This window comes from Paraburkholderia sp. RL17-347-BIC-D (assembly GCF_046027915.1).
Lineage (GTDB): Bacteria > Pseudomonadota > Gammaproteobacteria > Burkholderiales > Burkholderiaceae > Paraburkholderia.
This window is the reverse complement of the sequence record NZ_JARESS010000041.1, coordinates 1-57,671: the sequence shown is the minus strand read 5'-3', so window position 1 is coordinate 57,671 and position 57,671 is coordinate 1. Positions and strand designations below refer to the sequence as shown.

Sequence of the window (57,671 nt, the reverse complement as noted above, 5' to 3'; positions counted from 1 at the left end):
GACTTTCGCATCGAGTCCGCCGGCCGCATGGGACGCTTCAGCGGCATGGCGTGGCTGCCGCGCCTGATGCCCGCCGGCGTGCGGCCTGGCGATCTGAAATAAGGCCTGCGTCGAGCGATGAGAAAACGGAACATGAAGACATTGAAAAAGACGCTATGGGTCGCCGCGGCCATTGCGGGCATCGCGCTTTCCGCATGCGGCGGTGGCGGAGGCTCGAGCGGCAACCAGAGCGGCAACTCCGTCGGCTGGAACGCCACGCCAGACTGGATCCCGCCGCCGGGTGGTTCCGGCGATTCCGGTAGCTCGACCAATTCATCCACTCCTGCTACCGGCGAGAACACCGTGCCGGTCCGCGTCGATAAGTCGACGGGCAACGTCAACCGGCTTCTCGCGTCAATCAAGGTTTGCGTGCCGGGCACACAAGGCGCGCCCCAGTGCGTGACCGTCGACAACATGCTGGTGGACACCGGCTCGACCGGCGTGCGCATTTCAGCCCGCGCGATACCCACGCTGGCCCCTCTGCTGCTTACCCAGGCCGGGGCGGTAGACGACAAGGTCGGCTCGGCGCCGATTGCCGAGTGCGCGCCGTTCGCATCGGGCTATACGTGGGGTTCGGTCAAGCGCGCCGATATCACGATCGGCAGCAAGACAGCGAGCAATATTCCGATCCAGGTGGTTTCCGATGGCGCTTTCTCCACGCCGCCCGACTGCATTGCGCACAACGGCGGCGACCTGGGCAGATCCCTTGACGTGATGGGAGTGAGCGGCATTCTCGGCATCGACAACTTCACGGGCGATTCCCTGGATGCCCTGACCAAGGCGGTGCCCGGTCTTTACTACTATTGCCCTTCGCAAAATAGCTGCGTCAGCACGCGCATGCTCGCTAGCAAAGAGGTTATGAATCCGGTCGCCGCATTCGCCACGGACAACAACGGCATGGTCATCCGTCTGCCGGCCGTGCCGGCCGCTGGCCAGGCAAGCGTGACGGGCCAGTTGGTGTTTGGCGTCGGCACCCAGCAGAACAATACCTTGCCGGCAAATGCCACTGTCATTGCGTTGGACAAGTACGGTGCGTTCACGACTCAGTACAAGGGGCAGGTGTTCAACCAAAGCGTGATCGATAGCGGCACCCTCAGCTACGCGTTCCCGGATAACACGATTCCATATTCCGTTCTCGACCTGTACACGCCGGCGAGCTCGTTGAATCTGAGCGCGACGATCGAGCCGAACAACGGATCAAACGCGCCGCTGCAGATGCCCTTTTCGATCGACAACGCCAACACGCTGATGGCAAGCGGAAATGCAGCGTTCATCAACATCGGCCAGTACTTTTCGAATGGTGAAGACAACATGTTCCTGTGGGGACTGCCGTTCTTCTATGGCCGCGATGTCTACAACGTGATTGGCAATGCCAAGGTCGGCAAACTAACAGGACCATTCGTCGCGTTCTGACGACTGGCCGCATGGCCGGGCCAGGAGACGCTGCACACCAGCAGCGTCTCCTCAAGCCATTTCCGATTTTTCATTGAGACTTTTCCGGCACTCCCAATAAAGCCCCGCTGGCACCATGTTCCGACCTGTTTTCTGGAGCATGGTGATGAATTTTGTGAAAGTCGCGCTGGGCATTGCGAGCATGTTGCCACTCGCTTCTTATGCGGCATTGGGCGGTGCGCCGGGTATGGGCGCGGCCTCGCAGTCGTTGCTGCGATCGGCGGTTTCTCTCGACACGCCCGCAGCTACCACGCCTTATACGATGCGCGCGACGTATGGCGCTGGCGGCGTCACGATTCATGAATACGTCCTGCCCAGCAATGTGGTGTTTGCCGTCACCTGGCAAGGTCCGGTGCGCCCGGACATGAGCGCGCTGCTCGGCAGCTACTTTCCCAATTTCACGAATGCCGCGGCTGAGCGTGCGCGCGGTGTCGGCCCGATGATCGAACACAACGGCGATTTCCATATCGAGTCGGCCGGCCGAGCCGGCCGCTTTTTCGGCAAGGCGTATCTGCCACGCCTGGTTCCCGTCACCGTTCGCGTGGAGCAACTGCAATGAAGCGGCGCGCGGATTTATCCAACTCACTAAACATGACGACTTTGAACAAGACGCTTTGCTGCGCGCTTCTGGGTGCCAGCGTGGTGCTGTCTGCTTGTGGCGGCGGTGGTAGTGGCGATGATGGCAGCGCCAATGCGGCGAAGAATAGCGATAAGCCGGCAGCGGGGTCGATAGGGATACCGCCGGCTTCTCCGTCGGGCGCGAGTGGTGCGACTACGCCTACGCCTACGCCTACGTCTACTCCAACTCCGACGCCAACGGCGGCTCCGACGCCTGCGCCGAGTCCTGCGCCTGCACCTGCACCTGCACCTGCACCTGCTTTGAATCCTGCGGCGACGCCAATTCCAACGCCGACTCCAACACCGACGCCAACACCAACACCAACTCCAGCACCGACTCCGACTCCAGCACCGACTCCACCCCCCACCTCCAACACCGTCCCCATCACCATCGAACGATGGATGGGCAACTACGCGAACATGCCGTACGTAACCGCCACGATCTGCTTCCCTGGCGTACAGGGTAGCAATCAATGCGCGACGGTCGATCACATGCAACTCGACACCGGCTCGGTCGGCGTGCGCGTGCTCGGCAGCGCGTTGGGTTCCGCACTTGCTGCCCGCCTGCCGACGCAAACAGGCGCCACCGACGACCCAACCGGCAACGCGTCGATCGCCGAATGCGCCGTGTTCGGCTCGGGCTACACGTGGGGATCCATCAAGCGCGCCGACGTCACGATCGGCGGCAAGACAGCAGGCAACATGCCGCTGCAAGTGATTGCCGACGGCCAGTACTCGACGCCGTCGGACTGCCAGTCGCGCGGCGTCTCTAACCTCGGTTCGGCAACGGCACTCGGCGCCAACGGCGTGATCGGCATCGGCCCTGCACAGCGCGATTTCCCCGCGGCGGCGCAGACCGTACTGCCATCGGCTTACTACTACTGCACGTCGGCGACGTCATGCGCGAATACACGTGTTCCGCTCGACACGCAGGTCATGAATCCGGTCGCGGATTTCACGTCCGACAACAACGGCACGATCATCCGTCTGCCTGCGCTACCCGCGGGCGGCCAGGCAAGCGTCACGGGTGAACTGGTGTTCGGCATCGGCACGCAGAAGAACAACGCCATGCCCTCGCAGCCGAACATTCTCGCGCTCGACCAGTACGGCTATTTCTCGACCACGTACAAGGGCAACACGTTCAGCAGCGCCATCGACAGCGGGTCGAACGCGAACATCTTCGCGGACTACACGGTTCCCTTTTCCGGCGACTGGTACGTGCCGGCCACCACGCTCAGCCTGTCCGCGATTTTGACAGGCGTCGACAAGGCCGCCCCGTCCGTCAACGTGCCATTCTCACTGGCTAACGGCTGGAATCTGATGGCAAATCAGTACGCGGCCTACGACAGCCTCGGTTCGCCATCGGCCGGCATGTTCATCTGGGGCTTGCCGTTCTTCTTCGGCCGCAGCGTGTACACCGCGATCAACAACGTGATGATCGGCAAGCAACCGGGGCCATTCATCGCTTTCTGATCGAACGCACGCTCAGCAAAAAAGCCGGCGTCTCACGACGTCGGCCTTTTTGCGTTCCGAACAAAAGCGCTGCTATTTACTCCACCTCTTTCAACACCTCCGCCACCGTCCCAAAGATCTCCTCGATCTGCGCTTCATCGACGATCAGCGGCGGCGAGAACGCCAGAATGTCGCCCGTATAGCGCGTCAACACGCCCTTCTCAAAACAGCGCACGAAGACATCATAAGCGCGAGCCCCAGGCGCACCTGAACGCGACGCCAACTCCACCCCACCCACGAGCCCAAGATTGCGCACATCGATCACATGACGCTCGCCTTGCAGCTTATGGATCGCCTTCTCAAACACTGGCGCCATCCGCGCGGCCTGTTCGAACAATTGATCACGCTCATACAGATCGATCGTCGCGCACGCCGCGGCCGCGGCGATCGGGTGCCCTGAGTACGTGTAGCCGTGAAACAGCTCGATGCCGGCCGGCGCGCCGTTCACGATCGAATCGTGAATCTTCGCGCTCGCCGCCACCGCGCCCATCGGCGCGGCCGCATTGTTGGTGCCCTTGGCCATGGTCAGCATGTCGGGCGTGACGCCGAAGTACTGCGCGGCGAACGGCGCACCCAGCCGCCCCCACCCGGTGATCACTTCATCGAAGATCAGCAGGATGCCGTGCTTGTCGCAGATTTCCCGCAGCCGCTGCAAATAGCCTCGCGGCGGAATCAGCACGCCCGTGGAACCGGCTACCGGCTCGACGATTACCGCGGCAATCGTCGAAGCATCGTGCAGCGTGACGAGCCGCTCGAGTTCATCGGCGAGATGCGCGCCCCAACCTGGCTGTCCTTTCGAAAACGCCGCTTCCTTGATGTTCAAGGTATGCGGGAGGTGATCGACCGATGGCAGCAGGCCGCCCGAAAACGCCTTGCGGTTCGGTGCGATGCCACCCACCGAAATGCCGCCGAAGCCCACGCCGTGATAACCGCGCTCGCGTCCGATGAACCGCGTGCGCTGCCCTTCGCCACGCGAGCGGTGATACGCCAGCGCGATCTTCAGCGCGGTATCGACGGCTTCCGAGCCCGAGTTCACGAAGAAGATGTGCTTGAGATCGCCCGGCGTATGCCGCGCGATTTTTGTCGCGGCCTCGAAGGCCTTCGGATGCCCCATCTGAAAGGTCGGCGCGAAGTCCATTTCAGCCGCCTGCGCCTGCACGGCGGCCACGATCTCGTCACGGCAATGGCCCGCGTTGACGCACCACAGCCCGGCCGTGCCATCGAGGATGCGCCGCCCATCGTGCGACGTGTAGTACATCCCCTTCGCGCTCGCCAGCAACCGTGGCGCGCTCTTGAACTGGCGGTTCGCCGTGAAAGGCATCCAGAACGCGGACATATCGGGTGGCTTGACGCCGGCGCGCTCATTCATGTCGTGTCTCCTCGCGTGAGTAGACTTTCAGTGTAGGCACAGCGCGGCCCATGCACAAAGGGGCGGCGGCCATGCACCGCTGACGCCCGCTGGCGGACACGCGCGCTTCGTTGCGGCGCGGCACGCACCCGAACGAGGCGAAGCGGCCGGTCCTGCACCAATTCTGCGCCGCATTACGCATAAGCCGGCCGAGTCACAGCCGCGCTGCAGCATGCACTGCACGCCGTTCACGTCGAATTTACTGCATGGCATGTGCCTTGCAGTACACAAGCGGCAAGTCATGCGGGATAAGCCCTGCTGACTGAAATCGACGCCCATAAACAGTCACCATCAATGGCAAGGGGATATACATGAAACGTCGCAGTCTGTTGAAGTTCGGCTCCATGTCGGGCGCGCTGGCGCTTGCAGGTCAGGTTCCTTTTGCGCAGGCGCAGTCCGGCAGCGGTCCGATCAAGGTGGGTATTCTGCATTCGCTGTCGGGCACGATGGCGATCTCGGAGACCTCGCTCAAGGACACCGCGTTGATGACCATTGCGGACATCAACAAGAACGGCGGCGTGATGGGCCGTCAACTGGAGCCGGTGGTGGTCGACCCGGCGTCGAACTGGCCGCTCTTCGCTGAAAAAGCGCGTCAGCTGATCACGCAGGACAAGTGCGCCGTGGTGTTCGGCTGCTGGACCTCGGTGTCGCGGAAATCGGTGCTGCCGGTGTTCGAGGAACTGAACGGCCTGCTGTTCTACCCGGTGCAATACGAAGGCGAGGAAATGTCGCGCAACGTGTTCTACACGGGCGCGGCGCCGAACCAGCAGGCGATTCCGGCGACCGAATACCTGATGAGCGCGGAAGGCGGCGGCGCCAAGCGCTTCTTCCTGTTGGGCACCGACTATGTGTACCCCCGCACGACCAATAAGATCCTGCGCGCGTTCCTCAAGTCGAAGGGCGTGCAGGAAGCCGATATCCAGGAGGTCTACACGCCGTTCGGCCATAGCGACTATCAGACCATCGTCGCGAACATCAAGACGTTCTCGCAAGGCGGCAAGACCGCGGTGATCTCGACGGTGAACGGCGACTCGAACGTGCCGTTCTACAAGGAGCTGGGCAACCAGGGGCTGAAGGCGTCGGACGTGCCGGTCGTCGCGTTCTCGGTCGGCGAGGAAGAACTGCGCGGTATCGATACGAAGCCGCTGGTCGGCAACCTGGCCGCATGGAACTACTTCATGTCGCTGCGCAACCCGGCCAACGAGAAGTTCAAGAAGCAATGGGCCGCATGGGTCGCGCAGAACAACCTGCCAGGCGGCACCAAGCGCGTGACCAACGACCCGATGGAAGCGACCTTCGTCGGCATCCATTTGTGGAAGCAGGCGGTCGAGAAAGCGAAGAGCACGGACGTCGACAAGGTGCGCGTGGCGATGGTCGGTCAAAGTTTCGCAGCGCCGTCGGGCTTCACGCTGGAAATGGACGGCAATCACCACCTGCACAAACCGGTGATGATCGGCGAAGTGCGTGCCGACGGCCAGTTCAACGTGGTGTGGCGGACCAAGACCGCGATCCGCGCGCAGCCGTGGAGCCCGTTCATTGCCGGCAATTCGAGCAAGCCGGATGTAGTCAGCTCGATCCCGGCGTTCCTGAAGCGCTCGCGCGTCGCCTGACAGGAAGGCGTGCCGCGGCGGCAAAGCTAGCCGCCGTGACATGCCGATGCCATCCCGCGACGGGCGTGCCCACCGCGCCCGCGTTCGTGCCGTGATCCGGCGTCCCGGCGGCACGGCCTTCGCGCGCAGCAACCCGACGGCGCGGCAACGGCGCTTGCCCACATGCCGCGCCGCTCCGCCGGATTTTCTTCAAAGGCCACCATGGCGTTTTCGATCCTCACCTTCACACGACAACGCGCACGAACACTGGCACGACGACTCGCGCGGCGCGGCGTCGCCGGCGTCGCGCTCGTGCTGCTCGCCGGCGCGCCGCTGGCCGCCTTCGCGCTGACGCAAGCCGATGTCGCGCCGCTCGCCGGCGACGATTTCGATGCGAAATCCGCAGCCATCGACAAACTGATCGCCAATCACGACAAGGAATCGATGGCGGTGCTCAAAGCGCTATCCGAAGACAGCGCGCTCGCCACCGACGCGGGCGCCGTGCTGCTGCAGGACGGCGACACCGCGCGCGACGCCGTCACCGGCAAGACCATCGCCGCGGGCGACGCCCAACCGATCACGCTAAACAACCTGCTGCGCTCGAAAGTCGCCGGCGCGTTGTCCGGCCTGCAACTCGATGCACCGGACGTGGCGACGCGTGCCGCCGCAGTCACGGCTCTGTTGCAGAACCCCGATCCGTCGATCAAACCGCTCGTCGACGCGGCTCGCGCGAAGGAAACCGATCCCGTGTTGAAGAAGCGCCTCGACACGCTGTGGGCGATGACGGCCCTGCACGACGCCGATCCGGCCAAGCGCCTCGAAGCCGTGCAACTGGTCGCCGCGCGGCACGACCTCGACATGAACGAACTGCTGCGGCCGCTCGTCGCGAAGAAGCCCGACGGCACCTTCGTGGAAGCCGACGACCGCGTGCGCGCCGCCGCGCAAAGCGGCATCGACGAACTCGATGCGATCCAGCGCCGCAGCCAGATCGCCGGCACGCTGTTCGCGGGCCTGTCGCTCGGCAGCGTGCTGCTGCTCGCCGCGCTGGGTCTCGCCATCACGTACGGGCTGATCGGCGTGATCAACATGGCGCACGGCGAATTTCTGATGATCGGCGCGTACGCGACCTATGTCGTGCAGAACCTGTTTCAGCGCTTCGCGCCCGGCGCATTCGACTGGTATCCGCTGCTCGCCATTCCAGCCTCGTTCGTCGCCGCGGGACTGGTGGGCATCGTGCTCGAACGGCTAGTGCTCAAGCATCTGTACGGCCGTCCGCTCGAAACACTGCTGACCACCTTCGGCATCAGCCTGATCCTGATTCAGGCAACGCGCATGCTGTTCGGCGCGCAGAACGTGCAGGTGGTCAACCCGGCGTGGATGAGCGGCGGCGTCACCGTCTTGCCCAATCTGATCCTGCCGTACAACCGGCTCGCGATTCTCGCGTTCTCGCTGATCGTGGTCGGGATCGCATGGGCCGTGCTCACGAAGACACGCCTCGGTCTCTTTGTGCGCGCCGTCACGCAGAACCGGCGCATGGCGGCCTGCGTCGGCGTGAAGACCGCGCGGGTCGATTCGTATGCGTTCGCGTTCGGCGCGGGCATCGCGGGTCTGGGCGGCTGTGCGCTCTCGCAGATCGGCAATGTCGGACCGGACCTCGGTCAGAGCTACATCATCGATTCGTTCATGGCCGTGGTGCTGGGCGGTGTCGGTCAACTGGCCGGCACGGTGATCGGCGGCTTCGGGCTCGGGCTCATCAGCAAAGCGATCGAACCGTTCTGGGGCGCGGTGCTCGCGAAGATCGCCGTGCTCGTGCTGATCGTGTTGTTCATCCAGAAGCGTCCGCAGGGCATGTTCGCCCTCAAGGGCCGCAGCGCGGAGGCATGATGACATCGGCAACTTCATCGGCTCACGTCGGCGCAACGAGCGGCGGCGCACTGGCCGGCCGCGACCCGCAAGCAGGTTTCGCACTCGGCCTGCCGCCGCGCCCCGCGCTGTTGTCGCGGCGCGCATGGCTCGCGCTGATCGCGTTGATCATCGTCTTCGGCCTGGGCGTGCCGTTCGCCACGCTGGTGGTGCCGGAGACGAGCGCGCTGCATCTGTCCGCCTATGCGACGACGATCACCGGCAAATTCATGTGCTACGCGATCGCGGCGCTCGCGCTCGATCTCGTGTGGGGCTACTGCGGCATTCTGAGCCTCGGCCACGCACTGTTCTTCGCGCTCGGCGGCTACGCGATCGGCATGTATCTGATGCGCTCGATCGGTCACGAAGGCAAATACGGCAGCGACCTGCCCGACTTCATGGTGTTTCTCGACTGGCATCAACTGCCGTGGTACTGGCAAGGCACGCAGCATCTCGGTTACGCACTGCTGCTGGTGGTGCTGGTGCCGGCCGTGGTGGCGTGGGTGTTCGGCTTCTTCACGTTTCGCTCGCGGGTGAAGGGCGTCTATCTGTCGATCATCACGCAAGCCATGACCTTCGCCGCGATGCTGCTGTTCTATCGCAACGAAACGGGGTTCGGCGGCAATAACGGCTTTACCGACTTCAAGCGCATCGGCGGCTTTCCGATCACGCATCCGGGCACGCGCACCGCCCTCTTGCTGATCACCTTCGCGGTGCTGATCCTCGCCTTCCTCGGCGCGCGGGCGATCGTCACTTCGAAGCTCGGCCGCGTCGTGACCGCGGTGCGCGACGGCGAAACGCGTTTGATGTTCCTCGGTTACAGCCCGCTCGCCTACAAGCTGTTCGTGTGGGCCGTGTCCGCCGTGTTGTGCGGCATCGCCGGCGCGCTGTACGTGCCGCAGGTCGGCATCATCAATCCGGGCGAGATGTCGCCGGGCAACTCGATCGAAATGGCGATCTGGGTCGCCGTGGGTGGACGCGGCACCTTGATCGGCCCGATCATCGGCGCCTTCGCGGTGAATGGCGCGAAGAGCTTCTTCACGGCGAACTTCCCTGAATACTGGCTGTTCTTTCTCGGTCTGATTTTCGTGCTGGTCCCGCTGTTCCTGCCGAACGGCATCATGGGACTGATCGAACTCGTGACGCGCAAGAGGAACCGCTCATGAACGAAAACCCGATGGTTCCTGATCTGGCTTTACCGGAAGAACCCGCTGAAACTTCGTTGAGCGGTGTCGCGAGCATGGGGCATGCGGTCGTGCCCGGCGAGATCGACGTGTCGCACGGCACGATCCTGTACCTCGAAGACGTGACCGTGAGCTTCGACGGCTTTCGCGCGCTGAATGCGCTGACCCTGCAGATCGATGCCGGCGAATTGCGTTGCATCATCGGTCCGAACGGCGCCGGCAAAACGACGATGATGGACGTCATCACCGGCAAGACTGAGCCGGATTCCGGCAAGGTGTATCTCGGCCAGTCGATCGACCTGACACGCATGAATGAGCCGTCGATTGCGCGTGCGGGCATCGGCCGCAAGTTTCAGAAGCCCACGGTGTTCGAGCAGCATCCCGTGTGGGAAAACCTCGAACTGGCGATGAAGGCCGACAAGGGCTGGTGGGCCTCGTTACGCGCGCGTCTGGATCGCGAGGCGCAAGCACGCATTGAAGAGACGCTGGCGCTGATCGGTCTGGAGAGCGAAGCGCGGCGCCTTGCCGGCGAGCTGTCACACGGTCAGAAGCAACGGCTCGAAATCGGCATGTTGCTGATGCAGCAGCCGGCGTTGCTGCTGCTCGACGAACCGGCCGCCGGCATGACCGACGACGAAACCATGCAGCTCGCCGAGCTGCTCAATCATCTGCGCGGCACCTGTTCGATGATGGTCGTCGAGCACGATATGGAGTTCGTCGCAGCGCTATCAGGCGAAGCCGGCAAGGTCACGGTGATGGCCGAAGGACGCGTACTCGCTCACGGCACGCTCGACGAAGTGAAGCGCGACGAGACAGTCATCGAGTCTTATCTGGGCCGGTGAAACGGGGCGGTGAAACGGGGCGGTGCAACGGGCCGATGAAACGGGTCGGTGTAACAAAAGGGTCGAACGGACATGCTAGAAGTAGAAAACCTGAACCAGTACTACGGCGGCAGCCACATTCTGCGCGATGTGAAGCTCACCGTGCCCGACGGCAAACTCACCGTTCTGCTCGGCCGCAACGGCGTGGGCAAGACCACGCTGCTGCGCTGCCTGATGGGCGTCGTGCAAACGAAGAGCGGGTCCATCGCCTGGCGCGGTGCGCCGATCACCAAACTGCCCACCTACTCGCGCGTGGAAAAAGGCCTCGCTTATGTGCCGCAGGGGCGCGATATCTTTCCGCGCTTGACCGTCGAAGAAAATCTACTGGTGGGCGCCGCCAGCAAGAAAGCGCCCAAGAAGATCCCGGATCGTATCTACGAACTGTTTCCGGTGTTGAAGGATATGCGCAGCCGCCGCGGCGGGGATCTCTCCGGCGGTCAGCAGCAGCAGCTTGCCATTGGGCGGGCGCTGATGAGCGATCCGCAATTGCTGATTCTCGATGAGCCCACTGAGGGTATCCAGCCGTCGATCATTCAGGATATCGGCCGCACGCTGCGTCAACTGGTCGAGGAAATGGGCATGACGGTGCTGCTCGTCGAGCAGTACTACGACTTCGCCAAGGACATCGCCGATCGGTATTGGGTGATGAGCCGCGGCGAGATCATCGCGGGCGGAGAAGGCACCAATATGGATGCGGATGGCGTGCGGACGTTGATCGCCGTGTGAGCGGCACCTGCAAGCCGGCGTGCTATTCTCGCCGCATCCTGTGGCAACGCCGTTGAGCGTTGCTTGACGTGCGCAGGCACGATTTGCTTTTCTCCGTCTCGTCGCATTCCATTCGCATGTCGCTTCACGAAAATCACGTTACGCTCGCTGCCGCTCAGGCCGGTGCGCATTCGCTATGGCGCGCGCGTCTTGAACTTGGGTTCGTCAAAGATGGCGAACGGACTACGCTCAAGCATCGGTTGCATGATGGGCCGTTGCGGGTTCAAAGGCCGCTTTATCCTGAAGGACAGGGTGTCTGTCATGCGGTGATCGTGCATCCGCCTGGGGGGATCGCGGGTGGGGATCGGCTTGCTATTGATGTCGATGTCGGTAACGGGGCGCATGCGGTTATCACCACGCCGGGGGCGACCAAGTGGTACAAATCCAATGGACGTGAAGCACAACAGCATATCGCCGTGCGCGTCGGTGAGCGGGCTAGGCTCGATTGGCTGCCGCAGAATAATATCGTTTTCGATCAGGCGAATGCGAAGCTCGATTTTTCGTTGACGCTTGGTGAAGGCGCGACTGTGATTGGGTGGGATGCGACGCAGCTTGGGCGGCAGGCTGCTGGTGAACGGTGGTCCGATGGTCGTTTGTGTGCGGTGTCTCGGATTGTGGGGGCTAAAGGGGAGTTGCTCTGGTTTGAACGGGCCAGTCTCTCGGCAAATGATTCGCTGCGCGATGCTGCTCAAGGGTTGGCAGGGTTTCCTGCTTATGGGACTCTTTGGGCCGTTGGGGATGCTTGTGATGATGCGCTTGCTGAAGCGTTGACTGCTCAACTGCCGTTTGATGATTCTGTTCGGGTTGCCGCTTCTTGTGTGACTTCTCGAGTGCTCGTCGTGCGCGGGGTTGCGAGGTCGATGGAGATGTTGCAGCGGGCGCTTATCAAATGCTGGATTCAGTTGCGGCCGGTTGTGCATGGGGTTGAGGGGGTGCCTTTGCGGATTTGGGCTACTTGAGGTTGGCCTTTCCTTGAAGTCACGGTGGTCTATTGGCGTTGCCCCTGGGCGGGGCGGCACCTACTTTCTTTGCATGCCGCAAAGAAAGTAGGCAAAGAAAACGGCTTCACACCGCTAGAGCGTGTTAGGCACTTTGCAGGAGACCTGGTATCCTGGCGGGATGAAAAGAGCAGATCGCAAAGGGTATCCGACCGATGTGTCCGACGAAGAATGGAGCTTCGCAGCGCCCTATCTGACGCTGATGGACGTCACCGCGCCGCAGCGCAAATACGAACTGCGTGACATGTTTGATGCATTGCGCTGGATGGCTCGGGCCGGCGCGCCGTGGAGGATGCTGCCCAATGATTTCCCGCCTTGGGAACTGGTTTATCAGCAGACTCAACGCTGGTTACAGGCAGGCTGTTTTGAGAACATGGTCTGTGATCTGCGCTCGATAATACGCGTGGCACAGGGACGGCAGGGACAGCCCAGCGCCGTCATCCTGGATGGTCGCACGATACAGTCGACTTGCGAGAGCGGCCCGCGTGCGGGCTATGACGGTCATAAGCGTAAGCGTGGCAGCAAGGTGCACATTGCGGTAGACACTTTGGGACAGTTGCTGGCGGTACATGTGACGCCGGCCAACGAACAGGAGCGCGCCCAGGTAGCGGAGCTTGCGCGTCAGATCCAGCAGGTAACGGGACACACGGTCAAAGTGGCATTTGCCGATCAGGGATACACGGGCAAAGAGCCAGCGCAGGCCGCGCTCGATGAAGGTATTGAACTGCAGGTAATCAAACTGGAGGAAGCGAAAAAGGGCTTCGTGCTGCTGCCTCGGCGGTGGGTGGTCGAGCGCAGCTTTGGCTGGCTCAACCGTTTCCGCCGTCTCGCACGTGATTATGAACGGCTGCCCGAAACCCTTGCAGGACTTCATTTCGTGGTCTTCGCAATGCTCATGCTCGTTCACGCAGTGCCAGTACTTCAAAGTGCCTAACACGCTCTAGCTCATAAGCGGGTCCCCCGCGCAGTCGCGGTAGTGGTGCATCTGGAATCCGTGCTCTCGCACATTCCGCGTTCGTGACACAGCCGTCATTCTTCCGGCGGCGCTGCGCGCGCCGTCGCGGTCTTCGTACATGCATGCCTTGAAACGTCTGGACATTTAGATCGTATGGCCTAGCCTGGGTCCGTGCGGCCATTTACGTGCGAGGTCGCACATAACGCATTCCGCGATCCCCTTACAATCGTCCAGCGCAGATGAACGCTAAGGATCACCGAATGCGTTTCGTATACCTCGTCTTACCGGCCATCGTATGCTGCGCGTGCTCGCAGCATGATAGTCGCGCGGCCTTTTCTCCAGAGGATCGCGGTATCGAAAGCGCTGTGCACGAATGGAGAGACAAGTTCGACCCGCTGTGGCGATATAACCGCACAACGTGCGGAGCCGGGAGTGTCGCGCTCGCTGATGTTAAAAGTCTGTTCCAGCAGCTCTTGCATGCGTCGACGGCGACTGCGTGCGATCGCTTGACGGCGCTGCCTGAAACCTACAACACGCAAGTCGACGGCAACCACGCGAACGTGGTGGTGCAAAGCGTCGACGGCCGGCCGGGTAGTCGGATCCAGTTCGTTCTTGCTTCGTCGGCCGGCGGCTGGGCGGTGCAGAAAGTGTGGGCGGCAAGCGCGCTGTCCGCGACGACTATCTTCGACGCATCACAGGCAGGTTCTGGCGATGGGCGCATCGAGCCGGCTTATTCGGCATGGATTCCGCACGGCGCAGCGCCTTGGGACATCACTCACGTCATTAGCTACGGCCAATCGCTCAGCCAGGGGTTTTTTAATAAACCCGTGCTGTCCACCCGTCAGCGTTATTCCTCGTTACGATTTAACGGCGGCGTGCGGGCTCAAGACGGCGTGCAAAGCGAAGGCGTCGAAGTGGCGTACAAGCAGTTCGTACCGTTAGTCGAGACTCAATGGGGGGACAAGGCCGAGACGCCGACCAGCGGGACGCTGAATATGGCCATGCAATTGATCGAGCAGGAGAACCTGCAAAGTCATGCGGATCTCCCCTACCGGTTTATTGGATCGGCACCGGGTGAAGGATCGATGGACATTGCGACGCTGTCGGCACCAGGGCGCTATTACTCACAGCTGCTGCGAGATATCGCCCAGGGAAAGCGGCTCGCAGACGCCCAAGGCAAGACTTACGGTGTCGGCGCAATCACGTGGACGCAAGGGGAAGCCGACGATTCCAGCCAGACATCGATTCCGACTTACATTGCGATGCTAAGGAGCTTGCGGGCCGACGTCGATCGCGATGCCAAGGCATTGACGGGACAGAAACAGGACGTCGAGATGATCACCTATCAGGTGGCCACGCATCGCCATTTCGATCAGCGGTATCCGCACATCGCGCTCGCGCTGCTAGAAGCCAGCCACGAAGATCCACACATTCATCTGGCTGTGCCGATGTATCTCTTTCGTTACGTGGACGGTGGACATACCGACAATCGCAGCACCGAATGGATGGGCGCCTACTATGGGCTGGTCCTGAAGAGGATTCTGATCGACAAACAAACCTGGACGCCTCTCGAGCCGTTGAACTGGCGACGCGAAGGCACGACGGCCGTGCTGCGCTTCAATGTCCCCGCCCCTCCTCTCAGATGGGACACGACGCAGGTTGCCGGCAATTCGGACTATGGTTTCTCGTTGCGCCTGCCGTCCGGCGACTTGCTGCCGATCCAGTCGGTATCAATCACCGGACCCGACGAGGTGAGCATTACGGCTAAATCGCCTATCCCTGTCGGTACGCACATCGAGTACGCATTCAACGGCGTTGGCGTCGCGGGAAGCCGTTATGGTCCGCGTGGCAATCTGCGGGATTCACAGGGCGACGCGATCCGCTTCAATGACGGACGCGAATCGATGCGCCTCGACAACTGGTGCGTGATTTTCGATGTGCAGCTTTAGCACTGCATGAAGGCCCGGCCGCATCGCATGGCAACATGAACCCGAACGAGGGAATGGTGAAAGAAGAACGCATCAGAGGCGGCCTGGCAATTTCCATCATTGCGATCGTGTGCGCCGAAGTGCTGCACCGGATCAGCGACGCCGGTTTCCTGCAAGATGGTCACGTGTCTCGCGTCCTGAAGATTCTTCAGTACGCCGCAAGCACGTTGGGATACCCGACGGTCTTCTTCCTTCTCGGCATGAGTGCGCTAACGTATTTGCAACGCTCTCGCGCTGCGCTGCTGAAATCAATCGCCCTGGCCGTGCTCTATCCCTATCTACTGTGGTCGATATTGCAGATGGCTGTGCAATGGCTCGTCGCAGACTATAAAGGCTACGCCGCCGAGCAGTTCGAATTGACTCGTCTGGCATCGGCACCCGTTGGGCAATTCTGGTTTCTTTACGCGCTGTTCATCTGTCAGATCGTCGCGTGCATCACCGTATGGCCACGGCCCACAAAGGTCCGATGCGCGTTGACGGTGGCAAATCGCGGCCTGCTTGTCGCGATGATCCTCGTCAGCGCCACCGTCGCGATACGGAGCCACTGGGGCGTCGTCACAATGACGTGTTGGGGCCTTGTCTTCTTTCTGTCCGGCGTGCTGCTCGCCTCCCGCTCGGAGCGGCAAAGCGGCAACGCCTCTGGCCTTCGCGTCGCGTTGGTAGCGGGAATCGCGTTTGCAGCCGCCGCGATCATGGGGCAACGTTCAGGCCACTATCTGAACTTATATTCTCTGCTGACAAGTTTTCTGGGTATCGCGGCGGCCCTTTCGGTTGGACGGTGCCTGCCGATATGGCGAACGTCGCGCTGGATCGCGTCGATCGGCTCCTCGTGGAAGCCGGTCTACCTCCTGCATGTGTTCGCAACCGCGTTGGTCTGGAACGCGTTGCTGGCCCGCGGCATCAGTCAGCCACTTGTCCACTTCGTGCTCGGGAGTGCGGCCGGTTTGGCGTTACCGATAGCGATCTATCTGATAACGAAGCGCCTTGGAATCGCGAGTTGGGCAGGCTTCGATGAGCCTGCGGCAGTGCGGAGCGAAGGCACGCCGTTTTCAGGCGCCGCTCCGCGGAGTCCTGACAAGGCCGCAAAGTCACGTGCGTGACTTTGGCCATCGGGACAGTCGTGTCGGCGTCAAGCATGGGCGCTGCTTCACTGGCACGGTGTGGCCTTTCACCGGCGTAAGACAGGGCGCGCACCAATCCGGCGCATGTCGACGCCTCAACTGAGTGCATCACTCGTCCTTCCGTCCCGCCAGCCCATGCTGCACCGCCATGGCACATACTTTGCGTCGCCATTCCCCACGATGCTGCCGCGTCCTGGACGGCAGCCGACCGGCTCGTCGCCACCACCGCTCACAGAACATGACTCGATCGACTCTTCGCCCCGCGCGTCGCGCCTGGCTCGCCGCACTACTGCTCTCGCCCGTCCTCGCCGTCAATGCGCCCGCCGCTCACGCGGATACGCTCGATAACATTGCCAAGGCCGGTGTGCTCAAAGTCGCCGTGCCGGAAGACTATCCGCCGTTCGGTTCGGTCGGCGCGGACATGAAGCCGCAAGGCTACGACATCGACACCGCCGCCCTGCTCGCGAAGTCGATGAACGTGAAGCTCGAACTCGTGCCGGTCAATAGCGCCAATCGCATCCCCTATCTGCAAACCGGCAAGGTCGATCTGGTGATCTCGTCGCTCGGCAAGACGCCGGATCGCGAGAAGGTGATCGATTTTTCGACCGCCTATGCGCCGTATTACCAGGGCGTGTTCGGTCCCGCCGATATCAAGGTCAGCGGCCCCGCGGATCTGACCGGCAAGACGGTCGGCGCAACCCGCGGCGCGCTGGAGGAAATCGGTCTCACGCAAATGGCGCCGAACGCGACCATCAAGCGCTTCGAGGACAACAACGCGACTATCGCCGCGTTCCTGTCGGGCCAGGTGCAGTTGATCGCCGCGGGCAACATCGTCGCGGCCGCGATCCTCGCGAAGAATCCGCCGCGCCGCCCGGAACCGAAGTTCGTCATCAAGAATTCGCCGTGCTTCGTTGGCATGAACAAGAACGAGCCACGCCTGCAGCAAAAAGTGAACGCCGCCATCGTGCAAGCGAAGCAGGACGGCACGCTCAACACGATGTCGAAGAAGTGGTTCAGCGCGCCGCTGCCGGCTGATCTGTAAGCGCGCCGTTAGCCGAACTTGATACCGTGACTGGCTCATCCGGCATTGCACTCGTCATGGACACATCCCGTGCAGCGCACGCGATCGCGGCCATGACGCGCAGCGTCTATCATTGTCGCGGCCGGTCCCGCCCGGGATCGTCACAACGACCGTTGCAACCCTACGCACTCATTCGATGAAGCTGACACCTCGCGAGAAGGACAAGCTGCTGATCTTCACCGCCGCACTGCTTGCCGAACGGCGCCGTGCGCGCGGCCTCAAACTGAACTATCCGGAAGCGATCGCCTTCATCACCGCCGCGCTGATGGAAGCGGCTCGCGACGGCAAGACCGTCGCCGAGGTGATGCACTACGGCACCACCCTGCTCACCCGCGACGACGTCATGGAAGGCGTGCCGGAGATGATTCCCGACATTCAGGTCGAAGCCACGTTCCCCGACGGCACCAAGCTCGTCACCGTTCACCATCCGATTCCCTAATCACCGAAATCACATAAGGCAGCCCCAGATGATTCCCGGCGAACTCCTCATCGACGACGGCGAACACGAACTCAACGCGGGCCGCGCCACCGTCACGGTGGTCGTGTCGAATACCGGCGACCGTCCGGTGCAAATCGGCTCGCACTATCACTTCTATGAAGTGAACGAGGCGCTCGCGTTCGATCGCGAAGCCGCGCGCGGCTTCCGGCTGAACATCGCGGCGGGCACCGCCGTGCGCTTCGAACCCGGCCAGGAGCGCACCGTCGAACTGGTTGCATTGGCGGGCGATCGCGTCGTCTACGGCTTCAACGGCAAGGTGATGGGCAAGCTGTGAGGCCCCTCCCTCTCTCGTCACGAGCCCAGATCGCCCTGTTCATTTCCGGACCCACACTATGATCTTACGCATTGGCCGCCGCGCGTACGCGGAAATGTTCGGCCCCACCACCGGCGACCGCGTGCGCCTCGCCGACACCGAATTGCTGATCGAAGTCGAGCGTGACTTCACCACCTACGGCGAAGAAGTGAAATTCGGCGGCGGCAAAGTGATTCGCGACGGCATGGGCCAGTCGCAACGCGTGCATGCCGACGTGGTCGATACCGTCGTGACGAATGCCGTGATTCTGGATCACTGGGGCATCGTCAAGGCCGACATCGGCATCAAGGACGGCCGCATCGCCGCGATCGGCAAAGCGGGCAATCCCGACATCCAGCCGAACGTGACGATCGCGATCGGCGCCTCCACCGAAGTGATCGCGGGCGAAGGCCTGATCGTGACGGCGGGCGGCATCGACACGCATATTCACTTCATCAGCCCGCAGCAGATCGAAGAAGCGCTCGCGAGCGGTGTGACCACCATGCTCGGCGGCGGCACCGGTCCGGCCACGGGCACGAACGCCACGACCTGTACGCCGGGTCCGTGGCATCTCGAACGCATGCTGCAAGCGGCTGACGGTTATCCGATGAATCTCGGCTTTCTCGGCAAGGGCAACGTGAGCCAGCCGCAGCCGGCGCTGGAGCAGATCGCCGCGGGCGCCATCGGTTTGAAGTTGCATGAGGACTGGGGCACCACGCCGGCGGCGATCGACAACTGTCTTTCCGTCGCCGACGACACCGACACGCAGGTCGCGATTCACACGGACACGCTGAACGAAGCGGGTTTCGTCGAAGCGACCGTGGCCGCGTTCAAGGGCCGCACGATCCACACGTATCACACGGAAGGCGCGGGAGGCGGCCACGCGCCGGACATCATCAAGGTATGCGGCGAAGCGAACGTGCTGCCCTCCTCGACCAATCCGACGCGCCCGTACACCGTCAACACGCTCGAAGAGCACCTCGACATGCTGATGGTGTGCCATCACCTCGATCCGTCGATTGCAGAAGACATCGCGTTCGCCGAATCGCGCATTCGCCGCGAAACGATTGCCGCCGAAGACATTCTGCACGATCTCGGCGCGCTGTCGATGCTGTCGTCGGATTCGCAGGCCATGGGCCGGGTCGGCGAAGTGATCATTCGCACGTGGCAGACGGCGCACAAAATGAAGGTGCAACGCGGCGCGCTGCCAGAGGACAATGCGCACCACGACAACTTCCGTGCGAAGCGCTACGTCGCCAAGTACACGATCAACCCGGCGATCACGCACGGCATCGCGCATGAAGTCGGCTCGATCGAGCCGGGCAAGTGGGCTGACCTGGTGTTCTGGGAACCGGCGTTCTTCGGCATCAAGCCGTCGCTGATCCTCAAGGGCGGCATGATCGCGATGGCGCAGATGGGCGATCCCAACGCGTCGATTCCGACGCCGCAGCCGGTGCATTATCGTGAGATGTTCGCGACGCGCGGCGGCGCATTGGGACGCACGTCGCTGACCTTTGTCTCGCAGATCGCCGCCGACGCCGGCGTCGGCGAACGCTACGGCCTGAACAAGCGTATCGTTGCGGTCAGGAACTGCCGCAACATCTCGAAGGCAGACATGATCCACAATGCGTGGCGCCCGGCGATCAGCGTCGATCCGGAAACCTATCAGGTGATCGCCGACGGTCAGTTGCTGACCTGCGAACCGGCCACCGTGCTGCCGATGGCGCAACGCTACTTTCTGTTCTAAATCATGCGCACCATCGACAAACTCATCGCGCCGCATCTGAAGCTCGCACCCGTGCTGGTCAAGCGCGCACCGACCCTGACGCTGGCGTTCGACGACCGGCGCAAGAGCCGGCTCGCGGCCACGCTCGATAGCGGCGAAGAAGTCGCGCTGCTGCTGCCGCGCGGCACTGTGCTGCGCGAGGGCGACGTCCTGGTCGCCGACGACGGCGGGCTCGTGCGCGTCGTCGCCGCGCCGGAAACGGTGCTCTACGTGCGCGCGAAAGATGCGTTGACGCTCACGCGCGCCGCCTATCACCTCGGCAATCGCCACACGCCGGTGGAAGTCGGTGCGGACTATCTGAAGCTCGAATACGATCCGGTGCTGGCCGACATGCTCAAGCGCATCGGCGCGACGGTCGATCAGGTCTCGATGCCGTTCCAGCCGGAATCCGGCGCGTATGGCGGCGGCCATACGCATGGTCACGACGAAACCTTCGCCGAAGACTATGCGCTCGCGCAGCAGGTGTTCGGCGAGCATCATGGGCATGAGCATTCGCATGACCATGAGCATGGGCATAGCCACGCGGCGCAAGGGCATGCGCATTCGCACGGGCATGACCACGGCCATGAGCACGCGCACGATCATGACCACGATCACGGCGATCACGTCCACGACGAATCGTGCGGTCACGGGCATCACCACCATCATGCGCATCGCTGAACTGACGGCGCTGCTGCATCTTGCGTCGCCGGCGCTGCCGATTGGCGCTTTCAGCTACTCGCAGGGTCTCGAAGCGGCCATCGAAGCGCAACTGATCACCGATGCCGACTCCGCCCGCGAGTGGATCGCCAGCGGCTTGACCGACGTGCTCGCGCACGGCGAACTGCCTTTCCTTGCGCATCAGATGGAACGCTGGCGCACGCATGACGCCTCGGCCCTCGCGCACGCCAACAGCGAATTCCTGGCGAGCCGTGAATCCGCGGAATTGCGCCGCGAAACGGAACAAATGGGCTGGTCGTTGCGGCAGCTGTGCGTATCGCTCGAATGGGGCGATGCCGAGCGGCGCGCGACGCTCGCCTCGATGACGCCGCTCGCTCAACCCACCGCGTTCGCCTTCGCCGCCTACGCCCACGACGCAGCCGTCGACGCCGCCCTCGCCGCCTACGCCTTCAGCTGGGTGGAAAACCAGGCGGCCGCCGCGTTGAAGGCCGTGCCGTTGGGCCAGCTCGCCGGTCAACGCATCATCGTGGCGTTGCGCGAGCCGATCGATGCCGCCGTCACGCGCGCCATGGCCACGTCGCCCGAAAACATCAACACCTTCGCGCCGCAACTCGGCATTCTCTCGGCGCGTCACGAGTCGCAGTATTCGCGGCTCTTTCGCTCATAACACGACCCATCATGAACGCACCTCATCATCCCGCCCACTCGTCCGTCCGCACGAAGAAACTGCCGCCGCTGCGCGTGGGCGTCGGCGGCCCGGTCGGCTCGGGCAAGACCACGCTGCTCGAAATGCTCTGCAAGGCGATGCGCGAACAGTACGACCTCGTCGCCATCACCAACGACATCTATACGAAAGAAGACCAGCGTCTGCTGACGGTGGCGGGCGCGTTGCCGGCTGAACGGATCATGGGCGTCGAAACGGGCGGCTGTCCGCACACGGCGATTCGCGAGGACGCGTCGATCAATCTCGAAGCCGTCGACCGCATGCTGACGCGTTTTCCCGATGCGGACATCGTGTTCATCGAATCGGGCGGCGACAACCTCGCGGCGACATTCAGTCCGGAACTGTCGGACCTGACGATCTACGTGATCGACGTGGCGGGTGGCGAGAAGATTCCGCGCAAGGGCGGCCCCGGCATCACGAAGTCCGATCTGCTAGTGATCAACAAGACGGACCTTGCGCCGATGGTCGGCGCGAATCTCGAAGTGATGGCGTCGGACGCGAAGAAGATGCGCGGTGAGCGGCCCTTCGTGATGTGCAATCTGAAGGCGCTCGATGGCTTGGATGTGGTGGTGAAGTTTATCGAGGAGAAGGGGTTGTTGAAGGTGTAAGGCGCGGGCGCGCGTGCCGCGTTTGCGCCCACGCTCTCACTCCCCCTCCGGCAACAACGCCATCAACACATCCACGGTCCGCGCCGTCGCGCCGCGATGGCGCGCCGCGAACGCCGACGCTGCGCCGCCCATAGCCAGCCTGCGCGCCTTGTCGCCAAACAGTTCACGCAACGCGCGCCCCAGATCGGCCGGATCTTTCACCTGCACGGCGGCGCCCGCCGCCACGGCATCCGCGGTGGCTTGCGTAAAGTTGAATACGTGCGGGCCGATCAGCACCGGTACACCGACCGCGCACGCCTCAATCAGGTTCTGCCCGCCCAACGGCAACAGACTGCCGCCGATGAACGCCAGATCCGAAGCGGCATAGTAAGCGCCCAATTCGCCCATCGAATCGCCCAGCAGCACGTTCACGCGCGCAGGCAGCGCAGGCACGCCGCTGCTTGCCGCCGATGCCACGTTCGCATCCGGCGCCCACGCCGAGCGGCGCTCGAGCCGTAGCCCGGCCTTCTCGACCAGCCCCGCCACTTCGTTGAAACGTTGCGGATGACGCGGCACGAGAATCAGCAGCGCATTGTCGATACCGAGCGCCGCGAACGCCTGCAGCACCAGTTCCTCTTCGCCTTCGCGCGTGCTCGCCGCGACCCACACCGGACGCGCGCCGATCGCCGCGCGCCATGCATGCCCGCGCGCCGCCAGCTCCGGCGGCGTGCTCATGTCGAATTTCAGATTGCCGAGCACGGCGGCGTTGCGCGCGCCGAGCGCGGTCAGCCGCTCGGCATCCGATGGACTCTGCGCCAGCACGCGCGCAAAGCCGCCGAACACGTCCTTGGTCGCACTGCCGAACTTGGCCGCGCGCTTGTACGAGCGCGCCGACATCCGCGCATTGGTGAGCACCAGCGGCACATCCGCGCGACGGCATTCGTCGATCAGCGTCGGCCACACTTCGGTTTCCATCACCAGACCGAGCGACGGCCGCCACGTCCGCAAAAACCGCCGCACGGCATGCGGCATGTCGTACGGCAGATAGCTGCGCAACACGCGGTCGCCGAAAATCTGCTCGCCGGTGGCGCGCCCGCTTGGCGTCATGTGCGTCAGCAGAATGCGTGCGTCGGGACGCGCCTTCATCAGCGCGTCGATCAGCGGTTGCGCGGCGCGTGTCTCGCCCACGGACACCGCGTGCACCCAGATCAGCGGGGCGTCGTCTTCAGGCAGCCGGCCGCGCGAGTAACCGAACCGCTCGCCGATATGTTCGCGATAGCCGCGTTCCTTGCGCGAGCGGATCAACAGGCGCAATACCGCCAACGGCGCGATGATCCACCAGAGCGCGTGATAGATCGCCCTCAGCATCGGCGCTCCGTCCGACTGAAGGAGCGAGGCAACGCGCAGAGCGGAACCGGCAGATAGAGGAGCGCGGCGCTCAAACCAGCGCCCTGCCCTTCAGGCGCTCGAGAATGCCGAGCGGCGCGCATTCCGGTTGCGCCATCGACTTGACCGGCAGGAAGAAGGTCTGCTCCAGCATGAACTGGCCGGACATCACCGCGTGCGAAGTCTGATCCGAGAAACACACCCACACGCTGCCGGGCGGAAACGGCATGGTCTCCTGCGGGCTCGACTTCTGATAGTCGAGATCGGCCTTCATGCCGTCGTGCAGATGCAGCATCAGATGGTCGTACTCGCTGCGCGGCGACTTGGTCACGTGCAGCAGGTTCAACAGCCACGCCGCGCCCGGCATCTGCGGCTTGATGCGCGGCAGGAAGCGTTTGGCCATCTCCTCGAACGGTTCGCCGACACGCCACACTCGCGGCGCGCCATGCGGATTGACGTTGGTGAACACGCGCAGAATGCGCTCGCCGTAGTTCGGCCGCGAAGGAAAGGCGTCCACATGCAAACGGCTATCGTCTTTGCGCCACGACGTCTCGCGCGTTTCCACCTGATGCAGCCGCAGGCTGGTCGGCGCCACGCGCAGCCTGCCGTTGTATTCGGGAAAAAGCCCGTCGACCAGCGTGCGCGCATTGGTCTGATAACGCGCGATCAACGCGCGCACGGCGGATTGCGTGACGGCGTCGCCGGCCACGCCGTGCAACGCGCCGCCATTGGGTTCGAGGCTGATGTTCTTGCGGCTCGGATCGGCGAGCGCGGGGTCGAGCAGCGCCTGTTCGCCACCTTCGATCGCGAAGCGCAGATTGGGGAAATACAGCACTTTGCCGCGTTCGACGCCGGCAAGCAGCGTCTCGCGCGGCACGGACAGATTGCGTCCGTGCCAGTCGGCGTTCGCTACTTCGATGATCTGGGTTTCGTTCATGGTCGCCCTTGAAAACGGTTGGAGCGCAAGGCGAAGCGCCCCGGACGTGTCATAGCAGGCCGAAGCCCGCGAGTGCCGACTTCACCTGTTGCAGCGTGGGCGGCTGTCCGGCCGTGCCGAGATTGACGACGTTCGGCGACCAGTAGCCGCCAGTACGCCACGCAGTGGAGAAATTGTACAACTCGACCGTGGGCCGCTTCAGCGCCGCGGCGATGTGAACCAGACCTGTGTCAACACCGACCGTGGCGGCCGCGCCTTCGATCAGGCCGACCACCGCCGGCAACGAGAGCTTTGGCGGCACGATGGCCGCCGCACCGAATTCCTTGGCGAGGCGCTCGCTGGTGGCGCGCTCCTCCTCGCTGCCCCACGGCAGCACGATCGACGCGCCGCGCCGCACCAGCGACTGCCCCAGTTCGATCCAAGCGGTGTCGGGCCACTGCTTGTCGGCGCGCGACGTGGCGTGCACGAACACGACGTACGGCACCGGCAGGTTCAGATTCGCCTCGGACAAAGCCAGCGCGGCGCGCCCGGTGTCGATGCCGAAGTCGATGTCGTCGGTGGGTTGCGGCGGCGGGTCGTCCAGCGCCGCGGCCACCAGTTGGCGCGTGCGCTCGACCACATGGATGCGCGGCTCGATCGGCACGCGCTTGTCGTAGAAGAAGCGCACCGGCCATTCGAAGCCCGCGCCGTCGGTGCGGTTCGCAAGGCCGGCCAGCGGCCCGCGCGCCATGCTCGCGACCCACGCGGTCTTGATGAGCCCCTGGCAGTCGATCACGAGGTCGTAGTGTTCGGCGGCAAGCGCGCGGCGGAAAGCGCCGATCTCGCGCCAGTTGTCGACCGACAGAATGCGCTTGCGCCAGCGCCGCAGGGACACGGGAATCGCCCGCCGCACGCCGTTCACGAGTTGCACGAGGCCCACGAAGCTTTCTTCGACGAGCCAGTCGATCTGGGCCTCGGGATGGCGGCGTCGGATGTCGGCGATCACCGGCATGTTGTGAACGACGTCGCCCAGTGACGACACCCTCACGATCAGTATCTTTTGCACGCTCAAGAGTGGGAAAACCGGCTATCCGGCCCGAAGATGCGTTGAGAGAGCCCCCGAACCCCGGTGGGCGATGAGAAAACCTGGGGCGGCCCGGCGTTTTCTCGCGGGGACGGCAATTCTAGCGCGTTACATGTAAATGGCATGAAAAAACGCGGCGCGGTAAGAGCAACCCGCGCCGCGTTCGACGGCCACCGCGGTTCGAACCGAACCGCGGCGCCGCTTATGCGTTTAGAACGGCAGCTTCGCGTCCGGCTTCTCCGCCATGATCACACGGCGGAAATCTTCCTGGATGCGCTTGAGCGCCGCGTCGTTATCGGCTTCGAAACGCATCACCACGACCGGCGTGGTGTTCGACGAACGCGCGAGGCCGAAGCCGTCCGGATACTCGACGCGCAGGCCGTCGATCTTCACGACGTCGTCCGCGCCGGTGAACTTGGCGTTTTGCTGCAGGCGCGCGATCAGTTCGAAGTTTTCGCCTTCTTCGAGCTTCAGTTGCAGTTCCGGCGTGGAGTTCGAGTTCGGCAGCGAGTTCAGCAGCTTGCTCGGGTCTTCCACACGCGTGAGGATTTCGAGCAGACGCGCGCCCGTGTACAGGCCGTCGTCGAAACCGTACCAGCGGTCCTTGAAGAACACGTGGCCGCTCATTTCGCCCGCCAGCGGCGCGCCGGTTTCACGCAGCTTCGCCTTGACGAGCGAGTGCCCGGTCTTCCACATGAGCGGCTCGCCGCCCTTGTCCTTCACCCACTTGGCCAGGTTGCGCGTGCACTTCACGTCGTAAATGATCTGCGCGCCCTTGTTGCGCGACAGCACTTCTTCCGCGAACAGCATGAGTTGGCGGTCCGGATAGATGATCTGGCCGTCTTTGGTGACCACACCGAGGCGGTCGCCGTCGCCGTCGAACGCGAAGCCGATTTCAGCGTCCGTTTCCTTCAGCGCGCGAATCACGTCCTGAAGATTTTCCGGGTGAGCCGGGTCCGGGTGATGGTTCGGGAAGTTGCCGTCGATCTCGGTGAACAGTTCGACCAGTTCGCAGCCGAGCTTCTTGAACAGCAGGGGTGCGAGGCCGCCGGCCACGCCGTTGCCGGTATCCACCACGATCTTGATGGGGCGCGCGAGCTTGATGTCGCCGGCGATACGCTCGAGATAGGCGTCGGCGATGTCGTACTCGGTGTACGTACCGCTGCCTTCGGAGAAGTTCTCGTCGACGATGCGTTGATGCAGCGCGAGAATCTGTTCGCCGTAAATCGCCGCGCCGCGCAGGACCATCTTGAAGCCGTTGTAGTCCGGCGGATTATGACTACCCGTCACGACGATGCACGAATCGACGCGGCGCTCGCCGCCGTCGAGCTGCAACGGTACGCTGGCCGCGAAGTAGCCGACCGGCGTGGGCACCATGCCCACGTTGACCACGTCGACGCCGGCCGCACGCAGGCCGTCCGACAAGGCCTGGACCAGTTCGGGGCCCGACAGGCGACCGTCACGCGCGACCACCACGGCGTCGCCGCCTTGCGCCCGCACTTCGCTGCCAAACGCGCGGCCGATCGAACGCGCTGCATCGGCGTCGAGCGTCTTGCCGATTACACCGCGAATGTCATACGCCTTGAAAATAGATTTGGAGATCATGTTGGCTCACTTGCGTGCAATGGAAAATTTTGACCGGCGCACCGCTGATGAATCGGTAAAACACAGCGATGCGCCCTTGCCGGAAGCGATCCGGTTCCAACTTATAATTGCGCTTTTCGGACCAGCCTTATAGCACCATTCTAATGCTTAGACGCCCTCCAAATGTAAAGTTGCCGCGACAGTCGGCTGGGTGGGCAAACGCGCGCACGCCGCTCGGGTCATGCGCGCCGCTCGCGCTCACGGCGCCGCCGGCATGCCCGGCGCAAGCGGACCGGCGAGCGGCCAGAGGATGCTGACGCTCAAACGCTTCGCCAATTCGGACGTCACGCGCGCCTTCACGAATATCGTCTGGCTCGGGCTGGAGCGGCTCACGCAGATCGGCGTGGCGATCGTGATCAGCGGCATGCTGGCGCGCTACTTCGGGCCGGACACGTTCGGCAAATGGCAATACGCGAACACGCTGCTGCTGGTGCTCTCGCCCATTACCTGGGTGTGCGGCGCCGAGATTCTGGTGCCCACCATCGTCAACCGGCCGCCGGCGCAGCTCGGCACGGTGCTCGGCAGCGCCTTCGCGCTGCGCATTTCCGTGTCGGTCGCGGCCTTGCTGTTGACCTGGCTCGGCATCGCCCTGCACTTCTTCGAGCCGCTGGTCGGCGCCATGCTCGCCGGCCTCGCCGTGACCATGCTGTTTCGCGAACCGTTCGTCGGCGTGATCAACGCGTGGCTGCAAAGCATGACCTACAGCAAGCCGCAGTTGCTCACCAGCATGAGCACCGCGGTGCTCAAGGCCGCTCTGGTCTATCTGCTGGTGCGCGCGGCGGCCACGCCCGCGCGCTTCGGCTGGCTGTGGGCGCTCGAATCGGCGGCGATCGGCGCGGTCCTTCTGATCTATTACATGCGCCGGCATGGCGGCAAGCTTGGCTGGCATCTCGACCGTTCTCTGTTCAAGCACTTCGCGAGCGCCGGCACGGTGTTCTGGCTTGGCCTGATCTGTATGTATCTGTTCCTGAAACTGGACCGGCTGATGCTCGAACGGGCCATTTCCTTCGCTGATCTCGGACGCTATTCCGCCGCCCAGCAGTTGAACGAAAACTGGATCACGCTCGCCTTGATGCTCGCACAGACCATTGCGCCCGCCTTCGTCTATCGTGTGCAGGAAGCCGCCCAGTTGCGCCGCAACATGTGGCGGCTCACCGCCATGACCGCGGCGCTGATGGTGAGTGGCGCGATCGTGCTGGATCTGCTCGCCGGACTGATCATCCGCCGTGTGTTCGGGCCGCAGTTCGAAGGCGCGATTGAGATTTTCCGCTGGGCCGTGTGGCTGTCGGTACCCGCCGGCATCGAGGCAATCGGTAATCTGATTGTGCTGAAATATCAGGCCAAGTTCGTGTTGCTCGCGAAGTGGCTGCTGGCGCTGGCGGTCGCGTTCGTAGTCAATCTGCTGGCCATTCCGCGGCTTGGCGCGTACGGCGCGCTGATGGGCCTCGCGGCCGGCTATCTGGCGGCCGCGTCGGTTAATCTATATTACATTCGTTTCAAATTGCGCCCATGACGAACGCATCCGCCACCGCGCAAATGACACTCGACGACGTCGCGGTCCTGATTCCCGCCTACAACTGCCAGGCCGACGTCGACCTCACCCTCGCGTCGTTCAGTGAAAGCGCGCCGGTGCACGTGTTGATCGTCGATGACGGCAGCTCGCCACCGATCGTCGCGCCGGCCATCGCCAATATGAAGATCGAAGTGCTGCGCATGGCGCGCAACGGCGGGATCGAACGCGCATTGCAAACCGGCATCGACGCCCTTGCGCAGCGCGGCTTTCGCTATGCGGCACGCATCGACGCGGGCGACCGCAGCGTGCCGCAGCGGCTCGCCAAACAACGCGTGTTCATGGAATTGCATCCGCGCGTGGCCGGCCTCGGCATGTGGACGCAGGTCGTCACCCGCGAAGGCAAGCCGCTCTTCATGCTGACGCCACCCGCTGAACCGGACGCGATCCGTCGCTTGCGCTTCCTCCGTTCATGCCTCGCGCATCCTTCGATGATGCTGCGCATCGACGCCGTGCGCGCGGTCGGCAACTACCGCGCCGAGTACCCCTCCGCCGAGGACCTCGATCTGTTCGTGCGGCTGATGGAGCGCTACGACTGCGCGAACCTGCCTGAGCTAGGGCTGTACTACGAACTGAACGAAGGCGGCATCAGCGCGACCAAACGGCGCCGCCAGGTGAGTTCGACGCTGCGGCTGCAACTGCGCTACTTCAACGCCGCCAATCTGTACGATTGGCTAGGCCTCGCCAAAAATCTGCTGCATCTGGTGACGCCTTACCGCGCGCTGCAGCGGATCAAACGCAGCCTGCTCACGCCGCGCGCCAGCCATTAAATCATTCACTACCCCATTCACCGCCGAGCTCGTTCCCGCATGAAGCCTGCCTTGAAGTCGACGCCCGCGTTGCGCATTACACTCGTCTGTAACACCGCCTGGGCAATCTATACCTATCGGCAAGGGCTGATCCGTATGCTGGTTGGACGCGGCGTCGACGTGACGGTGCTCGCGCCGCGCGACCGCACGTTCGAACTGCTCACGGCCATGGGCTGCCGCTGCATCGAATTGCCGGTCGCCTCCAAAAGTACCAGTCCACGCGACGACCTGCGCACGCTGTACGCGCTCTACCGGCAATACAGGACCATCCGCCCGCACGTGGTGTTCCATTACACGATCAAGCCGAATATCTACGGTTCGATCGCCGCGAAGCTGGCGGGCGTGCAGTCGGTTGCGGTCACAACCGGATTAGGCTACGTGTTCATCCAGCACAGCCGCGCCGCGCAAGTGGCCAAAAAACTGTATCGTTTTGCGTTCCGTTTCCCGCGCGAAATATGGTTTTTGAATCGCGACGATCAAGCCGCGTTTGTCGAACGGAATTTGTTGGTGCATCCTGAGCGCGCGAGGTTGCTGCACGGCGAAGGCGTCGACCTCGCGCAGTTCGCCTTTACGCCGTTGCCCGAGCGGACCGATTACCGCTTCGTGCTGATCGGGCGGCTGCTGTGGGACAAGGGCGTGGGCGAATATGTCGAAGCCGCGCGGCGTTTGCATGAACGTTACCCGCACGCACGGTTCCAATTGCTCGGTCCGGTGGGCGTCGACAATCCCAGCGCGATCACGCGCGAAGAAGTGGCGGCGTGGGAACAGGAAGGCATCATCGAGTATCTTGGTGAGGCGCACGACGTGCGGCCTCTCATCGCCGAGGCGGATTGCGTGGTCCTGCCGTCGTATCGCGAAGGCGTGCCGCGCACGCTGATGGAAGCCTCGGCCATGGGCCGGCCGATCGTCGCGACCGACGTGCCGGGCTGCCGCGAGGTGGTGGCGGACGGCGTCAACGGATTGCTGTGCGAAGTGCGCAATGCAGAAAGCCTTGCGGCCACGCTGGCGCGCATGCTCGACATGAGCGGCGCGGAGCGGCGGGCCATGGCTGAACGCGGCCGGAAGAAAGTCGCGGAAGAATTCGACGAGCGCGTGGTCGTCGAAACGTATAAGGACCTGGTGCAGAAAATGACGGGCGTTTTACTTTAACGGAGCAACAGCATGACCACGAAGGGCACGATTCTGGTAACGGGCGGCGCGGGCTTTATTGGCTCGCACACCTGTGTCGAGCTGCTGAACGGCGGTTACGACGTCGTGGTAATCGACAATCTCGTGAACAGCAACCGCGAATCGCTGCGGCGCGTGGAAAAGATCGCCGGCAAGGCGGTGATCTTCTACGAAGCCGATGCGCGCGACGAAGCGGCGCTCAACCGTATTTTCGACGCCCACCCGATCACGGGCGCGATTCACTTTGCCGCGCTGAAGGCGGTGGGCGAGTCGGTGGCCAAGCCGATCGAGTACTACAGCAACAACGTCGGCAGCCTGCTGACCTTGCTCGGCGTGATGCGCGACCGTCACGTCAAGCAGTTCGTGTTCAGTTCGTCGGCCACTGTCTACGGCGTGCCGAAGAGCTCGCCGATCGACGAGTCGTTCCCGCTGTCGGCCACCAATCCCTACGGCCAGTCGAAGCTGATTGCCGAGCAGGTGCTGCGCGATCTGGAACTCGCCGATCCGTCGTGGCGCATTGCCACGCTGCGCTACTTCAATCCGGTCGGCGCGCACGAGAGCGGCCTGATCGGCGAAGATCCCGCCGGCATTCCGAACAACCTGATGCCGTATGTCGCGCAGGTCGCGGTCGGCAAGCTCGAGAAACTGCGCGTGTTCGGCGGCGACTACGACACGCCCGACGGCACCGGCGTGCGCGACTATATCCACGTCGTCGATCTGGCGCGCGGACATCTGGCCGCGCTCGACGCACTGGTCAAACGCGACGCCAGCTTCGTCGTGAACCTCGGCACCGGCCAGGGCTATAGCGTGATCGATGTGGTCAAGGCATTCGAGAAAGCCGCCGGCCGGCCGGTGCCGTATGAAATCGTGGCGCGCCGCCCCGGCGACGTCGCCTCGTGTTTCGCCGATCCGGCCGCGGCCGAGAAGATCATCGGCTGGCGCGCTCAGTTCGGCATCGAGCGGATGTGCGAGGACCACTGGCGCTGGCAATCGGCGAATCCGAACGGCTTTCACTGATCACTATTGCAGCAGTGTCGCACGCATGCCGTGAAATGCGGCATGCGTGCATTTCTCCGCTCTTTCTCCCGCCTTCGCTGCTTCCTTAACCGTTTCCAAATCCGCCCGCGATCGTCCGGTTGAGCCGGTAGCCGGTTTCCTGATGATTGGCAAAAAACCCCGATCCACGCGGCAATTACACCGTGAGCTCACGACAGGGATACAGGCGCTTATATCAATCTGGCGGGAACGTCTGACAAACTGTGTAAGCTACGGCAGATGGACAGGGTTGGCACACACCTTCGCACAACGTTCGCGGCACGCCTCGTTCGCCGCATTTGATGCCATCGATGCCAAAGCGGCATGAGCCATCCACAAAGCGGCGATGACTGAACCGCCACTGAGAATCGCTGCGGCAACGGCGAGCATCAGAAGACCAATGCCATCATCCCTGTTGATAAGGAAATAACCAGCAGCTTGCGCACCAATTTCAGCACGACTCCGTTTGGGTGACATTTACCAATGCAATCTTTCTGAGGCGCTCACGCCGTTGAACTATCGCAAGCTCAGTATCCGATGTCGATCGACTGAACGCAAATGCATGAGAGCGCGGGGCGAAGTTAGGAGGTGACCCCCAGGCGAGCGAAAGCGGGCATCACGAGTGCCGTGAGACCGTGCATCCAGCGGCCGTGATCGCTCAATCCGGCTCGGCCAGCGTTCTGTTCAACGGTGCGGGAACGCTGAAGCTCGCCACGATTCTGTGCCGCAACGTACGCACAGACCGCGCACGGCGGAAGCGGCGCAACGTTCTTCCGTGCCGGCCCGGTGTCAGTCGGTTAATGAGCGCGCGAGACCGGCGCTATATGCGGGCGCGTCTGCGGCTCAAGCCATCCTGGAAGGCCGGTCCGACTTGCGTGGAAGACTGGATGCGCCCGGGGCGCAACGTAGCCACATCCACTTTCGCGTATGCAGGGTCGTTGCCCCTTAGGCCACAATGCGGGCGCAGAACGCCCGTGCGCACAATACGCAGCGACCTGCTCAACGCTCGACCAACTGCTTCTTGAGTTGGCCGGCGAATCCCGATTCGCCGGCCCCGTCAACACTTCCACCACTTCTTGCTCGTTGTTAGTCAAATTCTGTTCTCCTCGGTGCGAGCATCCGCTCCACCATTCATACCCGACACATGGGGTTGCGGCTCGGGATCTAGCACCAGAATCAAACTCGCGATGTCTATGGCGGACGAACCCGCTTTCGATATTACTGAACTGCTAGTGATCACGGCCACTACACGGGCAGATAGTTTTGCCGTGCCAAGCGATGCACCACGATTAGTCCGCGACGCTCGCGACGCCGTCAATCGAGTTGCGGTATTTGAGGGCCGCGACAACGCATCCGTCGCATGGGATAAACTACCGGTCAGAGCCGAAGGCGGTCGCGGACTATCTGGGCGCGACCGTCGATGAAATACAGGCGCTACCGGACTACGCATGGATCACGCACAACGCGTCAACGGGCGCAATTTACAGAGGAAAACCATGAAGATTAAGGATCTGCTAAAAGCATTGCAGGAGCGCGGGATGGATGAGGAGCTATTGATCGAATCGGAACCCGGAAAGTATCCGGAAAAGCGCTTGGAAACTGTATGGATTGATGAAAGGGGCATTGTGTTGAGCGCGAGACTAATGCCGGACTGATCGAGTCCTGCAGAACGCGTTCTATAGACACCGCCTTAGCGGTGTTTTTTTTTACGCCGAGCATGCGCAATAGCTTGAGGGTGCAAGTCCCCTGTCCAACCTGATGGTGGTGAAAGCCTAGCGATACGCAAGGGCGTCTTCGTGAGGCGGGGCCTGGAAGAAGCGTGGAACAAAGCCACGACCTGACGAACAGAAACCAGATATGAGGCCTACCCAGCCGGACGAGCGAGCAACTGATCGCGAAGTCCATAGCCACCAAGGGCTGAGGTGGTAAGTCTGGCAGGTGTGCGGCGAAAACGATTAGGCTTACCTCGGGAGGCCTACGCGGTGTCCAGGGCTCAGGACAGAACGGCACGTAAGGGACGTTGATCGCCGTGCAGGAGTCCGTAGCGAGCATAGTAGGGAGATGACGCCTGAAAGCCCAAGCGCAGAGGAGCAGCGAGTAAGCCGCAGAATTCGTTATAGGATGCGTTCATGATTTCGCGAGGCCCGTGTGAGTATCTGATTGGCGCGCTACGGGGCTCGACAATTGCAGATACGGACGCCGCCCTTCAAAGGATTATCGCTGAGGCGGCTCGTCGACACCTGCGCGAGCAGACAACGACTATCAATGAGGAAGACGTACGCGCCGCATTGAGTACAGCAGTGAACGCTTACTCGCGGCGGCTTACTGCCACAAGCGACGGCGTCTGCGCGTAAGCCGCGGGCATCGGCTGAACCCGCACGACGCAACGAAAGCCGCCGCCGCATATGCGCCTGCCGAGACGCTGCGTCGGGTGTTCCTGGGAGGGTGCACGACTCGCGGCGCGCGGGCGGCTGGCTGCTATCGCGCGTTTGCGCACAGTCGGTGCCCGGATAGCGACGCACGGGTTCCGTTCGTCAGCTGAAGTCTTTGATGCAATCGTTGACCATGCTTCTCAAGCTGGCATTTCTGCTCGCAATCGCCGGATTTCATGTAGGGGTCCAATGACCTTGAACACCTCTAGAGGGGATAATTCTCCAGACTGAGGTGAGAGAAATGGGCAAACGGAATCTGACTGAGGAATTCAAGGCTGAAGCGGTGCAACTGATACTTGCGCAGGGCTATTCAGTCACCAAGGTCTGCGAGGCGCTCGACGTTGGCGACTCGGCCTTGCGACATTGGGTAGCGCTGTGGCGTGCACAGCAGGCTGAGCCACCACGCAGCGACGTGCAGATCCAGAACGACCAGCGACGCATCCGGCAACTGGAAGCGCGCGTGATTGAACTCAAAAGGGAGCGCGAAATACTAAAAAACATTCCAAGGGGCGCGCTCCGCCCGAAGCGCAGAAACTCTTGGGTAGCACTACACTGACTGATCCCGGAGGGAGCGGCCGTCAGACGTTTGGTGACTCATCCCGTTAAGAAAGGTGGCCTAGGGACTGACGCGGACCCAGCATTGGTGACGCCGCCTAGGCGATCCCGTTCAGGAAGGTGATCGATTCCGCTGTCCCGCCCTCTGGCCATTCTGATTGCCGAGGGCCGACATGACGACAACGAAGTCCCGGCGCGCGGGCAACGCGACGCAATTGACGGTGGTGCATCCCAATGCCGCGGCGATCGATAACGGCGCGCAGTTTCATGTGGTGGCGGTCGGCCCGGAGCGCGACCCGGAACCGGTGCGTTCATTCCGCAGTTTCACCAAGGAGCCTCACGATCTGGCGAACTGGCTGAAGCAGCTCAGGGTTACCACCGTCGCAATGGAATCGACCGGCATCTACTGGATTCCCGTGTTCGAAATTCTGGAGGCGAATGGTTTGGCTGTCGTGCTGGTCAATGCGCGCGGCGCGAAGAAGGTTCCGGGCCGCAAGGCGGATGTGAACGACGCGCAGTGGCTGCAGAAGCTTCATACGTGCGGCCTGCTGCGCACGAGCTTCCGGCCACGCCAGGACGTGGCCACACTTCGCTCCTATCTGCGACAAGGAGAACGGCTGCTCGAATATGCCGCGGCGCATATCCGGCACATGCAGAAGGCGCTATGCAGATGAATCTGCAACTGCATCACATCGTGTAGGACGTGACAGGTGCCACGGGCATGAAGATTATCCGTGCCATCGTGGCTGGCGAGCGCAATGCCGAGACGCTAGTCCAGCATCGCGACGTGCGTTGCAAGGCATCGGTTCAGACCATCCAGGCCGCGCTAATCGGCAACTATCAGGCCGAGCACGTGTTCGAGCTGACCCAGGTCCTTGCGCTATACGACTTTTACCAGACACAGGTCGCGCAATGCGACGAACGTATCGAACTCGCTCTGCGGCAACTGCAGACCGGTGTCGAACCACCTACCGTGCCATTACCTGAGGCGCGATGCCGAACCAGGCAGCCGAACGGCTTTCGCTTTGACGTCCGCGCTGCGCTATACGGCATGCTCGGGATCGACCTGACCCAGATTCACGGCCTCGGACCCTACGTAGCGCTCAAGCTCGTTGCCGAATGTGGCAATGACATGTCGTGCTGGCCCACAGCAAAACACTTCACGTCGTGGTTGTGTCTGGCTCCGGGCAACAAGTCGGTAATGCGTGTTTCAGACGTGTAGCCGATCGCTTTCTTGTTCGATCAACCATCGTAGACCTCGGCCGATTCGGCGCCCCCCGGTGATGCGTCGTCTTCGGCGGCTACGCCGCATTCGACTCCTCACCACCGGCCAAAACCTTCGCCGCCACCCCGGTCAACCTGATTGTCGATATCAACGCACAGTACGTATCGAGCAGACGAGCCCGATCATCGGGGCGGGGGGCGACGAATCGCAGGCTTCATCTAGGTCGACTGAAAACTGAAGGCTGGGGTTGGAGCTCGACTGCTACACCGCGGAATCGTCAAGCACGGATGCCCTGCCGATTTCGATTCGCGCGACTGTGCGATCCTGGTACTGCATGACTACACGCCGATGCATATGCATCTTGACGATTGCGGGATTGCACCACGCGGGTAATTCCGCATATTACTAATACTTTACGATTTCTATACTGACTTACCGATTGACGGTCAGGCTTCCTAAGAACGTGTGAATCGGCGCGCATGAGCCCGCATCGAGGCTGCATGCAAGAAAAGACATGCTACGGAGACAGCTATGGGAATTCGCTTGAAAAGCGTTGTGGGTGCGCTCGCCCTTTGCGCCCTCGCCAATGTCAGCTATGCGGCAGATCCGATCAAGATCGGCGTCGACGGCCCTTTCACCGGTGGCTCGTCTTCGATGGGCGTGAGCATGCGTGACGGCGTGCGCCTCGCGACCGCGGAGATCAATAAAGCCGGTGGCGTGCTGGGCCGCCAGATCGTGCTCGTGGAACGCGACGACGAAGCAAAGAACGAACGCGGCGTGCAGATCGCGCAAGAGCTGATCAACAAGGAAAAAGTCGTGGCGGTGGTCGGCTACATCAACACCGGCGTCGCGCTCGCTTCGCAGCGCTTCTTCCAGGAAGCGAAGATTCCCGTGTTCAACAACGTCGCCACAGGCAGCATCGTGACGAAGCAGTTCACCGATCAGCCGGATAACTACGTGTTCCGCAATGCCGCCGCGGATCGCATCCAGGCGCCGATGATCGTCGAAGAGGCTGTGACCAAACGCGGCTTCAAGAAGGTCGCAATTCTCGCCGACTCGACCAACTACGGTCAGCTCGGCCGCGAAGACCTCGAAAAAGCGCTCGCCGCCAAAGGCGTGAAACCCGTCGCCGTCGAGAAATTCAATATCAAGGACGTCGACATGACCGCGCAACTGCTCAAGGCCAAAGAGGCCGGCGCGGAAGCAGTGCTGACGTACGGGATCGGACCAGAACTCGCGCAGATCGCCAACGGCATGGCCAAGCTCGGCTGGAAAGTGCCGCTGATCGGCAGCTGGACCCTGTCGATGGCGAACTATATCGACAACGCGAGCACCAACGGCGAAGGCGCGCGCATGCCGCAGACCTTCATTCAGGAAGCGAACACGCCGAAGCGCAAAGCCTTTATCGAAGCGTACCTGAAGGAATTCAAGCCGAAGAACAACCGCATCGACTCGCCGGTGTCCGCCGCGCAGGGTTACGACTCGGTCTATCTGCTGGCCGCCGCGATCACCCAGGCCGGCTCGACCGACGGCCCGAAAGTGCGCGCCGCGCTCGAAAACCTCAACACCAAGGTGGAAGGCGTCGTGATGGTCTACGACAAGCCGTTCACGCATGACGACCACGAAGCGATCAGCCCGAACGTGCCGGTGGTCGGCGAGGTCAAGGGCGGCCGCGTGGTCTATGCGTACGAAGCCGACAAGAAAGGCGGCAGCCAGTTGCGCAGCAAGCAGGCGAGCTCGGCGAACTGAGCGTGGAATAAGCGCGGAACAAGCGCTAAGCAAGCGCGGCGGCATGTTACGAAGCCGCACCCGCCTTGAGGCGGGCGCGGCTTTGCTTCATATCCGGTGAACTCCAAGGCGGTCGACGATGGCCATTCTTCTGCAGCTCATTTATAGCGGCATTGCGCTCGGCATGATCTACGCCGTGATCGCATTCGGCTATCAACTCACATTCGCCACCTCGGGCACGCTGAACTTCGGCCAGGGCGACGCGCTGATGCTCGGTGCGCTGGTCGGCCTCACGCTAGTCACGCTCGGCGTCAATTACTGGCTGATGATTCCGCTCGTCTGCGTGTTCGGTCTGCTGCAGGGCGCGTTCGTCGAACGGATCGGGGTGCGGCCGGCGATCAAGATCAAATCCGAGTTCGGCTGGATCATGTCGACGATCGCGCTCGGCATCATCTTCAAGAACGTCGCGGAGAATCTCTGGGGCCGCGACGATCTGCGCTTCCCCTCCCCGCTGCCGGAAGCACCGCTGAAAGTGTTCGGCGCCAATGTGCTGCCGATGGAATTGCTGGTGGTCGGCGGCGCCCTCGTGATGATGCTGGCGGTCGAGTTCTTCAACCGCAAGACGATCTTCGGCAAGGCGGTGGTAGCCACCGCGAACGACCGCGATGCCGCGGCGCTGATGGGCATCAACACCGGTCTCGTCATCACGTTTTCGTATGCGCTGTCGTCGCTGACCGCGGCCTTTGCCGGCGTGCTGATCGCGCCACTCACGCTCACCGGCGCGACGATGGGCGCGGTACTCGGGCTCAAGGCGTTCGCGGTGGCGATCATCGGCGGGCTGTCGAGCGGGCTGGGTATCGTGGTGGGCGGCGTGATTCTCGGGATTGCCGAGACCACGACCGGCTTCTACCTCTCCACCGGTTACAAGGACGTACCCGGGCTCGTCCTGCTGCTGATCGTGCTCGCGTTGAAACCTGCCGGCCTGTTCGGCAAGACGTCGATCAAGAAAGTGTGAGGACCGCCGTGAATCCGAAGAAACTCATTGTGTCCGCACTGGCGCTGATCGCGCTCGCGGTGTTTCCCGTGCTGTCGGGGAACCCGTACTACATCCACCTGCTCGAGACGATCATGATCTACGCGATCCTGCTCTTCGGTCTCGACATCGTGGTCGGCTATACGGGGCAAGTGTCGCTCGGGCATGCCGGGTTGTTCGGCGTGGGCGCTTACACGGCCGGTGTGTTGTTCTTCAAGCTCGGCATGCCGTTCATCGTCACCGCGCCGCTGGCGATTCTCATCACCGCGGGCTTCGGCGCGATTCTCGCGCTGCCGGCCTTGCGCGTGTCCGGTCCCTACCTCGCGATGGTGACGCTGGCGTTCGGCACGATCCTCCAGATCCTCATCAACGAGATGGATTTTCTGACCAACGGGCCGATGGGCGTGAAGATCCCGAAGCCCTCGATCGGCGGCCGGCCGATGAACGAGGTCGAGTACTACTGGCTCGTCGCGGCACTGCTGGTCGCCTCGCTGATCGTCGTGCACCGCGTGCTCAGATCGCATCTGGGCCGCGCGTTCGAGGCGCTGCGCGACAGTCCGATCGCGTCGGACTGCATGGGTGTTTCGGTGTACCGCTACAAGGTCTACGCGTTCGTGATCAGCGCGGGGTTCGCCGGCCTGGCGGGCTGCCTCTATTCGTATTCGGAGCAGTACATCTCGCCGAATACGTATAACTTCGAACTCACCATTCTGTTCCTGCTCGCGATCATCATGGGCGGCCGCAAGACCCGCACCGGCGCGCTGCTCGGCTCGGCGATCATCGTGCTGCTGCCCAAACTGCTCGACGACATCGACATGTTCCGCACCGTCGCCTCGGTGCTGGCAGCGGTCGTCGTGATCGGCGCGGGTGTCGCGCTGGCGCGCAAGGTGTCCACGCCGCGCAAGGTCGCGATTCCGGTTTTGGGCACGGTGGGTCTCGCCGCGTTTTCCTACCGGATCGACACGCTTGCCGACTGGCGGTTGACGATCTTCGGGCTGATGATTCTGCTGGTGGTGTATTACTTGCAGGACGGCGTGGTCGGTTTCGTGCGCAAGATCGTGATGCATGGCCGCGTCCGCACGGTTACTGTCGACACCACGAAACCGGCCACGATCGGTGGCGATGCCATTCAGGCAGTGCAGGCGAGCGGTACGGAAGACATTCTGCAATTGCGCGGCATCCTGATGCAGTTCAGCGGACTGAAGGCGCTCAACAACGTCGATCTGACCGTGCGGCGTGGGACGATTCACGGCCTGATCGGCCCGAACGGATCGGGCAAAAGCACGATGATGAACGTACTGACCGGTATCTATGTGCCGACCGCTGGCACGCTCGACTATCGCGGCGCGTCGCTCGCGGGCAAGACCTCGGCGCAGATTGCGCTGTCCGGTATCGCGCGCACGTTCCAGAACGTGCAGTTGTTCGGCGAGATGACCGCGCTCGAGAATGTGCTGGTCGGCCTGCATCACACGTTCAACGCCAATCTCGCGGATGTCGGGCTAATGTCGTCGCGCTATCGACGCGAGGAACGCGCCGCCCGTGAGCGTGCGTTCGGCATGCTGCGCTTCGTCGGCCTGGACAATGTCGCCGCCGAAGAAGCACGCAACCTGCCGTACGGCAAACAGCGGCTGCTCGAAATCGCGCGGGCGCTCGCGCTCGATCCGCAACTGCTGCTCCTCGACGAACCCGCCGCGGGACTCACTGCGCCGGATATCAAGGAACTGGTCGCGATCATTCGCAAAGTGCGCGATCACGGCATTACTGTCGTGCTGATCGAGCACCACATGGACGTGGTGATGAGCGTCTGCGATCGGGTTTCGGTGCTGGATTTCGGGCAGAAAATCGCCGAAGGCAAGCCTGCCGATATTCAGTCCAACGATAAAGTCATCGAAGCTTATCTCGGCGGCCAGCCTGCCGGCCAAGCGGCGTGAACCGACTCAACGCGCCTACAGGAACAGACATGTTATCGATCAGAAATCTGCATGCGGGCTACGGCAAGGTCAAAGTGCTGCACGGCATTTCGATCGATGTGCCGAAGGCGTCGGTTGTCACGCTGATCGGCTCGAACGGCGCGGGCAAAACGACGACGATGCGGGCGATCTCCGGCATGATCCGGCCGAGTGCCGGCGAGATTACGATGGGCATCGGCGCGAACGCGAAGCGCATCGACGCGTTGGAGTCACATCGCATCGCACGGCTCGGGCTCGCGCATTCGCCGGAAGGCCGGCGCGTGTTCGCGACCATGAGCGTGACCGACAACCTGATGCTCGGCGCGTTTCCGCGCCTGACATCGGCGCGGCCGCGCGGCGACGTGAAGGCCGATCTGGAGCGCGCGATCGAGATGTTTCCGCGGCTCAAGGAGCGGCGTCACCAACTGGCCGGCACGCTTTCCGGCGGTGAGCAACAGATGCTGGCCATGGCGCGCGCGATCATGATGAACCCGGAGTTGGTCTTGCTCGACGAACCGTCGATGGGACTCGCGCCCATTCTGGTCGAAGAGGTGTTTCGCATCATCGGGAATCTGAAGAGTCAGGGCGTCACCATGTTACTGGTCGAGCAGTTCGCCGCCGCGGCGCTCAATGTGGCCGATTATGGCTATGTGCTTGAGAACGGCAAGATCGCGGCGCATGGGCCCGCGGCGGAGTTGCGCAACGATCCCTCGGTGAAGGCGGCGTACCTGGGGGCCACTCACTGAGGTGCATCGGCTAGTGCGTGGCACGAACCGTGCAGGTTGCGCACGCAACCTTCTCTTTCAACTCGACAAGCCAGATGAAAGATTTAGCATATTCCGTGCGAGATCGAACACTCTTCTGGCGGCCTAGCCAGCACACTTAAGGCAACGGAATTCTCGCCATAGGCGTGGCTGGAATCCGGAACACGAACGCGCAATACGTTGCGACGGCCATCCACACTCATCTCGTCGGAGCCCGGCGTCTGCGCGGCAAGCCGCTTTCATCATACACATGGATGCGGCGATTGACGCATGCCCTAACCGAGCTTTGTGTGCTGTACCGAACGGAGTAGCGGCATTCGTACAGATACTCTACGTCTACACATGCTCGACCAAACACGGAGCGGGCGCGTATTTATTGAATTGATCGCCATCGTGGGTCAATGCGGGAATGGCCAGAGGCGGCCTGCCACGTGAAACCGGTTTACCTATCGCATCCGGCTTCGGCTGTGACAATTGGAATTTTGATAACGATCAACATTTTCGTAGTGCCAACGGTGGCCGTCAAATGTATCGCGACACTGATTGGCATATCTTTCTGAGTCGGCCAAGACATCGGCATTTTACGACTTGTCCGCAAACGGACGCCGAATTGCCAAGCTATACTTTCTACTGAAATAATTAGGATTTATGTTGCCGGGGAATGCGATGCTTCGCATGCTTCTAGCGTGCGCCCCTGCTTCGTAGGAGAAGTTTTTTTATTAATTTTTCTTGATCTTTTCTTCTTAATTATCTGAAGTACTTTTTATAGCAATTAAAGATTGCTATATCCCTATTTTCCTATCTCGCGTTGTCCGCCGAAATAACCGGCACGACTTGCAATGCCGAAACACTGATGTACTCGTCAACGAACTTCGCACCGGGGGCAGCAATGGCTTTAGTCGGCAAGGTATCGGAATCAGTGTCAAAGGACGTCAATCCTTTCGATGCCCGCTACGAAAGTCGTTCACACGCCGATCATCCTGAATTGGGCGGCCGCGGCTTTTCAGCTTCACATGTGGATAGCACCTCGGAATTGAACCGCGCCGACGAGTCCCTTTCTGCGGACGTGTCCGCGGATACCGCTGCAGGCCCCGTGGCTCGCCGTACGTTGTCGGCGGCTAATGACTCTGACATCCCGTCGAGAAAAGGTGACTTCACGAAACGCACTTTCGATATTCTCGGCGCATCCGCCTTGCTCCTTGTGCTGCTGCCGATTCTTCTCGTCATAGCTTGCGTCGTGCTGAGCGACGGCGGGTCGGCTTTCTTTGGCCATCCGCGCGTTGGAAGAGGCGGACGATCGTTTCGCTGTCTGAAATTCCGCTCCATGGTGCCGAAGGCCGACGTCGTTCTTGCCGAGCTCCTTGCCACCGACGCCAATGCGCGCGAGGAATGGAATCGCGATTTCAAACTGAAGAACGATGTACGCATCACCACCGTCGGCCGGTTTCTGCGCAAGTCGAGCCTCGATGAACTGCCTCAACTCTGGAATGTCCTTCGGGGCGACATGAGTCTCGTCGGTCCTCGCCCCATCATCACCAAGGAACTGGAACGCTATGGCTCCGACGCCCACTATTACCTGTCGGTCAGGCCCGGCGTGACAGGATTGTGGCAAGTCAGCGGACGAAATAACGTTGACTACGCAACGAGAGTCGCACTGGACGTCTCGTACGTGAAGGAACGCTCGACCCTGCTCGACATCAGCATTCTGCTGAGAACATTCAAAGTGGTCTTCGACGGAAGCGGGGCGTATTGAACATCGTGTACGCCCGGCACAGCAAAGTAATCCGTATGGAGTGCCCATGCAAATTGTTCACGTCGTCGAATCGGCTTCTACAGGCACGCTCTCCGTGGCGTGCATGATCTCGAATCGTCTCGCCAGTGAAAGTCACGAAGACTGCGTTGAATTCTCACGGCGTAGCGAAGCACCCGACAACTTACCTTCTCTCTCCCCTCGAACGTTCTGTCGCGGCAATTTCATATGAAGGCCGAGCGGTGAACGTTTGTGCTGGCTGACAGCGCCTTCTCGATGCTTACATCGACTGGCATACCGGAGCGATATCTGATGAAACAGTTAGCGGAGCGGTCCAACGTGCACCGGGAAGAGGCCCCCGTTCAGACTGCGTTGCCAGCCGACGCTGGCTCGGCGCGAGACTCTCATTGGCGGGGTCCGTCTGCTGGGTTTGCAATCAATGGCAAGTTTGCGTCTCAACGCATAACAGGAGTGCAACGTGTCGGTTATGAACTGGCGATGGCGTTCCAGCGTCTGTTTCCTGAGGAAGCCGACCTGCCCTTGTTGATTCCCTCGAACGCACGAACTGACGTTGTCTTGCCGAAAGCAAAAATGATCGGCCGGTGGCTGAAGGGTTCTCTATGGGAGCAACTGGCACTGCCATTCGCGATTGGCGGCCGAACGCTTCTCAGCCTTTGCAATATGGGCCCCTTGTTCGCTCGCCGGCAGGTCGTGATGATGCACGACGTTGCGATCTACGATCTACCGGAAAATTACTCGTGGAAGTACAGGCTCTGGTATCGCGTTGCGTTTTCTCTGCTGAAGCGCAACGCTAGTCACATCGTGACGGTGTCGGAATTCTCTAAGACACGAATCATGGAGCGCCTTGGCATCGACGCGTCACGCATTTCGGTGGTCCTGAATGGCGTGGACCACTTTGAAAAGATCGCACCGGACACGGCGATTCTGTCGCGGTTGAACCTGCAGAACGACGGATACGTGCTCGCTGTCGGAAATCTCTCGGTAGGAAAGAACCTTCCACGCATAGTTGCCGCGATGGAGCGCCTGAGTGACCGCCATGACTTGAAGTTTGTTGTCGTTGGCGGATGCGATTTGCGGGTCTTCAGTTCACAGGCGAAGGTAGGGTACGACTTGTCGAAAAACATCATCCCCGCAGGATTCGTATCGGACGGCGAATTGAGAGCGCTGTACGAAAACGCAGGCTGCTTTCTGTTTCCGTCCTTATATGAGGGCTTCGGATTGCCGCCGCTTGAAGCGATGTCTTGTGGATGTCCTGTCATCGTGTCACGTGAAGCTTCGCTTCCTGAGGTATGCGGCAATGCTGCGATGTACTGTGACGCGCATTCGGTCGACGACATCGTCGACAAAGTGACGCAGATGATGGAGGACGCCGCGGTGCGCGAAACCTGGCGCGAACGCGGAAGGGAGCATGCCCGTGGCTTCCGGTGGGAGCGGTCTGCACATCAATTGCTCGACGTTCTCGAGCGTGAGCTCGCGGGCGGAGTGGCTCGCCCGGTTCACGCGCGATCCGCGCCTTCGCGCGTTTAGCGCGGATCGCGCAACACCTATCAGGATGCGCCGGTCCAAGCATCTGCAAGCTCGTCGCGCCTCACTGCGGCAAGACCTTTTTTACGACCTATTCGAAGGAGCTTCGCAGCATGAATACGCCCGCCTCCACGATCGATCTTGCCGCCACGCTACGAGATCACTTCGCACGCGTCGTCCTGCCGATCTGGCGCGGGCCCGGCTTCAATACCGCGATGCATCTGCCTTACGAGGCCGTCAGCGCCGACGCGGGCCACGTTCCGATGCCGGTTGAACGCTATCGCGCGATGGCGTGCGCGCGGCAGTTGTTCGTCTTCTCGCAAGCCGGCGAAGCAGCCCATGCCCATGTGCTGTTCGAAGCCCTGCTGCACTACTTTCAGGACAAGCAGCGCGGCGGCTGGTTCTACAGCGTTGATGCGCAAGGTGCGCCGCTCGATACGACGAAAGATCTCTATACGCACGCGTTCCTGGTCTTCGCGTGCGCTGAATATGCCGCAAGCTTCGACAATCGCGATGCACTCGACCTCGTCAATAGCACCTCGTCGCTAATCGAAACGCGTTTCGCCGCGCAACATGGGTTGTTCAATGCAGCGCTCGACGCGGATTTTTCGACGGTGACCGGCACGCCGGTGCAAAACCCGTTGATGCATCTCACCGAAGCCTGGCTCGCCGCGCGCGAAGTGACCCAGGACAGTGCGTTCGATTTCGCGTTGCGCAAGCTGGCCGACGCCATCGAACGCACCTTCGTGCATGCGCCGACCGGCTGCATCGCGGAACTGCCGTTGGGTGTCGACGACAACCGTCTGGAGCCCGGCCATCAGTTCGAATGGTTCTGGCTGGTCAGACAAGCGGGCACGCTATTGAACGGGTCGGGACTCGACGACTCGCTCTCGCGCGCGTTTGAGTTTGCGCAGCAACATGGCGTGGATCCGGTCACGGGCGGCGTGTGCGCGTCGCTCGATGAAGCCGGTCGAGTAAAGGACGCCACGCAGCGGATCTGGGCGCAAAGCGAATATCTGCGCGCACTCGCCACCCGCAACGATGACGCGGCGCGTGCGGTGTTGCCCGGGCAGATCGAGCGCTTCCGCGAGCGGTTTCTGCACGCGCAAGGCTGGTTCGAATGCAAGGCGGCCGCGGGTGACGTGTCGCGCGCCGACATGCCGTCGACTACGCCTTATCATCTCGCCACCGCTTACGCGGCGCTACCGGCTGAAGTTCGCGACGCTCGCAGCATTGCTGCGGCGTGATTGCAGCCTGAGAAGGACAAGGTCCGCGCGATCGTTCGGTTCGCGGGACTGAACTCGTTCATTTCGGCATGCCAATCGATGTGGGCATCGAGCGGGAGCGGGACACCAGCCGGCACAACGAGTCCACACCGTGTCCGCTCTCGACGTCCCGCTCACGTCTGCGCGTCAGGTGCTCACGTTACTCGGTTTTTCAGAGCGGGGTTTCGCTCGCCAAGGTAATAGGGAAATTCGCGCGAGAATATTGCCTCGACTTGCGGAATGCAAGTCAAGCTGCAGTGCCTGCTGGAGTTCCGGGCGACGGACCGTCGCGGTTCCCAATTTAGCCACGACGATGCCCGCCGCGACATTGGAAAGCACGACTGCTTCGTCCAGCGGCATGCCCGCGCCGAGCGCGGCACTAAGCGTGGCAACGACAGTGTCCCCGGCCCCCGTCACATCGAACACCTCGCGCGCGCGCGTTGGCAAATGCAAAGGGGCGTGGCCGCGAGAAATTAACGTCATGCCTTTCTCGCTGCGTGTGACGAGCGCCGCTTCGAATTCAAACGCATCGCAAAGGGCGGCACCCTTCTGCTCGATCGTGGCATCACTCTCGCACCGCCCAACGACAGCCTCGAATTCGGACAGGTTGGGCGTAATGACGGTGGCGCCGCGATAACGCTCGAAATCCGTTCCTTTCGGATCGATGATGACGGGTTTTCCTGCACGGCGAGCGGCGGAGATGAGGTTCTTCGAATCGTGCAATGACCCTTTCGCGTAGTCGGATAAGACCACCGCATCGACTTCGTGCAACTGCCGCTCAAAGCTGAAAATCAGCTCATCTCCATTGCGTTCGGGAAAATGGTCCTCAAAGTCCGCCCTGATCATCTGCTGATGGCGGGAAAGAATCCGAAGCTTGGTGATCGTCTTGCTGCCCGCGACGCGTTGGAGAACGCAATCAACCCCGCCTTCGCGCAGCAACTCTTCGATCCGATCGGCGTGCGCATCCTGCCCGGCCAAGCCGAGAAGGCGAACACGAGCTCCAAGTGCTGCCGCGTTCAGCGCGACGTTTCCCGCCCCACCGACACGCGTCTCTTCAGCTTGCACATGGACGACGGGAACGGGCGCCTCCGGCGAGATCCGCGAGGTCGAACCGTGCCAATACCAATCGAGCATAACGTCGCCTACGACCATTAATTGAGCGCAGTCGAAATCAGGAGGCGAAAGCTTCACCGGCGGGTTTCTTGTCATGGCGGCCTAAATTGATCGAATAAACTTCACTCAGAACGTCGGCGACAGAAGCGACGCTTATTTTTTCCATCACGTACTTCGCATTTCTCGGATATTCAAATCCGAGGCTCAGGAACATTCCGCCTTCTCGCTTAGACACAGCAAGGACTCCACGCTCTTTGCCGACAGGGCCCCATCGAAACGGATTGGTAGGACCATGCAGACTAATCATCGGCGTATCCAGCATTGCGGACAAATGCATGATTCCGGTGTTCACACAAACTATGCATTCCGCCCGCCTTACTATTCCGACCACTTCAGTCAGACTCACCTTGGCTGCCACGCTTACGACCTTCTGGCTGCCGATCAGCTCAACCAATTGTTGAGCCCGTGTGGCATCTTCAGGACCGCCCGTGATGACAATGGCGTGCCCGCTATCAATCAATACATGCGCAAGATCGCGCCAGCACTCCATGGGCCATTCGCGCATGGCGAAATTTGTTCCAGAGGCCCACGGGTGAAAAACAACATATTTATCGTCAATGACGAACGGCAAACTGGAAGGACGAATAGCCTTGGTGATTTTCGGATGTTCCGTCGACTCGATGCCTAGGGGGCGCAATAGCCTTCTGAAATTATCCAGCTCATGAAGGCCTTCGCAATGCTCAACGCTGGCATCATAAGCATAATGGCGGAATTGATTCCTGGTCTTAAAACCAATCGTAAACTTCGTCTTCGTGAAAGCTGCCAATATGGCCGAAATCCTTGGCCATTGCGAAGTGTCGATTAAGACATCGACCTCGTATTTCTTTATTTCCTTGAGCGCGTTCAACGGGCTGGTCAAAGGGACTATGACAACTTCGTCGAACCCGTCGAACAGATCATAGATACGCGCGTTGCTTCGTGATGCAAATATCACTATTCTGGAAATCTTTTTGACTTTCCTCAACTCAGAAATAATTATCGACGACAAGATCGAGTCGCCAATTGCAGCGAAGGCAAAAATGCCTGCTGTCGTGCACTCAACCGGCAGGCGTCGTTTTTTGCGAAGCGCCCCTAATATGTACAAGAAAGCGCCACCGACAATAAGGTCGACGCGCTTGAGAAGGTTCTGTCCGCGCTCATTTTTCATTTCAGGTCCAGCAACATCGAGTTGAACGTCGAGCTAGAACCCGAGCGGCTGCATACCTTCGCCGGCTGGGGTGCGATAGGCGTGACGACCGTGCGCCCGGGCGAATGGCCTTGGCATGCCCCCGTGCGCTTGTCACCACAGGTCTTCACGTTGTCGTACTGTTCGAGCAATGTCGCCAATTCCGCCTCGGTCGTCTGGAGGGATGATCTGACAGGCACCGCGCTGGATCAGGTCATCCAGGCTACCCAACGTCGCCGCTGTACCGTTGTTCGCTGATCCCGTCAATTTGTGCCTTGACGGTGGATTCCCGTTAGCTGGTCGTGACTCTCGACAGGCACCGTGCTCGGCTTACCGCCGCTGCCATTCGACCGCCCCGCGTCAGTCCATACACCGGGTCCGACGATACCTTTGAGGGCTCACACTCCGAAGCAGAAGATCACAACAGTCGGCGGCATCGAGCGCCGAAAGTCTGCAATGGCCGATGATGCAACTGCATGATCCGTGCTGGAACGCGCGCTGTCTGTGCGGCGCCGAACGTTCGAATGCCCGAGTGCATGTGGGGCACCCATTGCGGAAAGCTTTTGCCGCAGAACGACCGGCACAGGAAGGTCGATCGATATACTAAGTACTACTTCTATATCCAGTCCGCAGAATTATTCCGCGAAGGACACTTGGTCTGCGCGAAGCTACCTATCTGTTTCTCCGCGCTTATGCGGATCACTACAACACCGCCTCACGAGGATTCAGGCATGGCGACACGACTTGAACCCGGCATCGTGCAGGGGCGCCGCCTGGTTGGGATATTGCCACTTCAGTAATTTATGCAGGCTTTCGTGGTTCCTATCGGGCGAAACTTCATACCGCCTATTAATGCAACTGTAATCAATCCTGCCACACCACTATTTGCGAAACAAATAGTTTTGCCCGCCTGTCGGCTATCCACCTACCTAAACTGAATCGGCGCCGCGCAACGTGCGCTAAACCACAGACTCCAACGTGGCAAAGGAGGTATTCCTATCACATTTGCGCAAGTCGCGATGGACGCGGCGAAGCTTGTCGCTCCATCGAGAAGCTTGCTACCCGAATCTTGGAGATGGCGCCTTTGAACACGCATATTCTCAGTTTTGGATCGTCTCGCGCAGACAACGAAGCGGGTAACTTTTCGTTGCGCGACATGCTTCATCTATTGCGGGACCCTGTCTGGACACTGCTGGCATTTATCGCCTTTGCGACGTTCGCAGCCTCTCCTATTTTCTTGCGGCGCCTATCCGGCCGTCAGAGCTTTTGGTCATTCACGACTTCAGGAAAGTCGCTGCTCAACTGACCGAGCAGTTCGATCTCGTACCAGTCGACGCTCCGCCTTGCCTGATCTACAAGCAGGCCGCGCAGTCCACACGCACCATCTGTTAGACAGACGAAGTGTCACGCTACAGAACAATCTCCAGTTGAGATCCACAGCAAGGGACTTCACGCAACTTGCTTATTGAAACACCTGGCGAGTTCGCCGGAACGCGGGGCCTTGAAGCCGGGCAGCTTCGAGATCCAAATATGTGTCGCAGCGAGAACTATTGATTCTCGATCATGTTGGGGTGAACTATTCATGAGCCGATCTACGCCGCAAATTGGAATCGAGGTAAACGAGAATCGTATTCCCTTCAATACGCCCGCTATGACGGGTAATGAACTGAAGTACGTCGCAGAAGCTCACTTCAGTAAAAAGCTCGCTGGCGACGGCTCCTTCACAGGACGTTGCAACGAGTGGCTGCAGGAAAGAAGCGGTGCCGGCAAGGCATTGCTGACTCACTCCTGCACAGCCGCGCTTGAGATGGCAGTCCTGTTGCTGGACATCCAACCCGGCGACGAAATCATCATGCCGTCGTACACGTTCGTCTCGACGGCGAACGCATTCGTCCTGCGCGGTGGCGTGCCTGTCTTCGTGGATGTCCGCGAAGACACTATGAATCTCGACGAGCGATTGATCGAAGCGGCGATCACGCCACGAACTCGAGCGATCGTCCCGGTGCATTACGCCGGCGTGGCTTGCGAAATGGACACGATCGTATCCATCGCTCAGCGCCATGGACTCAAAGTCGTCGAAGACGCGGCGCAGGCCGTCATGGCAACCTATAAGGGCCGTGGCCTCGGCTCCATTGGCCACCTCGGAGCTTACAGTTTTCACGAAACGAAAAATATCATCTCGGGCGAAGGTGGCGCGTTGCTCGTGAACGATCCCGCCCTCACGAGGCGCGCGGAAATAATCCGTGAGAAAGGCACTGATCGAAGCCGCTATCTCCGCGGAGAAGTCGACAAATACACCTGGCAGGAAGTCGGCTCTTCATTCTTACCAAGTGAGTTGATCGCTGCCTATCTATGGGCTCAACTGGAAAGTGCTGAAAAGATTACTCAGGCGCGCCTCGCGCACTGGGAGCGATATCATGCGCTTCTCGAGCCGTTCGAGCGCCGAGGCGCGCTCCGTCGTCCGATCGTGCCGAAAGAGTGCCAGCACAACGGGCATATGTACTACGTTCTGGTTGAAGACGAACACGTGCGCCAGCGTCTACTCGATGAATATAGAAGGCAGGAAATAGGTTCGGTATTTCACTATGTTCCGCTTCATTCATCGCCTGGCGGGCAACGGTACGGCAAAGCTGGCGGCCCATTGGACGTTACCATCGACCAGTCAAAACGCCTGATTCGGCTTCCCCTCTGGGCCGGCTTGACCGAAACGCAACAAATGCGCGTGGTCGATATTTTTAGCGCGCTGGTGAAATAGGGCTGAACCATGCTAGACACGCATGTGCGAATCGCATCCGGGCGTTGACGAGAGGTCGTCGGCAGCGGCCCGGATGTGCTCACGCACCGGAAGGTGCGGGGGTGATGATGTTGCCGACCTCCGTCGCGGAGTTCTCTTATCTCGCGCCGTAGACTTTCGTCGCCATCGCTTGTGCCCGGGTGCGGGCCGGGAGATTGGCAGCACGCCGGAGTAACGAAGCGCTGCCACGCAGTCCCTCAGTCAATGATCGGCGACTGACAATGAGAAGCCGGCTCTAAGTCCTTTGAACACGCTCGATCTGGCCGCCGGCGAAAACTTCACGCATTTGACCGTCAACGTGACGACGGCATAGGCAATCGCAATTGCGCGGTGTGCAGGTGCGAGGTGCTTGCGGCTGAAATAAACGCGATTGCGCGCCGTATAGAACAGGCTGAAGGGACTTTCATTACCGCCGGTAGACACCGCCACCTTGTGACCGACGCTCGATGTCGGCACGTATAGCAGGCGGATATTGGCACTCTTCATGCGCCAGACGAAGTCGCTGTCGTCGTAATAGACGAAGTATTTTTCGTCCATCATTCCGACTGTCTGAAAGATGCTTTTGTGCAGCAACATAAAGCAGGTCGGCGCGTATTCTGTAAACATTTCTTCGTCGAACTGCCCGCGATCTTCCTTCCGATCGCCCACGTGCGGCGTGGTGGCGGTAAGCGGCGAGAATCTTCCGCCCGCACACCATATCCGATTGGTGCCGTGATAGGTAATCTTGGGCACCGAGGCCAACGCACCCGACTCCTCGGTGTGCCGCACCAGTCCCGCGATCACGTCGGGATCCGGGAAGGCGGTGTCGTTGTTGGCCAGCAAAACGTATTCGCATCCGTCTGCAAGCGCCATCTCTATACCCTGATTGTTGCCGCGAGCAACGCCGACATTGTCGCTATTGAATACGATATCGGCGTGGATATCGTTTAGAGTCGCAAGCTCGCGCGATATCGCACACCCCGTATCCTTCTCGCTGTTGTCGATCACGTACAGCTTGAAATTCGCATCTCGCTGGGCTGCCAGACTCTTGAAAAAATCAGGAAGCACGGAATCGGAGCGATACAGCACGGTGACGATCCCGATCAGCGGCGAACCATATCTCGTTGACATATCGCGTCCTTCAAATGAGTTGCGGAGGCGGCCGTCGCGGCGCCTCCGTCATAGCGTGAGGGCGTCACACCGATGTGTCATGCGGCGCGTTCACAGCCCTTGTATAGACCCTTCTCCCGCATCTCGGCGATGCTCTTCTCGTAGGTATCGGCCATCACCTCCTGCTGGTCGACCCACCGGGCAAACCGTGCGATGCCTTCGCTGAACGACACCTTGGGCTCGAATCCGAGCATGTCCCTTGCCTTGGTCAAATCGGCGTAGACATGGCGTACATCGCCCAGGCGGAATGCGCCCGTCACGGTGACGCTGACATCGCTGGCATACACCTCGCACAAAGTCTTGGCGACGTCCATGACCGAAGTGCGCACGCCCGAACCGATGCCGAACACGTTGTCCGCCGCGTTCGCGTTCGTGAGCGCTGCGTAGGTCGCATCCACCACGTCATCGATGTAGACGAAGTCACGGCTTTCCAAACCATCTTCGAAAATATTGATCGGATTGCCGTTTTTGATGCGCGTCGAAAAGATCGAGAGAATGCCCGTGTAGGGGTTCGATAACGACTGCCCCGGACCGTAGACATTCTGATAACGCAACGCCGACGCATCGATGCCGATAGAACGGCAAGTCGTCATCACCATCTGTTCCTGAGTCTGCTTGGTAATGCCATAAAGCGAGGTCGGATGGATTTTCGATTCCTCGTCGGTGGGCACGCATTCCATCGCTTCGCCGCTTACCGGGCAGAGATGCTCGAACTGGCCTTCGAGCATGCCTTTTTCCTTCCGCGGACCGGGATACAGAATGCCGGCGGCCGGGGAACGATACTTGCCTTCGCCGTAAATCGCGCGAGACGAAGCAACGACCACTTTGCGCACGGAATTGCGGCTATTTTTCACCAGTATGTCGAGAATCAGCGCTGTGCCATGCACGTTCACGTCGACATAGCGATCGACCTCGTACATCGATTGGCCCGTACCCGTCTCGGCCGCAAGATGAACGATCGCGTCCTGCCCCTGCATGACACGTTCGAGCATGGCTCGATCAGTCACCGACCCCTTCACGAAGTGCACGCTTTCCGGCAACGATGCGAAGATCGCAGACGTGACGCTGGGATTCTCTCCGTGAATCTGCGGGGAGAGGTTATCGAGGACCGTGACTTCCGCATTGTTGGCGCAGAGCTTGCGCGCCAGACTCGAGCCGATAAAGCCGGCGCCACCCGTAATCAGGACTTTCATTGTTTCTCCCTCTCCCAACATCTGGTTTCGAAGTTGTAGCGCTTGATGATTTGCGCCGGATTACCTGCGACCACGCAATAGTCGGGAACGTCGCGGGTCACTACCGAATGCGCGCCGACCACGACGTGGCGGCCAATTTTCACGTTGGGCAGAATGACTGCGCTAAATCCAATAAAAGCGCCCTGCCCGATCACCACATAGTTACCTCGCGTGCGAATACGCTCGCCAATGCGGGTGGTGTCATTGACGTTCTCATACGGATGCTCGACATCGACAATGGCAACGTTGCCGGTAATGGTCGCGCCGTCGCCGATCTCGATTGAAGAGCCGCATACGATGTGAACGTTCTGCTCGATATTGACCCGGCTTCCGATCGTGAGCCGCGGCGGCGCAGCCGAATCCGTCACGACGAGTTCGATGCGCGCACCAGGCCGAATCAGTACACGCTCGCCAATCGACGCGTAATGCACGTTGACGAGTAGCATGGGACGAAAGATCGTCGTTTTCGCGCCGACCGACTTGAACACATGCGCGTACCACAGGCGTGTCTTGAGTCGGTACCAAGCGAGAAGCGCGCGGTTACACAGATCGAGAAGCCTCAATCTTTTAGTGGCAGGACGCTCGTTCTCCTGTACGGTGGTACTCATGCGTGGGCCCGTTGTCGTCCGGTCACTTGCTTGAGCCGCGTATAGACAGCGCGTGACAGACGTGGCCACCGGCGCGTCGAGTACAAAACTAGCTGTTTCGTGCTGATTCTTGCCGCGCGCCAGCTCGACTCGATGCAGTCCTCGAAGTTATCCTCGTGTCCATGCTCCAGATAGAAGATGGCCGAGGTCAGATAGAACTTTGCGCGCCCCCGGTTGACTGTGTCGCTCGCCATGCCGAGATCGGCCGCGATCTGGCAGGTCTGGATCATGTCGGCCATGTATTCCCTATGACGCTCGGGATTGTTGATTCGTGTCGAGGTCATGCCGGTCCGGTTGACACGGTAAAGGCCCCACTCTTCGTCCAGGTAGCAGCCTTGCCAGCCGAACACCACCTGGAGCAGGTGGGCCACATCACAGACTGATTTCAGACCTACGTCAACGGGGCTGCGATGACGCAGATGGGCCCGATACATCTCCGAGCTATGAAAAAAGTACGGTCCGTTCTTGATGAGGAATTCGGCGTCGAACGTTGCGGGCTTATTTTGGGGTAGTGGATACGGCACAGACTCCAACGTATCCTGGTCCACCGTGCGCATCCTATGGACCACGAGACCGCATTCAGGATGCTCTCTTAAGAAATCGAGTTGGCGCTGCAGCTTGCCAGGAAGCATGACATCGTCGCCGTCGATGTTCGCGATGTATTCGCCCTTCGCCATCGCGACGGTATCGGCGAAGTTCGCCGCGAAGCCGACGTTGGCGTCGTGCGAAATGACCTTGATCACATCCGGATAGCGCGATCGAAACGACTCGATGACGTCGAGGGAGTTGTCTGGCGAATTATCATCGCCCACGATCACCTCGAATGGCACATCGAGCTTCTGGTCGAGTACGCTTTGGAGGCACGGACCGACATACTCGCCTTGCCGGTAGCAGAGCACGATGACCGATAGTACGGGCGTGGCTTGCTCCTGGACCGGAGGGTAAAGGTTAGTATCCATGCTGTTGTCTCAGTTGAGGACCAGCCGCCCGGCCAGGTGGCGAGCCTTTCGTTGAATAATCGGCGAGACCGCGATGGTCAATGCGGCCATAGCGAGCCACGCTCCTGATAGAACAAAGAACAGACCAATACGCGAACAGCTTGTGAGATCCGCGAAACTCAACAACAGTCCGACGGGGGTGAGCGCAGCGATACGCGCAGCGAGGCCGCGATACCAACTGGCGTTGATACCGGGGATAAACTTTCGATGTACGATCGCAACCCAGCCGAACAGGAGCAGAAAGTTCATTCCCGCCCACGCATAGGCAGCGCCGACCGCACCGAGATGAATGCCGCCAAATAGGACCGCGGGCGCATAGAGGACAAGAAAGCCGATATTGCCTTTCAGATGCAGCGACAGGTCCCCTTTCGCGTACTGCACGATAAACGCCAGCGAAGCGATCGCCGAAAATGCGTTTCCTGCCGCATAGCATTGCATCGTTCGCAATGCGTCGGGACTCAACGGTGCGCTTGCGGACCAGAATCGAAGCACGGCCTCGGGCGCACAGATGAACACTGCCGCAACCGGGATCACCGCCAATGACGTCAGTTCAGTGGCCTGTGCATACATCTGGCGAATTCGTTCCCCGCCGCCGAAGCTTTCTGTAGTCAGCCGTGGAATGAACGCCTGTTGAATCGGGTTGGCCAACAACAAGATTCCGCTCGCCAACAGAGTCGCCAGGCTGAACACCGCAAAATCCGCCAGCGGCAAGATTTTCGAAAGGGCGATCTTGTCGATCTGTGTGGTGCAGGCCCAGATCACCGTCGCCAATGCAATCGACAGCGACAGCTTCGCGCGGGACGACAGTACCTTCCATGAAAAACGCGTCGACAGAAACGGTATGTCGATCGTACGGCCGAGCAGTGTCCGCATCGCGGCCGCTTCTACGACAATCGCCAAAAGTTGCCAAACAAAGAAGAACTCGATACGCGGCCAGATCATGATGATCGGCACAACGAGCACCGTGCGTATCACGGCAAAGGTGATGACAATTCCGTTGAGTGCAACCTGTCGATCGATGCCGACCACACCCCCACGGTATAGCGCACCGAGCCACCGCCCGATGGCAGTCAGCATCATCAGCACAAATGCCGTACGAATCACGCTCGGAGGCAGTGTGGACGCGTTCAACCATCGTTCGGCGAAATAAGGCGCGATGAAGATCGACAAGACGAACAGGATGGCGCTGGTGCCGAGAATCAGCTTTTCCAGTGATTCCAGCAACAACCCGACTTCAGCTTTCGAACCGGTACCGGCCCGCAGGCTGCCGAGCTCCCGGCACAACGTGGGCGAAAGACCGAAGTCCAGAACGAGTACCCATGCGAGAACCACCGCGTTGATCGCAATCAGCCCATAAGCTTCGACCCCAAGATGACGCACGTATATCGGGACCATGACGATGCCGAGCAACGCGGTCACCATCTGTCCAACGAAATTTGCGAGCAGGGTTCGTCTCAACATCGCGGTCTGCCAGTAAATTAGGTAAGGGCTGAAGGTACGCCAGAGTCGCCGCGAATTCTGAATTGACATCGTCAATATCAACTCATCGCGAACGTGTCTTAGGGCGAGCGCTTGATCTGCCAAACGACCGAAAGATGTCACCTCCATTCCGGCCGGTCGATGCCGGAATGACAATTCGCGCTGACCACAACGCGTTTCGACGATAGGGAAAAATGACTACTTGTGAAACTTGATGTATTACGAAAGTATTTGATGCGGGCTCAGGGCGTATTGTGACTATCGGCAAACGCCCCTCGACTGCGTGAACAGACGCGCATACGAACACTTATGCGCAAGCCAACTCACGATGCGCATCACTGCGGTCTACGCCTTGAAGCGTACCTGTGCAGCTTCAATTTAAATGTGCGGCGGCGCACGTTCAGCAAGGTGCGTATGAGCTATCGCATGGAAGCCGGAAGCAGCTTCGCTCCATTCGAACATGACGGGGTCAGCGGCTTGGCCACGCCACCTGATCCTTCGGAAGATTGAGCAGATACTGGCCATACGCATTCTTGGCGAGCGGTTTGGCGAGTTGGAGCAATTTCTCCTCGTCGATCCAATGTCGGCGGAATGCAATCTCTTCCGGACACGCCACTACCAAACCCTGACGCTTTTGCAGCGTTTCGATAAACGTAGCCGCCTGGATCAGTGAATCATGCGTGCCTGTGTCGAGCCACGCGTAGCCACGGCCCATGATTTCCACTTCGAGCGCATTGCGCCGCAGATAGCACGAGTTGACGTCGGTGATCTCGAGTTCGCGACGCGACGACGGTCTGATGTCCGCAGCGATGTGGCAGACCTGGTTGTCGTAGAAATAGAGGCCTGTGACCGCATAGTTCGAACGCGGCTTTTCGGGCTTCTCCTCGATGGAGAGCGCGTGAAAACTCTTATCGAACTCGACTACGCCGTAACGTTCCGGGTCATGCACGTGATACGCGAACACCGTCGCGCCGCTGTCACGCGCATTTGCGCGCTCGAGCTGCGCGGCGAGATCGTGACCATAGAAAATGTTGTCGCCAAGAATCAGCGCCGACGGATCGTTGCCCACAAAATCCCGGCCGATGATGAATGCCTGCGCGAGCCCGTCCGGCGACGGCTGAACCGCGTACTGGATG

Annotated in this window: 53 protein-coding genes (1 of these 53 running past the window's edge); 38 read left to right on the top strand and 15 right to left on the bottom strand. The window is 61.0% G+C overall.

What is annotated here, in order from left to right; all coding sequences use genetic code 11:
• The 3 genes from P0D96_RS36000 to P0D96_RS35990 all read left to right on the top strand — a co-directional run.
• A protein-coding gene (locus P0D96_RS36000) for a DUF2844 domain-containing protein (RefSeq protein ID WP_408318425.1) crosses the window boundary here: on the top strand, nt 1-102 show its 3' end. It extends 369 nt beyond the left edge of the window; only the last 102 of its 471 coding nucleotides appear in the window; its start codon lies beyond the left edge, outside the window; the stop codon is at nt 100-102.
• Nucleotides 103-132: 30 nt separating this feature from the next.
• Nucleotides 133-1,452 carry a DUF3443 domain-containing protein gene (locus P0D96_RS35995; protein WP_408318423.1) on the top strand — a complete coding sequence of 440 codons (1,320 nt, stop codon included), beginning with the start codon at nt 133-135 and terminating at the stop codon, nt 1,450-1,452.
• A gap of 145 nt (nt 1,453-1,597) precedes the next feature.
• Complete coding sequence (locus P0D96_RS35990; RefSeq protein WP_408318421.1) at nt 1,598-2,050, top strand: DUF2844 domain-containing protein; 453 nt, start codon at nt 1,598-1,600, stop codon at nt 2,048-2,050.
• A 237-nt stretch (nt 2,051-2,287) separates the two neighbouring features.
• Here the strand turns inward: P0D96_RS35990 and P0D96_RS35985 are convergent, their stop codons facing one another.
• The gene (locus P0D96_RS35985) at nt 2,288-2,470 is read right to left on the bottom strand and encodes a hypothetical protein (RefSeq protein WP_408318419.1); all 183 of its coding nucleotides are present in this window, start codon (nt 2,468-2,470) and stop codon (nt 2,288-2,290) included.
• A 41-nt stretch (nt 2,471-2,511) separates the two neighbouring features.
• Between P0D96_RS35985 and P0D96_RS35980 the strand changes: the two genes are divergently transcribed.
• A complete protein-coding gene (locus P0D96_RS35980; protein WP_408318418.1) occupies nt 2,512-3,582 on the top strand; it encodes a DUF3443 domain-containing protein in 1,071 nt (356 codons plus the stop codon).
• Nucleotides 3,583-3,658: 76 nt separating this feature from the next.
• On the opposite strand, the gene aptA is transcribed toward P0D96_RS35980, so the two are convergent.
• A complete protein-coding gene (gene aptA, locus P0D96_RS35975) occupies nt 3,659-4,990 on the bottom strand; it encodes an omega-aminotransferase AptA (RefSeq protein WP_408318416.1) in 1,332 nt (443 codons plus the stop codon).
• Nucleotides 4,991-5,340: 350 nt separating this feature from the next.
• On the opposite strand from aptA, the gene urtA reads away from it, so the two are divergent.
• From urtA to ureG, 16 genes are all read left to right on the top strand, one after another.
• On the top strand, nt 5,341-6,639 hold the full coding sequence (gene urtA / locus P0D96_RS35970; RefSeq protein WP_132375782.1) for an urea ABC transporter substrate-binding protein: 1,299 nt from the start codon (nt 5,341-5,343) through the stop codon (nt 6,637-6,639).
• Nucleotides 6,640-6,840: 201 nt separating this feature from the next.
• The gene (gene urtB, locus P0D96_RS35965; RefSeq protein ID WP_408318441.1) at nt 6,841-8,502 is read left to right on the top strand and encodes an urea ABC transporter permease subunit UrtB; all 1,662 of its coding nucleotides are present in this window, start codon (nt 6,841-6,843) and stop codon (nt 8,500-8,502) included.
• Nucleotides 8,502-9,686 carry an urea ABC transporter permease subunit UrtC gene (gene urtC, locus P0D96_RS35960; RefSeq protein WP_408318439.1) on the top strand — a complete coding sequence of 395 codons (1,185 nt, stop codon included), beginning with the start codon at nt 8,502-8,504 and terminating at the stop codon, nt 9,684-9,686. Before urtB ends, urtC begins: the two co-directional genes overlap by 1 nt.
• Nucleotides 9,683-10,546 carry an urea ABC transporter ATP-binding protein UrtD gene (urtD, locus tag P0D96_RS35955; RefSeq protein WP_132375785.1) on the top strand — a complete coding sequence of 288 codons (864 nt, stop codon included), beginning with the start codon at nt 9,683-9,685 and terminating at the stop codon, nt 10,544-10,546. The genes urtC and urtD overlap by 4 nt, the downstream gene beginning before the upstream one ends.
• Nucleotides 10,547-10,618: 72 nt before the next feature.
• Complete coding sequence (gene urtE / locus P0D96_RS35950; protein WP_408318414.1) at nt 10,619-11,311, top strand: urea ABC transporter ATP-binding subunit UrtE; 693 nt, start codon at nt 10,619-10,621, stop codon at nt 11,309-11,311.
• 116 nt (nt 11,312-11,427) lie between these two features.
• Nucleotides 11,428-12,309 (top strand): urease accessory protein UreD, encoded by an 882-nt coding sequence (locus tag P0D96_RS35945; RefSeq protein ID WP_408318412.1) that lies wholly within the window; start codon nt 11,428-11,430, stop codon nt 12,307-12,309.
• 160 nt (nt 12,310-12,469) lie between these two features.
• Nucleotides 12,470-13,282: an IS5 family transposase gene (locus P0D96_RS35940; protein ID WP_408318410.1), complete on the top strand. Its 813-nt coding sequence runs from the start codon at nt 12,470-12,472 to the stop codon at nt 13,280-13,282.
• Between the two features lie 527 nt (nt 13,283-13,809).
• On the top strand, nt 13,810-15,252 hold the full coding sequence (locus P0D96_RS35935) for a hypothetical protein (protein ID WP_408318408.1): 1,443 nt from the start codon (nt 13,810-13,812) through the stop codon (nt 15,250-15,252).
• 35 nt (nt 15,253-15,287) lie between these two features.
• Nucleotides 15,288-16,391, top strand: coding sequence for an acyltransferase family protein (locus tag P0D96_RS35930; protein ID WP_408318405.1), 1,104 nt, complete (start codon nt 15,288-15,290; stop codon nt 16,389-16,391).
• Nucleotides 16,392-16,650: 259 nt separating this feature from the next.
• Nucleotides 16,651-17,454, top strand: coding sequence for a transporter substrate-binding domain-containing protein (locus P0D96_RS35925; protein ID WP_132375792.1), 804 nt, complete (start codon nt 16,651-16,653; stop codon nt 17,452-17,454).
• 175 nt (nt 17,455-17,629) lie between these two features.
• Entirely contained in the window at nt 17,630-17,932 is a 303-nt protein-coding gene (ureA, locus tag P0D96_RS35920) for an urease subunit gamma (protein ID WP_011487082.1), read from the top strand.
• A 28-nt stretch (nt 17,933-17,960) separates the two neighbouring features.
• Nucleotides 17,961-18,266, top strand: a complete 306-nt coding sequence (locus P0D96_RS35915; RefSeq protein ID WP_408179412.1) for an urease subunit beta — start codon at nt 17,961-17,963, stop codon at nt 18,264-18,266.
• 58 nt (nt 18,267-18,324) lie between these two features.
• The gene (gene ureC / locus P0D96_RS35910; RefSeq protein WP_408318403.1) at nt 18,325-20,031 is read left to right on the top strand and encodes an urease subunit alpha; all 1,707 of its coding nucleotides are present in this window, start codon (nt 18,325-18,327) and stop codon (nt 20,029-20,031) included.
• A 3-nt stretch (nt 20,032-20,034) separates the two neighbouring features.
• Nucleotides 20,035-20,730: an urease accessory protein UreE gene (ureE, locus tag P0D96_RS35905; RefSeq protein WP_408318401.1), complete on the top strand. Its 696-nt coding sequence runs from the start codon at nt 20,035-20,037 to the stop codon at nt 20,728-20,730.
• Entirely contained in the window at nt 20,717-21,397 is a 681-nt protein-coding gene (locus P0D96_RS35900) for an urease accessory protein UreF (RefSeq protein WP_408318437.1), read from the top strand. The genes ureE and P0D96_RS35900 overlap by 14 nt, the downstream gene beginning before the upstream one ends.
• An 11-nt stretch (nt 21,398-21,408) precedes the next feature.
• Nucleotides 21,409-22,062: an urease accessory protein UreG gene (gene ureG / locus P0D96_RS35895; RefSeq protein ID WP_132375800.1), complete on the top strand. Its 654-nt coding sequence runs from the start codon at nt 21,409-21,411 to the stop codon at nt 22,060-22,062.
• A 36-nt stretch (nt 22,063-22,098) separates the two neighbouring features.
• Here the strand turns inward: ureG and waaA are convergent, their stop codons facing one another.
• From waaA to P0D96_RS35875, 4 genes are all read right to left on the bottom strand, one after another.
• Nucleotides 22,099-23,409, bottom strand: coding sequence for a lipid IV(A) 3-deoxy-D-manno-octulosonic acid transferase (gene waaA / locus P0D96_RS35890; RefSeq protein ID WP_408254991.1), 1,311 nt, complete (start codon nt 23,407-23,409; stop codon nt 22,099-22,101).
• 70 nt (nt 23,410-23,479) lie between these two features.
• Entirely contained in the window at nt 23,480-24,364 is an 885-nt protein-coding gene (gene kdoO / locus P0D96_RS35885) for a Kdo hydroxylase KdoO (RefSeq protein ID WP_408318399.1), read from the bottom strand.
• A gap of 49 nt (nt 24,365-24,413) precedes the next feature.
• Entirely contained in the window at nt 24,414-25,415 is a 1,002-nt protein-coding gene (gene waaC, locus P0D96_RS35880) for a lipopolysaccharide heptosyltransferase I (RefSeq protein WP_408318397.1), read from the bottom strand.
• A 222-nt stretch (nt 25,416-25,637) separates the two neighbouring features.
• On the bottom strand, nt 25,638-27,032 hold the full coding sequence (locus tag P0D96_RS35875; protein WP_132375807.1) for a phosphomannomutase/phosphoglucomutase: 1,395 nt from the start codon (nt 27,030-27,032) through the stop codon (nt 25,638-25,640).
• Nucleotides 27,033-27,321: 289 nt separating this feature from the next.
• Here P0D96_RS35875 and P0D96_RS35870 point away from each other — a divergent pair, with 289 nt between their 5' ends.
• From P0D96_RS35870 to galE, 4 genes are read left to right on the top strand one after another with little or no spacing between them, the layout of a single operon-like run.
• On the top strand, nt 27,322-28,584 hold the full coding sequence (locus P0D96_RS35870) for an oligosaccharide flippase family protein (protein ID WP_408318435.1): 1,263 nt from the start codon (nt 27,322-27,324) through the stop codon (nt 28,582-28,584).
• On the top strand, nt 28,581-29,411 hold the full coding sequence (locus P0D96_RS35865) for a glycosyltransferase (protein WP_408318395.1): 831 nt from the start codon (nt 28,581-28,583) through the stop codon (nt 29,409-29,411). The genes P0D96_RS35870 and P0D96_RS35865 overlap by 4 nt, the downstream gene beginning before the upstream one ends.
• 39 nt (nt 29,412-29,450) lie before the next feature.
• Entirely contained in the window at nt 29,451-30,599 is a 1,149-nt protein-coding gene (locus P0D96_RS35860) for a glycosyltransferase family 4 protein (protein WP_342960083.1), read from the top strand.
• A 12-nt stretch (nt 30,600-30,611) separates the two neighbouring features.
• Nucleotides 30,612-31,634: a UDP-glucose 4-epimerase GalE gene (gene galE, locus P0D96_RS35855; RefSeq protein ID WP_408318393.1), complete on the top strand. Its 1,023-nt coding sequence runs from the start codon at nt 30,612-30,614 to the stop codon at nt 31,632-31,634.
• A 249-nt stretch (nt 31,635-31,883) separates the two neighbouring features.
• Here galE and P0D96_RS35850 read toward each other — a convergent pair whose 3' ends face one another.
• The gene (locus P0D96_RS35850; RefSeq protein ID WP_408318391.1) at nt 31,884-32,129 is read right to left on the bottom strand and encodes a hypothetical protein; all 246 of its coding nucleotides are present in this window, start codon (nt 32,127-32,129) and stop codon (nt 31,884-31,886) included.
• A 971-nt stretch (nt 32,130-33,100) separates the two neighbouring features.
• On the opposite strand from P0D96_RS35850, the gene P0D96_RS35845 reads away from it, so the two are divergent.
• The 11 genes from P0D96_RS35845 to P0D96_RS35795 all read left to right on the top strand — a co-directional run bounded on the left by P0D96_RS35845 (nt 33,101) and on the right by P0D96_RS35795 (nt 45,880).
• Entirely contained in the window at nt 33,101-33,307 is a 207-nt protein-coding gene (locus P0D96_RS35845) for a hypothetical protein (protein ID WP_408318389.1), read from the top strand.
• 1,018 nt (nt 33,308-34,325) lie between these two features.
• The gene (locus tag P0D96_RS35840) at nt 34,326-34,640 is read left to right on the top strand and encodes a transposase (RefSeq protein WP_408318387.1); all 315 of its coding nucleotides are present in this window, start codon (nt 34,326-34,328) and stop codon (nt 34,638-34,640) included.
• Between the two features lie 172 nt (nt 34,641-34,812).
• On the top strand, nt 34,813-35,313 hold the full coding sequence (locus P0D96_RS35835) for an IS110 family transposase (protein ID WP_408318385.1): 501 nt from the start codon (nt 34,813-34,815) through the stop codon (nt 35,311-35,313).
• A 47-nt stretch (nt 35,314-35,360) separates the two neighbouring features.
• Nucleotides 35,361-35,861 carry a transposase gene (locus tag P0D96_RS35830; protein WP_408318383.1) on the top strand — a complete coding sequence of 167 codons (501 nt, stop codon included), beginning with the start codon at nt 35,361-35,363 and terminating at the stop codon, nt 35,859-35,861.
• A gap of 534 nt (nt 35,862-36,395) precedes the next feature.
• Nucleotides 36,396-37,613: an ABC transporter substrate-binding protein gene (locus tag P0D96_RS35825; protein ID WP_342960084.1), complete on the top strand. Its 1,218-nt coding sequence runs from the start codon at nt 36,396-36,398 to the stop codon at nt 37,611-37,613.
• Nucleotides 37,614-37,731: 118 nt separating this feature from the next.
• Nucleotides 37,732-38,607 (top strand): branched-chain amino acid ABC transporter permease, encoded by an 876-nt coding sequence (locus P0D96_RS35820; protein ID WP_132375813.1) that lies wholly within the window; start codon nt 37,732-37,734, stop codon nt 38,605-38,607.
• Between the two features lie 8 nt (nt 38,608-38,615).
• Nucleotides 38,616-40,556 carry a branched-chain amino acid ABC transporter ATP-binding protein/permease gene (locus tag P0D96_RS35815; protein WP_408283071.1) on the top strand — a complete coding sequence of 647 codons (1,941 nt, stop codon included), beginning with the start codon at nt 38,616-38,618 and terminating at the stop codon, nt 40,554-40,556.
• Nucleotides 40,557-40,585: 29 nt separating this feature from the next.
• On the top strand, nt 40,586-41,320 hold the full coding sequence (locus P0D96_RS35810; protein ID WP_408179405.1) for an ABC transporter ATP-binding protein: 735 nt from the start codon (nt 40,586-40,588) through the stop codon (nt 41,318-41,320).
• A 907-nt stretch (nt 41,321-42,227) separates the two neighbouring features.
• Nucleotides 42,228-43,091: a sugar transferase gene (locus tag P0D96_RS35805; RefSeq protein ID WP_408318380.1), complete on the top strand. Its 864-nt coding sequence runs from the start codon at nt 42,228-42,230 to the stop codon at nt 43,089-43,091.
• Between the two features lie 309 nt (nt 43,092-43,400).
• A complete protein-coding gene (locus tag P0D96_RS35800) occupies nt 43,401-44,636 on the top strand; it encodes a glycosyltransferase family 4 protein (protein WP_408318378.1) in 1,236 nt (411 codons plus the stop codon).
• Between the two features lie 110 nt (nt 44,637-44,746).
• Nucleotides 44,747-45,880: an AGE family epimerase/isomerase gene (locus P0D96_RS35795; protein WP_408318376.1), complete on the top strand. Its 1,134-nt coding sequence runs from the start codon at nt 44,747-44,749 to the stop codon at nt 45,878-45,880.
• A 165-nt stretch (nt 45,881-46,045) separates the two neighbouring features.
• On the opposite strand, the gene rfaE1 is transcribed toward P0D96_RS35795, so the two are convergent.
• Nucleotides 46,046-47,107: a D-glycero-beta-D-manno-heptose-7-phosphate kinase gene (gene rfaE1 / locus P0D96_RS35790; protein ID WP_408318375.1), complete on the bottom strand. Its 1,062-nt coding sequence runs from the start codon at nt 47,105-47,107 to the stop codon at nt 46,046-46,048.
• Complete coding sequence (locus P0D96_RS35785; RefSeq protein WP_408318373.1) at nt 47,070-48,218, bottom strand: glycosyltransferase family 9 protein; 1,149 nt, start codon at nt 48,216-48,218, stop codon at nt 47,070-47,072. Before P0D96_RS35785 ends, rfaE1 begins: the two co-directional genes overlap by 38 nt.
• 21 nt (nt 48,219-48,239) lie before the next feature.
• Between P0D96_RS35785 and P0D96_RS35780 the strand changes: the two genes are divergently transcribed.
• The 3 genes from P0D96_RS35780 (at nt 48,240) to rffA (ending at nt 50,991) form a co-directional block, all read left to right on the top strand.
• Complete coding sequence (locus P0D96_RS35780; protein WP_408318371.1) at nt 48,240-48,494, top strand: hypothetical protein; 255 nt, start codon at nt 48,240-48,242, stop codon at nt 48,492-48,494.
• Nucleotides 48,495-49,320: 826 nt separating this feature from the next.
• On the top strand, nt 49,321-49,542 hold the full coding sequence (locus P0D96_RS35775) for a hypothetical protein (protein WP_408318369.1): 222 nt from the start codon (nt 49,321-49,323) through the stop codon (nt 49,540-49,542).
• Between the two features lie 276 nt (nt 49,543-49,818).
• Complete coding sequence (rffA, locus tag P0D96_RS35770; protein ID WP_342960091.1) at nt 49,819-50,991, top strand: dTDP-4-amino-4,6-dideoxygalactose transaminase; 1,173 nt, start codon at nt 49,819-49,821, stop codon at nt 50,989-50,991.
• A gap of 240 nt (nt 50,992-51,231) precedes the next feature.
• Here rffA and P0D96_RS35765 read toward each other — a convergent pair whose 3' ends face one another.
• The 6 genes from P0D96_RS35765 to P0D96_RS35740 form a co-directional block, all read right to left on the bottom strand.
• On the bottom strand, nt 51,232-52,098 hold the full coding sequence (locus tag P0D96_RS35765; RefSeq protein ID WP_408318367.1) for a glycosyltransferase family 2 protein: 867 nt from the start codon (nt 52,096-52,098) through the stop codon (nt 51,232-51,234).
• Between the two features lie 119 nt (nt 52,099-52,217).
• Nucleotides 52,218-53,372 carry an NAD-dependent epimerase/dehydratase family protein gene (locus P0D96_RS35760; protein WP_408318365.1) on the bottom strand — a complete coding sequence of 385 codons (1,155 nt, stop codon included), beginning with the start codon at nt 53,370-53,372 and terminating at the stop codon, nt 52,218-52,220.
• Nucleotides 53,369-54,019, bottom strand: a complete 651-nt coding sequence (locus tag P0D96_RS35755; protein ID WP_132375822.1) for an acyltransferase — start codon at nt 54,017-54,019, stop codon at nt 53,369-53,371. Before P0D96_RS35755 ends, P0D96_RS35760 begins: the two co-directional genes overlap by 4 nt.
• Entirely contained in the window at nt 54,016-55,017 is a 1,002-nt protein-coding gene (locus tag P0D96_RS35750) for a glycosyltransferase family 2 protein (protein WP_408179396.1), read from the bottom strand. Before P0D96_RS35750 ends, P0D96_RS35755 begins: the two co-directional genes overlap by 4 nt.
• Before the next feature lie 9 nt (nt 55,018-55,026).
• Nucleotides 55,027-56,664, bottom strand: coding sequence for a lipopolysaccharide biosynthesis protein (locus P0D96_RS35745; RefSeq protein WP_408318363.1), 1,638 nt, complete (start codon nt 56,662-56,664; stop codon nt 55,027-55,029).
• A 340-nt stretch (nt 56,665-57,004) separates the two neighbouring features.
• Nucleotides 57,005-57,671 (bottom strand): sugar phosphate nucleotidyltransferase (locus tag P0D96_RS35740; RefSeq protein ID WP_408318361.1); only part of this gene is annotated, 667 nt, incomplete at its 5' end.

Excerpts from the sequence above, each read along its gene's own strand:
- P0D96_RS35995 (WP_408318423.1), top strand. The coding sequence starts at position 133 with ATGAAGACATTGAAAAAGACGCTATGGGTCGCCGCGGCCATTGCGGGC.
- P0D96_RS35990 (WP_408318421.1), top strand. The coding sequence starts at position 1,598 with ATGAATTTTGTGAAAGTCGCGCTGGGCATTGCGAGCATGTTGCCACTC.
- P0D96_RS35980 (WP_408318418.1), top strand. The coding sequence starts at position 2,512 with ATGGGCAACTACGCGAACATGCCGTACGTAACCGCCACGATCTGCTTC.
- aptA (WP_408318416.1), bottom strand. The coding sequence starts at position 4,990 with ATGAATGAGCGCGCCGGCGTCAAGCCACCCGATATGTCCGCGTTCTGG.
- urtA (WP_132375782.1), top strand. The coding sequence starts at position 5,341 with ATGAAACGTCGCAGTCTGTTGAAGTTCGGCTCCATGTCGGGCGCGCTG.
- urtB (WP_408318441.1), top strand. The coding sequence starts at position 6,841 with ATGGCGTTTTCGATCCTCACCTTCACACGACAACGCGCACGAACACTG.
- urtC (WP_408318439.1), top strand. The coding sequence starts at position 8,502 with ATGACATCGGCAACTTCATCGGCTCACGTCGGCGCAACGAGCGGCGGC.
- urtD (WP_132375785.1), top strand. The coding sequence starts at position 9,683 with ATGAACGAAAACCCGATGGTTCCTGATCTGGCTTTACCGGAAGAACCC.
- urtE (WP_408318414.1), top strand. The coding sequence starts at position 10,619 with ATGCTAGAAGTAGAAAACCTGAACCAGTACTACGGCGGCAGCCACATT.
- P0D96_RS35945 (WP_408318412.1), top strand. The coding sequence starts at position 11,428 with ATGTCGCTTCACGAAAATCACGTTACGCTCGCTGCCGCTCAGGCCGGT.
- P0D96_RS35940 (WP_408318410.1), top strand. The coding sequence starts at position 12,470 with ATGAAAAGAGCAGATCGCAAAGGGTATCCGACCGATGTGTCCGACGAA.
- P0D96_RS35930 (WP_408318405.1), top strand. The coding sequence starts at position 15,288 with ATGAACCCGAACGAGGGAATGGTGAAAGAAGAACGCATCAGAGGCGGC.
- P0D96_RS35925 (WP_132375792.1), top strand. The coding sequence starts at position 16,651 with ATGACTCGATCGACTCTTCGCCCCGCGCGTCGCGCCTGGCTCGCCGCA.
- ureA (WP_011487082.1), top strand. The coding sequence starts at position 17,630 with ATGAAGCTGACACCTCGCGAGAAGGACAAGCTGCTGATCTTCACCGCC.
- P0D96_RS35915 (WP_408179412.1), top strand. The coding sequence starts at position 17,961 with ATGATTCCCGGCGAACTCCTCATCGACGACGGCGAACACGAACTCAAC.
- ureC (WP_408318403.1), top strand. The coding sequence starts at position 18,325 with ATGATCTTACGCATTGGCCGCCGCGCGTACGCGGAAATGTTCGGCCCC.
- ureE (WP_408318401.1), top strand. The coding sequence starts at position 20,035 with ATGCGCACCATCGACAAACTCATCGCGCCGCATCTGAAGCTCGCACCC.
- P0D96_RS35900 (WP_408318437.1), top strand. The coding sequence starts at position 20,717 with ATGCGCATCGCTGAACTGACGGCGCTGCTGCATCTTGCGTCGCCGGCG.
- ureG (WP_132375800.1), top strand. The coding sequence starts at position 21,409 with ATGAACGCACCTCATCATCCCGCCCACTCGTCCGTCCGCACGAAGAAA.
- waaA (WP_408254991.1), bottom strand. The coding sequence starts at position 23,409 with ATGCTGAGGGCGATCTATCACGCGCTCTGGTGGATCATCGCGCCGTTG.
- kdoO (WP_408318399.1), bottom strand. The coding sequence starts at position 24,364 with ATGAACGAAACCCAGATCATCGAAGTAGCGAACGCCGACTGGCACGGA.
- P0D96_RS35875 (WP_132375807.1), bottom strand. The coding sequence starts at position 27,032 with ATGATCTCCAAATCTATTTTCAAGGCGTATGACATTCGCGGTGTAATC.
- P0D96_RS35870 (WP_408318435.1), top strand. The coding sequence starts at position 27,322 with ATGCTGACGCTCAAACGCTTCGCCAATTCGGACGTCACGCGCGCCTTC.
- P0D96_RS35865 (WP_408318395.1), top strand. The coding sequence starts at position 28,581 with ATGACGAACGCATCCGCCACCGCGCAAATGACACTCGACGACGTCGCG.
- P0D96_RS35860 (WP_342960083.1), top strand. The coding sequence starts at position 29,451 with ATGAAGCCTGCCTTGAAGTCGACGCCCGCGTTGCGCATTACACTCGTC.
- galE (WP_408318393.1), top strand. The coding sequence starts at position 30,612 with ATGACCACGAAGGGCACGATTCTGGTAACGGGCGGCGCGGGCTTTATT.
- P0D96_RS35850 (WP_408318391.1), bottom strand. The coding sequence starts at position 32,129 with ATGTCACCCAAACGGAGTCGTGCTGAAATTGGTGCGCAAGCTGCTGGT.
- P0D96_RS35845 (WP_408318389.1), top strand. The coding sequence starts at position 33,101 with ATGGATCACGCACAACGCGTCAACGGGCGCAATTTACAGAGGAAAACC.
- P0D96_RS35840 (WP_408318387.1), top strand. The coding sequence starts at position 34,326 with ATGGGCAAACGGAATCTGACTGAGGAATTCAAGGCTGAAGCGGTGCAA.
- P0D96_RS35835 (WP_408318385.1), top strand. The coding sequence starts at position 34,813 with ATGACGACAACGAAGTCCCGGCGCGCGGGCAACGCGACGCAATTGACG.
- P0D96_RS35830 (WP_408318383.1), top strand. The coding sequence starts at position 35,361 with ATGAAGATTATCCGTGCCATCGTGGCTGGCGAGCGCAATGCCGAGACG.
- P0D96_RS35825 (WP_342960084.1), top strand. The coding sequence starts at position 36,396 with ATGGGAATTCGCTTGAAAAGCGTTGTGGGTGCGCTCGCCCTTTGCGCC.
- P0D96_RS35820 (WP_132375813.1), top strand. The coding sequence starts at position 37,732 with ATGGCCATTCTTCTGCAGCTCATTTATAGCGGCATTGCGCTCGGCATG.
- P0D96_RS35810 (WP_408179405.1), top strand. The coding sequence starts at position 40,586 with ATGTTATCGATCAGAAATCTGCATGCGGGCTACGGCAAGGTCAAAGTG.
- P0D96_RS35805 (WP_408318380.1), top strand. The coding sequence starts at position 42,228 with ATGGCTTTAGTCGGCAAGGTATCGGAATCAGTGTCAAAGGACGTCAAT.
- P0D96_RS35800 (WP_408318378.1), top strand. The coding sequence starts at position 43,401 with ATGAAACAGTTAGCGGAGCGGTCCAACGTGCACCGGGAAGAGGCCCCC.
- P0D96_RS35795 (WP_408318376.1), top strand. The coding sequence starts at position 44,747 with ATGAATACGCCCGCCTCCACGATCGATCTTGCCGCCACGCTACGAGAT.
- rfaE1 (WP_408318375.1), bottom strand. The coding sequence starts at position 47,107 with ATGACAAGAAACCCGCCGGTGAAGCTTTCGCCTCCTGATTTCGACTGC.
- P0D96_RS35785 (WP_408318373.1), bottom strand. The coding sequence starts at position 48,218 with ATGAAAAATGAGCGCGGACAGAACCTTCTCAAGCGCGTCGACCTTATT.
- rffA (WP_342960091.1), top strand. The coding sequence starts at position 49,819 with ATGAGCCGATCTACGCCGCAAATTGGAATCGAGGTAAACGAGAATCGT.
- P0D96_RS35760 (WP_408318365.1), bottom strand. The coding sequence starts at position 53,372 with ATGAAAGTCCTGATTACGGGTGGCGCCGGCTTTATCGGCTCGAGTCTG.
- P0D96_RS35755 (WP_132375822.1), bottom strand. The coding sequence starts at position 54,019 with ATGAGTACCACCGTACAGGAGAACGAGCGTCCTGCCACTAAAAGATTG.
- P0D96_RS35750 (WP_408179396.1), bottom strand. The coding sequence starts at position 55,017 with ATGGATACTAACCTTTACCCTCCGGTCCAGGAGCAAGCCACGCCCGTA.
- P0D96_RS35745 (WP_408318363.1), bottom strand. The coding sequence starts at position 56,664 with ATGGAGGTGACATCTTTCGGTCGTTTGGCAGATCAAGCGCTCGCCCTA.